The 41,536-nt window shown below is 45.8% G+C and carries 39 protein-coding genes; 18 read left to right on the forward strand and 21 right to left on the reverse strand.

Translation table 11 applies throughout. The features are described 5' to 3' along the window. Positions 1–104: 104 nt before the first annotated feature. Both ACTIE0_RS07855 and ACTIE0_RS07860 read left to right on the forward strand, forming a co-directional pair. A complete protein-coding gene (locus ACTIE0_RS07855) occupies positions 105–359 on the forward strand; it encodes a hypothetical protein (RefSeq protein WP_439516876.1) in 255 nt (84 codons plus the stop codon). 380 nt (positions 360–739) lie between these two features. Beyond that, positions 740–2,050, forward strand: a complete 1,311-nt coding sequence (locus tag ACTIE0_RS07860; RefSeq protein ID WP_439516877.1) for a homoserine dehydrogenase — start codon at positions 740–742, stop codon at positions 2,048–2,050. A 25-nt stretch (positions 2,051–2,075) separates the two neighbouring features. Here ACTIE0_RS07860 and ACTIE0_RS07865 read toward each other — a convergent pair whose 3' ends face one another. The 4 genes from ACTIE0_RS07865 to ACTIE0_RS07880 all read right to left on the reverse strand — a co-directional run bounded on the left by ACTIE0_RS07865 (position 2,076) and on the right by ACTIE0_RS07880 (position 5,636). After that, positions 2,076–3,818 (reverse strand): trypsin-like peptidase domain-containing protein, encoded by a 1,743-nt coding sequence (locus tag ACTIE0_RS07865; RefSeq protein ID WP_046320455.1) that lies wholly within the window; start codon positions 3,816–3,818, stop codon positions 2,076–2,078. A 61-nt stretch (positions 3,819–3,879) separates the two neighbouring features. Further along, positions 3,880–4,191 carry a DUF3181 family protein gene (locus ACTIE0_RS07870; RefSeq protein WP_006620674.1) on the reverse strand — a complete coding sequence of 104 codons (312 nt, stop codon included), beginning with the start codon at positions 4,189–4,191 and terminating at the stop codon, positions 3,880–3,882. A gap of 154 nt (positions 4,192–4,345) precedes the next feature. Next, on the reverse strand, positions 4,346–4,600 hold the full coding sequence (locus ACTIE0_RS07875; protein ID WP_006620676.1) for a 2TM domain-containing protein: 255 nt from the start codon (positions 4,598–4,600) through the stop codon (positions 4,346–4,348). 148 nt (positions 4,601–4,748) lie between these two features. After that, positions 4,749–5,636 carry a YihY/virulence factor BrkB family protein gene (locus ACTIE0_RS07880; protein ID WP_006620677.1) on the reverse strand — a complete coding sequence of 296 codons (888 nt, stop codon included), beginning with the start codon at positions 5,634–5,636 and terminating at the stop codon, positions 4,749–4,751. Between the two features lie 108 nt (positions 5,637–5,744). On the opposite strand from ACTIE0_RS07880, the gene ACTIE0_RS07885 reads away from it, so the two are divergent. Then, entirely contained in the window at positions 5,745–6,893 is a 1,149-nt protein-coding gene (locus ACTIE0_RS07885; RefSeq protein ID WP_006620678.1) for a HetZ-related protein 2, read from the forward strand. Positions 6,894–6,895: 2 nt separating this feature from the next. Here the strand turns inward: ACTIE0_RS07885 and ACTIE0_RS07890 are convergent, their stop codons facing one another. After that, positions 6,896–7,921 (reverse strand): DUF2891 domain-containing protein, encoded by a 1,026-nt coding sequence (locus tag ACTIE0_RS07890; protein ID WP_006670126.1) that lies wholly within the window; start codon positions 7,919–7,921, stop codon positions 6,896–6,898. Between the two features lie 39 nt (positions 7,922–7,960). Further along, positions 7,961–8,554 carry a T9SS type A sorting domain-containing protein gene (locus ACTIE0_RS07895; protein WP_006620680.1) on the reverse strand — a complete coding sequence of 198 codons (594 nt, stop codon included), beginning with the start codon at positions 8,552–8,554 and terminating at the stop codon, positions 7,961–7,963. 663 nt (positions 8,555–9,217) lie between these two features. Here ACTIE0_RS07895 and ACTIE0_RS07900 point away from each other — a divergent pair. The 3 genes from ACTIE0_RS07900 to ACTIE0_RS07910 all read left to right on the forward strand — a co-directional run bounded on the left by ACTIE0_RS07900 (position 9,218) and on the right by ACTIE0_RS07910 (position 12,137). After that, on the forward strand, positions 9,218–10,378 hold the full coding sequence (locus tag ACTIE0_RS07900) for a metal ABC transporter solute-binding protein, Zn/Mn family (protein ID WP_006670127.1): 1,161 nt from the start codon (positions 9,218–9,220) through the stop codon (positions 10,376–10,378). A gap of 77 nt (positions 10,379–10,455) precedes the next feature. After that, the gene (locus ACTIE0_RS07905) at positions 10,456–11,247 is read left to right on the forward strand and encodes a metal ABC transporter ATP-binding protein (protein ID WP_039933548.1); all 792 of its coding nucleotides are present in this window, start codon (positions 10,456–10,458) and stop codon (positions 11,245–11,247) included. Positions 11,248–11,297: 50 nt separating this feature from the next. Further along, positions 11,298–12,137 carry a metal ABC transporter permease gene (locus tag ACTIE0_RS07910; RefSeq protein ID WP_006620685.1) on the forward strand — a complete coding sequence of 280 codons (840 nt, stop codon included), beginning with the start codon at positions 11,298–11,300 and terminating at the stop codon, positions 12,135–12,137. Between the two features lie 29 nt (positions 12,138–12,166). Here the strand turns inward: ACTIE0_RS07910 and ACTIE0_RS07915 are convergent, their stop codons facing one another. The 4 genes from ACTIE0_RS07915 to ACTIE0_RS07930 form a co-directional block, all read right to left on the reverse strand. Then, positions 12,167–13,591 (reverse strand): dihydrolipoyl dehydrogenase family protein, encoded by a 1,425-nt coding sequence (locus tag ACTIE0_RS07915; RefSeq protein WP_006670129.1) that lies wholly within the window; start codon positions 13,589–13,591, stop codon positions 12,167–12,169. Positions 13,592–13,709: 118 nt separating this feature from the next. After that, complete coding sequence (locus ACTIE0_RS07920) at positions 13,710–14,180, reverse strand: ABA4-like family protein (RefSeq protein WP_006670130.1); 471 nt, start codon at positions 14,178–14,180, stop codon at positions 13,710–13,712. Between the two features lie 102 nt (positions 14,181–14,282). Continuing rightward, the gene (locus tag ACTIE0_RS07925) at positions 14,283–15,575 is read right to left on the reverse strand and encodes a bifunctional cobalt-precorrin-7 (C(5))-methyltransferase/cobalt-precorrin-6B (C(15))-methyltransferase (RefSeq protein ID WP_006670131.1); all 1,293 of its coding nucleotides are present in this window, start codon (positions 15,573–15,575) and stop codon (positions 14,283–14,285) included. A gap of 209 nt (positions 15,576–15,784) precedes the next feature. Further along, a complete protein-coding gene (locus tag ACTIE0_RS07930) occupies positions 15,785–16,567 on the reverse strand; it encodes a DUF1868 domain-containing protein (protein WP_006620689.1) in 783 nt (260 codons plus the stop codon). 34 nt (positions 16,568–16,601) lie between these two features. Here ACTIE0_RS07930 and holA point away from each other — a divergent pair, with 34 nt between their 5' ends. From holA to ACTIE0_RS07950, 4 genes are all read left to right on the forward strand, one after another. Then, entirely contained in the window at positions 16,602–17,585 is a 984-nt protein-coding gene (gene holA, locus ACTIE0_RS07935; protein ID WP_006670133.1) for a DNA polymerase III subunit delta, read from the forward strand. A gap of 187 nt (positions 17,586–17,772) precedes the next feature. Then, positions 17,773–18,825: a hypothetical protein gene (locus tag ACTIE0_RS07940; protein WP_006670134.1), complete on the forward strand. Its 1,053-nt coding sequence runs from the start codon at positions 17,773–17,775 to the stop codon at positions 18,823–18,825. Between the two features lie 25 nt (positions 18,826–18,850). Beyond that, positions 18,851–19,327, forward strand: a complete 477-nt coding sequence (locus tag ACTIE0_RS07945; RefSeq protein ID WP_006620692.1) for a J domain-containing protein — start codon at positions 18,851–18,853, stop codon at positions 19,325–19,327. A gap of 29 nt (positions 19,328–19,356) precedes the next feature. Further along, complete coding sequence (locus ACTIE0_RS07950; protein WP_006670136.1) at positions 19,357–19,629, forward strand: DUF3143 domain-containing protein; 273 nt, start codon at positions 19,357–19,359, stop codon at positions 19,627–19,629. 1 nt (position 19,630) lies between these two features. On the opposite strand, the gene uppS is transcribed toward ACTIE0_RS07950, so the two are convergent. The 3 genes from uppS to lysA form a co-directional block, all read right to left on the reverse strand. Further along, positions 19,631–20,392 carry an undecaprenyl pyrophosphate synthase gene (gene uppS / locus ACTIE0_RS07955; protein WP_006670137.1) on the reverse strand — a complete coding sequence of 254 codons (762 nt, stop codon included), beginning with the start codon at positions 20,390–20,392 and terminating at the stop codon, positions 19,631–19,633. Beyond that, positions 20,389–21,306 carry a diadenylate cyclase CdaA gene (cdaA, locus tag ACTIE0_RS07960; protein WP_006670138.1) on the reverse strand — a complete coding sequence of 306 codons (918 nt, stop codon included), beginning with the start codon at positions 21,304–21,306 and terminating at the stop codon, positions 20,389–20,391. Before cdaA ends, uppS begins: the two co-directional genes overlap by 4 nt. Positions 21,307–21,472: 166 nt before the next feature. Beyond that, positions 21,473–22,864: a diaminopimelate decarboxylase gene (gene lysA, locus ACTIE0_RS07965; RefSeq protein ID WP_006620696.1), complete on the reverse strand. Its 1,392-nt coding sequence runs from the start codon at positions 22,862–22,864 to the stop codon at positions 21,473–21,475. Positions 22,865–22,976: 112 nt separating this feature from the next. On the opposite strand from lysA, the gene rimI reads away from it, so the two are divergent. From rimI to ACTIE0_RS07980, 3 genes are all read left to right on the forward strand, one after another. Beyond that, on the forward strand, positions 22,977–23,498 hold the full coding sequence (gene rimI, locus ACTIE0_RS07970) for a ribosomal protein S18-alanine N-acetyltransferase (protein ID WP_006620697.1): 522 nt from the start codon (positions 22,977–22,979) through the stop codon (positions 23,496–23,498). Positions 23,499–23,787: 289 nt separating this feature from the next. Further along, complete coding sequence (locus tag ACTIE0_RS07975) at positions 23,788–26,259, forward strand: ATP-dependent Clp protease ATP-binding subunit (RefSeq protein WP_006620698.1); 2,472 nt, start codon at positions 23,788–23,790, stop codon at positions 26,257–26,259. 116 nt (positions 26,260–26,375) lie between these two features. Further along, complete coding sequence (locus ACTIE0_RS07980) at positions 26,376–26,669, forward strand: DUF2103 domain-containing protein (RefSeq protein ID WP_006618429.1); 294 nt, start codon at positions 26,376–26,378, stop codon at positions 26,667–26,669. Positions 26,670–26,776: 107 nt separating this feature from the next. Here the strand turns inward: ACTIE0_RS07980 and ACTIE0_RS07985 are convergent, their stop codons facing one another. Continuing rightward, positions 26,777–27,052, reverse strand: coding sequence for a MoaD/ThiS family protein (locus ACTIE0_RS07985; protein ID WP_006618430.1), 276 nt, complete (start codon positions 27,050–27,052; stop codon positions 26,777–26,779). Positions 27,053–27,142: 90 nt separating this feature from the next. Beyond that, positions 27,143–28,453, reverse strand: coding sequence for a threonine synthase (thrC, locus tag ACTIE0_RS07990; protein WP_006618431.1), 1,311 nt, complete (start codon positions 28,451–28,453; stop codon positions 27,143–27,145). A 246-nt stretch (positions 28,454–28,699) separates the two neighbouring features. Here thrC and ACTIE0_RS07995 point away from each other — a divergent pair, with 246 nt between their 5' ends. Both ACTIE0_RS07995 and ACTIE0_RS08000 read left to right on the forward strand, forming a co-directional pair. After that, the gene (locus tag ACTIE0_RS07995) at positions 28,700–30,172 is read left to right on the forward strand and encodes a leucyl aminopeptidase (protein ID WP_006618432.1); all 1,473 of its coding nucleotides are present in this window, start codon (positions 28,700–28,702) and stop codon (positions 30,170–30,172) included. 416 nt (positions 30,173–30,588) lie between these two features. Further along, positions 30,589–33,234, forward strand: coding sequence for a PAS domain-containing protein (locus ACTIE0_RS08000; protein WP_235720256.1), 2,646 nt, complete (start codon positions 30,589–30,591; stop codon positions 33,232–33,234). On the opposite strand, the gene ACTIE0_RS08005 is transcribed toward ACTIE0_RS08000, so the two are convergent. Together ACTIE0_RS08005 and ACTIE0_RS08010 are read right to left on the reverse strand one after the other, a co-directional pair. Next, complete coding sequence (locus ACTIE0_RS08005; protein WP_006670142.1) at positions 33,197–34,168, reverse strand: succinylglutamate desuccinylase/aspartoacylase family protein; 972 nt, start codon at positions 34,166–34,168, stop codon at positions 33,197–33,199. The two genes, ACTIE0_RS08000 and ACTIE0_RS08005, sit on opposite strands and share 38 nt — an antisense overlap. A 79-nt stretch (positions 34,169–34,247) precedes the next feature. Continuing rightward, on the reverse strand, positions 34,248–34,802 hold the full coding sequence (locus ACTIE0_RS08010; RefSeq protein ID WP_006670143.1) for an NUDIX hydrolase: 555 nt from the start codon (positions 34,800–34,802) through the stop codon (positions 34,248–34,250). 113 nt (positions 34,803–34,915) lie between these two features. Between ACTIE0_RS08010 and ACTIE0_RS08015 the strand changes: the two genes are divergently transcribed. Beyond that, positions 34,916–36,292, forward strand: coding sequence for an AMIN domain-containing protein (locus tag ACTIE0_RS08015; protein WP_006670144.1), 1,377 nt, complete (start codon positions 34,916–34,918; stop codon positions 36,290–36,292). A 6-nt stretch (positions 36,293–36,298) separates the two neighbouring features. Here the strand turns inward: ACTIE0_RS08015 and ACTIE0_RS08020 are convergent, their stop codons facing one another. Both ACTIE0_RS08020 and ACTIE0_RS08025 read right to left on the reverse strand, forming a co-directional pair. Beyond that, a complete protein-coding gene (locus ACTIE0_RS08020) occupies positions 36,299–36,817 on the reverse strand; it encodes a DUF3172 domain-containing protein (protein ID WP_006670145.1) in 519 nt (172 codons plus the stop codon). 105 nt (positions 36,818–36,922) lie between these two features. Then, a complete protein-coding gene (locus tag ACTIE0_RS08025) occupies positions 36,923–38,143 on the reverse strand; it encodes a M20 metallopeptidase family protein (protein ID WP_006670146.1) in 1,221 nt (406 codons plus the stop codon). Positions 38,144–38,338: 195 nt separating this feature from the next. Between ACTIE0_RS08025 and ACTIE0_RS08030 the strand changes: the two genes are divergently transcribed. Both ACTIE0_RS08030 and pip read left to right on the forward strand, forming a co-directional pair. After that, complete coding sequence (locus tag ACTIE0_RS08030; RefSeq protein WP_006620708.1) at positions 38,339–38,851, forward strand: FxLYD domain-containing protein; 513 nt, start codon at positions 38,339–38,341, stop codon at positions 38,849–38,851. Between the two features lie 25 nt (positions 38,852–38,876). After that, positions 38,877–39,824, forward strand: a complete 948-nt coding sequence (pip, locus tag ACTIE0_RS08035) for a prolyl aminopeptidase (RefSeq protein WP_006670147.1) — start codon at positions 38,877–38,879, stop codon at positions 39,822–39,824. A 79-nt stretch (positions 39,825–39,903) separates the two neighbouring features. Here the strand turns inward: pip and ACTIE0_RS08040 are convergent, their stop codons facing one another. Both ACTIE0_RS08040 and ACTIE0_RS08045 read right to left on the reverse strand, forming a co-directional pair. Further along, the gene (locus ACTIE0_RS08040; protein ID WP_006620710.1) at positions 39,904–40,902 is read right to left on the reverse strand and encodes an ABC transporter permease; all 999 of its coding nucleotides are present in this window, start codon (positions 40,900–40,902) and stop codon (positions 39,904–39,906) included. Positions 40,903–40,911: 9 nt separating this feature from the next. After that, the gene (locus ACTIE0_RS08045) at positions 40,912–41,427 is read right to left on the reverse strand and encodes an adenine phosphoribosyltransferase (RefSeq protein ID WP_006620711.1); all 516 of its coding nucleotides are present in this window, start codon (positions 41,425–41,427) and stop codon (positions 40,912–40,914) included. Positions 41,428–41,536: the final 109 nt, after the last annotated feature.

Raw genomic sequence — 41,536 nt, forward strand, 5'->3', positions numbered from 1 at the left:
CCTAATTTGTATACCCGGATTTGTTGGGTGTCGCTTCGCTTTACCCAACCTACGACTAGAAACCGGGTTTCTTTACCCCCCCAGGGAGAAACCGACCCTGAGAAATGGGGAGCGATCGCCTAATTTGTATACCCGGATTTGTTGGGTGTCGCTTCGCTTTACCCAACCTACGACTAGAAACCGGGTTTCTTTACCCCCCCAGGGAGAAACCGACCCTGAGAAATGGGGAGCGATCGCCTAATTTGTATACCCGGATTTGTTGGGTGTCGCTTCGCTTTACCCAACCTACGACTAGAAACCGGGTTTCTTTACCCCCCCAGGGAGAAACCGACCCTGAGAAATGGGGAGCGATCGCCTAATTTGTATACCCGGATTTGTTGGGTGTCGCTTCGCTTTACCCAACCTACGACTAGAAACCGGGTTTCTTTACCTCCCACAATACCTGAATTTGTTGGGTGTCGCTTCGCTTTACCCAACCTACGACTAGGTTTCTTGACCCCCCCAGGGAGAAACTGGGTTTCTTTACCCCCAGGTATTTCCCATTAGGTAGCCAATATGTGAAAGGTTGTTGATGTGGATTATTATAGTTTAAAATGGTGGCGATCGCCCTCACTAGATCGGACTGCGGCGTAGCCGGCGCGTGGCTTTGGGACTGCCATCTAAAGAACCCGGCGGAAAGGCTCCGGTGTTATTTTGTGTCAAAATGGTTGATAGAAGTGTTGATGGATAGGTTGAAATCGTGGCTTTCAAAATTGGTTTATTGGGATTGGGAACCGTTGGTCAGGGAACTGCTGCAATTTTATTAGATCGTGAGGGTCGCCATCCCCTGCTCAAAGAAATCGAACTGGTGAGGGTAGGGGTGCGATCGCTTTCCAAGTCCCGGACGATCGCATTACCAGAAAACCTATTAACCACAGATTTAGAAGCGATCGTCACCGATCCAGAAATAGATATTGTGGTAGAGTTGATTGGGGGAGTTGAACCAGCGCGATCGCTAATCCTCAAGGCGATCGACCATGGGAAACATATTGTCACCGCCAATAAAGCCCTCATCTCCCGTCATGGGGCGGAAATCTTCTCAGCCGCCACCCAAAAAGGCGTTTATGTTCTCCTAGAAGCGGCTGTAGGTGGGGGGATACCAGTTATTCAACCCATGAAGGAATGCCTGGGGGCTAACCGGATTAATACAGTTATGGGTATTGTTAACGGTACAACTAACTATATCCTAACTCGGATGCAGGCAGAGGCGGCGAACTTTGATGAAGTTCTGCAACAGGCGCAAGAATTGGGTTATGCGGAAGCAGACCCCACCGCTGATGTGGATGGTTTGGATGCAGCAGATAAAATCGCGATTTTGGCATCCCTAGCTTTTGGGGAAAGGATTAAACTTGAGCAAGTCTATTGTGAGGGAATTCGGGGAATTAGTGCCACGGATATTGACTATGCCGATCGCCTAGGTTTTACCATTAAACTATTAGCGATCGCCTCCCGTAGCCTTGAATCTGATACCGATAATATATCCGTGCGGGTGCATCCTACCCTAGTGCCGAAACTCCACCCCCTAGCCAGTATTAACGGCGTTAATAATGCCATTTTCATCGAAGGGGAACCTATCGGACAAGTGATGTTTTTCGGTCCGGGAGCCGGAGCGGGACCTACCGCCAGCGCCGTAGTTTCGGACATTCTCAATATTGCCGGAATTATCACCACCACTAACACCCCCCATGGTGTAGCCGAGTCCGCCCATCCCCTGATGACTTGTACCCACCAACATTATTGTGAACTCGCCCCCATAGAAGAATTAATCACCCGATTCTACGCCCGATTTATTACCCGCGACCTACCAGGAGTGATTGGTAAATTGGGAACCTGTTTTGGCAACCATGAAGTCAGCATAGAATCAATTGTGCAAATTGACACCCACGGGAAACAAGCTGAGATTGTCGTGGTCACCCATGATGTGCGAGAGGGGAATTTCCGTGCCGCCCTAGAGGAGTTAAAACAAATGGATATAGTCGATCGCTTTCCTAGTTTGTTGAGGGTTTTATAACAACAAGTCCCCCCAAGGTGGGGGATTAGGGACGCTTCCAGACTTTCACTTCTCCATCCCAGTCCCCACTGAGAATCATGGTTTGATCAGAGCTGATAGCAATAGCGGTCACATAACCGGTATGACCTCCTAGGTTGGCTTCTATGGTGCCGCTGGTGAGATTCCAGACTTTCACGGTTTTATCCCAACTCCCACTCACCAGAGTTTGGTTATTAGAAGCGATCGCCACTGACCAAACCCCGTCTCTATGTCCGCTGAGACGGCGGATCGGTTGTCCGTTGTCTAGTTTCCAGATGGTAATAGTCCCATCAGCACTACCAGAGGCGAGGATTTCTCCATTGGGACTGATCGCTAAAGATAAAACTGAGAGTTCGTGACCTTCTAGGGTCCGCTTTAGCGCTCCTGTTTCTAAGTTCCACAGCCGGATAGTACGATCGCGGCTACCTGTCGCTAAGGTTTTACCATCGGGACTAATGGCGATCGCTCCCACCAGTTGGGAATGTCCCTCTAGGGTCTGTTGTAGGGAACCAGTTGGCAGATCCCATAATTTAACGCTACCGTCCCAGCTTCCACTGGCTAGGGTTTTGCCGTCGGAACTAATGGCGATCGCTAATATGGCGCTATTATGTCCGGTTATGGTTTGTACAGGAGAAAAGCTACCTGTTTGTAAACCCGCCGCCAGATCCCAAATTCTAATTATCCCATCTTCTCCGGCGGTGATTAGTTGCTGACCATTAGGAGTGACTAACACCCTGGTAGCTTCCCTATTATGGGCGGAAAAGGACTGTCTTAATCCCCCGGTGGCTAAATTCCAGATGTCAACTGTGCCATTGCTATTGCCACTAATTCCCAGGGAGTCTGTAGTGGCGATCGCCATTATTTGTCCTGATGTTTGTTTAAACCGGGATGCCATGGCAAATCCTCCCTCAGCGGCTCCTGGTGCGCCATTCGCACCCCCTGTAACCGGCAAAGTGGGGGGACTCACTACTGTGGGTATATCCTCTCTAGCGACCGGCTGAGGCGGTGTGGGGATAGATGGCAATGTTGCTGTTTTCCGCCACTGCCAAAATCGATTAATTTCAATAGCTGCGGCTGCAATGGTATCCGGGTTTAGCCCAAATTGAACAATACCATTAATCCCAATCAGATTACCGCGAGAGTCTAAAACCGGACCGCCACTCATACCACTGCGGACTAGATTGGTATATACTAGGCTGTAACCCTGTTGGCGATTTTGGCGGTGGGTAACTTGTCCTTGGCTACTGAAAAAAAGCCTTTGTCCTAAACTACTACCGGATCTCGGCCATCCTGCTACATGGACGGTATCTCCTACATTGACGCTCTCAGGGTTCGCCATGGTTGCTATCTGATAGCGTTGGGAACTACTGAAGGGGACGATCGCTAAGTCTAGTCCGGGTATCCGTTGAATTAGGCTATAGTAGACTGAGTGGCGACGACCGTCTGCGGTGATGATTTCATAGTCCCCAATTCGGTTGACGACGTGCCAGTTGGTTAGCACATAGTAGGTGTGATCCTGTTTTTCGACAATTACCCCAGAACCACCTTTGGGACCTTCAATGCGGACGGTGATTTCGGCGGCGATCGCATTAACTTCTGTGGCTGTTAGTTCATCAGTATTAGCACTAATTAGGGTAATTCCCTCTGTGGCGATCGCTACCCCTAACCAGGGAACAACTACCCCAATCATACCTAAACTTGAGGCAGTCAGACCAATTAATAATAATTGCCAATTTCTAGTCTTAGTCATCTGACAAACCTATATATAGCAGACCAGGCGCGTTTGACCTACTGACGCACCTAGTCGCAATTTACATATCTTTTTTGAACTCTTCCAACAGCTTCATTAAATCGGTAATTACCCGGCTGGGAATTAGATCCGCTAGGGAAAGGGTTGTTTTACCACCCCCCAACTTCACGGGGGTATCTTTCAGAATGTTAATGACTGTTTCTTCCTCTAAGTCGGCGGCTTCTTCTAATATGGGATAGAGTTTTTCCGCAACTGGGGTGTGTAAATTGGCATCACCTAGGTATAAATTCCATTTGGTAATATCCATATAAACGTTTTCGCCAATTTCGGCGGCGAGTTTTTCGATCGCTTGGGTATTGCCAGAATTAGACATTTAGAAAACTCCGGTGATTTGCAAAAAAAGCTGATTTGCCTAGTGTTGGGTTTCACCCAACCTACTCCTGTTGGGTTTCACCCAACCTACTCCTACACCCAACCTACTCCTACACCCAACCTACAATTAATTATTAATTATTAATTATTAATTATTAATTGTTAATGCGGGCGGAAGTATAGTCGGCAATGGCAAAAATATAGACCATGTGCGCTAATAATATTAATGCCCAAATGCCTGTTACCCAAACCGCCCAAGACCATGAGGCTTGAGATAGGTTGTGAAAAAACCACAGTCCTGAGTTGCAGGCGGCGAAAATGGCTACATGGACGGCGAAATTCATGCGATCGTCTAAACGACGGTAGTCGGGATCTTGGCGATCGGGTTCACGGGGCCAACGGGGAGGCATGGAGTTTACATCCTTAGCATTTGCATTTACCTATTGTAGAGGAAAATGGCTGTTTTGACATTTAATTATGGTACATTCCCCCCCTCTGACTCTGGGAGAGTGCTGGGGAAAGGGGAAAACACGGCGGTTTGATGGCTTTTGGGGACTGCTAGGGACGGTAATTTTTAGTCATAACGGCGTTGGAACTAGGGCGAATTTGGGAACCATATCGCCTTGACCATATTTTAGTGAGTTCTGCCCCTAATAGAAAGATTTGACAAGAATAGAAGATCCACAGCAGAAGGACGACGAAGGAACTGGCGGCACCGTAAGCAGAAGCTACAGTAGCACGTCCTAAATAGAAACTAATTAAGGTGCGACCGATAATAAATAAAATCGCGGTAATACCTGAACCAACGGCTACGTCTGACCAGGCAATTTTGACATCTGGTAAAATTCGATATATTTGACCAAATAAGATGGTGATTAAAATAAAAGAAACGCCATTATCTATGAGCGATCGCAATAGGCTGGGAATGGATACTACCTTATCTAACCAGTCACTCATTCCCGCCAAAAATGAGCTAATTCCTAGGGACATTAGCAGCAATAACCCGACAATTAACACCATGATGACTGAGAGGATTCGGCTGCGGATAAATTCCCAGATTCCTTGCCCGGGTCTGACTTCAACGTGCCAAATTATATTGAGGGATTCTTTTAATTGAGCAAATATTGTGGTAGCCGCAAATAGGAGAGTCACTACACCAATGATGGTGGTGATTATGCTAGAACTAGGCTGAAATTGAGATTGGATAGCATTGGCAATGACTGAGGCTCCTTGTTCACCCATCAAAGTTTCTAGTTGCTCAATAACTTCTTTTTGGGCTACGGCTTCCCCGACAATGGAACCAGCTACAGCAATGACAATCATTAACAAAGGGGCTAGGGAAAATACCATATAATAGGCTAAGGCGGCGGCGAGAATGGGAACTTTGTCTTTTTGCCATTCGGTGATGGTTTCTTTTAACAAACTTTTGACAGTAGCTAGATTCACGGCTAATACCCTATTTGATGAATCAACAAAAACTCCACTAACCTGGAATCAGATGGTATTCATTATCTGTTAATGGTAGCATAGGTGTTTGGTTGGCTTTGGTGAAAGTTGTTGAGATACTGTCAAACTTTGGAAAAGCATTGGCTTTCCCGCTTACAGAATGATTATCCTCAAGCTAGTCCTGATACTTGGTCTAGTGTGGTGGTTTGGCTGTTGGGAGAAAATCCCGATCGCTGGGATAGTTTAGAACCCGATCGCCGTCCTGCCTTGGAAGCTGGGTTAAATTTTCGTTATCGGATTCTGAAAGAACGTTATTGGGGGGTTTCCTCAGATCAAGCCTATCGGAATTTGATGCAACGTTTGGGGGGTTTGGTGATCCTGCGTCAGAAAATTCAAACTTGGGTCGCTACCAGTCGCGATCGCCAACGTCAGGTGGTGGATGTCCTACAAGAGATCATCCAAAATATGTTGGATCGCGATCGCTATCTTAAACAGCAAATTCAGTGGATCGCTGAATGTACCGATGATCCGCGACTGCGTAATAGTTTGTTATTGACCACAGTTGAGGAATATTGTCTGCGTCCCATTCGCAATCAACCCCTACTGGTTTATCGGTTTGTTAACTATCTTTATCGGTCTCACCGGGGGGGACTGACTCAGGTTCCGACAGGAGAGTGGGTTAAACAAGTCTCTGAGGAAATTGTGTTGGGAGATCACGATGAACCGATCAGCCTATTGGATGATTCGGCGATCGCTCAATATCAGGAGTCTCAGTATTTGGAGGAACAAAAAGCCCAGCGGGTATTCATCCAAAAAGAGTTTCAAACCTATCTCCGGGAAAATGTCGATCCGATCGCCGCTCAATGGCTAGAATTATACCTGCGGGGCTACACTCAAGAGGCGATCGCCGAAAAGTTGCAGCTACCCATCAAACAGGTATATCGAATGCGGGAAAAGGTCGGTTATCATGCGATCCGCAACTTTGCTGTCAAAATCGCCCCAGAATTGGTTATGGACTGGCTGGGAATTTCCCTGGCTAACCATCGCCTCGGTCTGACTCCCTCTCAGTGGGAAAAGTTTTATCAGGATTTGACCCCTACTCAACGTCGGCTTATTGATCTCCTCAAAGCTAATAATTCTATTGATGCGATCGCCAAAACCCTCAAAACCAAAGTTTCCCGGATATACAGTGAATGGTCAAAAATTTACCTCGCCGCCCAGGTTATTCGCAATAGCGACAACCCCCCCACAGCCTAAATTTATCTTAACCCCCTTTGGGTTAATAAATAAACCGCAAAACTCCCCAACCAATGACTTCCGGCGTAATCACACAGAGAAACCGGTTTTAACCCTACTCGACGATGTACCGCCGCCACGGCTTGTAAACTGTTAATGCGTCGATCATCGGGGGGAAGTCCCGCGATAATTCCCTCTAACATCCAAGCGCGACTTAGGTTGAGACCATCAAAATGGGATTGTTGATAGTCGGTGGGGTTGCTGGGAATTACTGGAGATAACCAGTCTATTTCCGGGGTTTCTGGGATGTTTGGGAGAAATTCCCCCAGCCAATTGGCGAAGTTTTCAGCATCTAAAAAACGCCTCATTAAATCGGCTTCCGCTAGGGTCGGAGACAGGAAATCACAGCCGAGAGGTTCAATGTCTAAGGGATAGTTGCGATCGCCATGATAAAACATCTTAGCTCGTTCTTTCAGTAAACCAGCCAGATCCTGATTATCGGTAGTTTTAGACCAATCCCAGATTAAACCCATAGCAAAGGCGGTTTGAATATGGGTCCCACTGCGGTTAGGAAAGGCTAAATCTAACAGCCATTGTCGCAGGTTATTAACTGCTACTTCTTCTAAGGGTTGCAGTATTTCCCCCCACTGTTTTCCCTGGCTATCATTCCATCCTCGCAATTCGGCGGTTAATTGTAATAACCACGCCAAACCATAGGGACACTCAAACTCTGGTCTATCTTTCAGATAGTCGGCTTCTTGAGCGATCGCTTCTGGGGTCAAGTTTTCGCTGACTTTTTCCCTGGCTTCTTCCCTAAATTCCACTCTCGGAAAACAACGCATCACCCGCACCAACAGCCAATGATTATGAACTGCAGAATGCCAGTCCAAACAACCATAAAAGGCTGGGTTGAGTTGACGATGAGGAACTAAATCAGTTTCCTCTGATAAACCATAGAAATGCACATGGGGATATTCCCTATTGATACACCCTAAAGCACATCTCACAAAAGGAGCGATCGCTGTGGGATTAACCTGGTCAGTTTTCACGAATCTTTATCAAGTCTTAGCAGTGAACATTCCGGGGATTTAACCAGTCGGTATATATTCCCAACACCTAATAGGTAAATTGGGATGACCTCTGGCTAAAGCCAATAAGCGATCGCTCCTAAATATACATCTTCTAAAATTCCCCAAGTTGGTCATATTTTGGGCATTGAATAACTGCCAAATTCTCCCTTTTATCCTCATCCCTAAACTCGCCAAAATAGCCGTTTTGGGGGATTGGCGACTTGGTTTTAGCGGTCTATCGCCGGGTCGCAGCCTTGAAGGGTTAATAATAATTGTTTCCGTCGCTGCCAGGTCGCGTTCCTGTTGTAGAGTTAATTGATAGGTAGTATTTCCATCGGCGGCGGCTATTTCTAGCACATAAACACCAGCCGGTAAATTAAAGGCGATCGCCGACCCTTCATTCGGCTGCACTAATTGGCGACTTACCAGGCGACCCCTAGCCGTTTTTAGTCGCAATTCCACCCCAGCACTAAAGCCCTCCACAGAACAATTTAACCGTCCCTTCACCGGATGATTAAAGGTATAGATGTCTATGGCATCTTTCCCCATAAACCCCACATAAACGGCATGATCAGCTAAATTTCCCAGTGCAAAAGTGATGGCAGCAGCCATAATTATAGCCCCAAGTTTTCGGTTAAACTTCTTATGGCATTATACCACAGTTTACACATTATATAGCATTCCACACCAAATTAATTATTTCTGTTGATCTACCGCAGCTTAATCGTCCCCCAGACCCCAGCCTGAGATTTTTAATCATTTTTTAAGTCTTGTCGCCGTCACTTGGTGCTAAAATTGTCTACAATGATAATCATTCTCACCCAGGGCAGCCAACTCACCCATATCAGAAGCGATTATTCCCGTGGAGTCAGCACCCCCGACTGAAGCACGGGGGCTTCGTGCCCCCCTTTCAGGTAGCTGACCAGCTTAAGCCTTAACTGGCTCCGTTCAGAGCAAGAGTTAAAGTTCCTACCCTGGAATGCGTGCTAGTTCCAGGCTCATGAACCGAATCGTTAAACATCTCTAAGGGGTTAAGGACGTGCGATTTGGATAGTACCGACTCTGAACATTGGCGAAGCAAACATTACCCCGCAAGGGAGTCGGAGCCAACCATAGCTCCATGGAGGGGCAACCATACCCCTCCACCCCGCAAGGGGGTGCTGGCGGCGGTCAGCCGCTTGAGTTGGTTTTCCTCTCCGTGATAAATCACGGAGCTTCCAACCCTCCCAGGAGTTTTACGTGAAAAGCATGATCACCAGTTAGCAGGAGGTTTTGATGATTTCCAGATCTCGATTATTCGGACGTTTAACAGTATTGGTGGCTTCAACAGTCGCCCTAGGTTTAGGAGGTTGTGGTCCGACAGATACCACTGGCGAGACAGAAACACCAGAGACTCAAGCTACAACTGTAGCCACAGAAGCACAGTTGCAGGTGGTGACCACATTCTTACCCATGACACAGTTTACCAGAGCTGTGGTAGGCGATCGCGCCACAGTAGTGCAATTAATGCCGACCAATGTGGGACCCCATGATTTTCAGGCTAGACCAGGAGATATACAGGCGATCGTCAACGCTGATGTCTTGGTGAAAAACGGCTTGGAAATGGAGTTTTTCCTAGATAGTTTGATTGAGAATGCCCGCAATGATAACCTAGTAATTATTGACTCTAGTCAAGGCATCCCTACCGTTGCTAATGAAGATCATGATCATGATCACGGTCATGGTCACGGTCACGGACATGATCACGGTCACGGTCACGGTCACGGTCACGGTCACGGTCATGATCACGGTCACGGTCACGGTCATGATCACGGTCACGGACATCATCACCACCATCATGGAGAATTTAACCCCCATATTTGGCTAGATCCTAAACGCGCAATTCAGCAAGTCGAAAATATTCGAGATGGGTTAATAGCCACTGATCCAGAAGGGGCCGAAAAATACACAGCCAATGCGGCTGCATTCATCGAAAAACTGCGAGAACTTGATGCTGAGATTACCCAAAAACTAGCGCCTTTTGCTGGACAAACTTTTGTAGTCTTCCATGATTTTGCCCCCTACTTTGCCGAAAGGTATAACCTCATATCTCAATCTTTTGTGGGTATCCCGGAACAAAATCCATCCCCCCAAGATGTACAAAGAGTTATGAATACAGTTGCCGAATCAGGACTACAAACTATCCTGACTGAACCCCAAGTAGATCAGGATATGTTTTCTACGATCGCCCGAGATATGGGAATTCGTGTCGGTGTCTTTAACCCTATCGAAACTGGCGGACCTGAAGCGATCGAACCTGAATATTATCTGCGTGTCATGCGGCAAAATGCTCAAAATGTATTAGATGCTCTCGGCGGACAAACACAGTCATGGCTACCTTTATCAACGCCTAAATCTGTGGCGGTTATTCCCCAACCAGTTGGCTTACGCTTCTAGGTTAAACCCTCTGAGATTGCCGGGTTATTTAGCCCGGTAATTAATCATTAATTGTGCTAAATTTAAGGAGATTAAAATTGAACAATCCCGTGTTAATGGTAGATAAACTAACTGTTTATCATGAGACATATTTGGCTGTTGACCAGGTTTCTTTTAGCTTAGAAGAAGGAACCGACATGGCAATTATTGGACCCAATGGGGCTGGGAAAAGTACATTAATTCAGTCGATTTTAGGCATTTTACACCGCCAAAATGGTGATGTATTTATCCTAGGACAGCCTTTGAGTCGCTCAGGATATTTGCCTAATTATGTCCGCCGGGAAATTGCCTATTTACCTCAAAATTTTATGTTCGATCGCCGCATTCCTATCACTGTTCAGGAATTAGTCGGTTTGGGATGGGATAAATTAGGTTTACAACTGCCTTGGGTGGGTTCCAGAAGCCGTTATCAGGCTATTAGACAAGCCTTAATTAAGGTGGATGCTTGGAACCTACGCCATCACTTGATTGGTGGTCTTTCCGGTGGTGAAATGAAGCGAGTTTTATTAGCTTATTGTGTGGTGCGTCCCCGCCGCTTATTGATACTTGATGAGGCTTTGGCTGGTTTAGATGTTCAGGGAGAGTTGGATTTTTACCAATTATTATATCAACTCAAAAAAGAAGAAGGTTGGGCAATTTTGCAGATTTCCCACGACCTAGATCAGGTGAAAAAACACTGCGATCGCGTACTGTGTTTAAATCGCATGGTATTGTCAGAAGGAACCCCGGAAACTATCCTTTCTCCCGAAAATATATCGATCGCTTATGGTTCTCAATTACGATTAATCCATACCAATAATTATCATATAAACAATCAAATCACGGGTTAATTATTACCCGGTAACATGGAAATCTGATCTAATTATAAGGAGATTAACCCTTGAATATTCCAGCCGACTTAATGCGTATGATTGAGCTTTTTCAACTGCCTTTTATGCAGCGAGCTATCATGGGTGGCATTCTGACTGGGTTGATGGGGGGAATGTTAGGCAGTTTCACCATTTTAAGACAGCTTTCTTTTTTTAGTGATGCCCTCGGACATTCCGCATTATTAGGCATTAGTATTAGCCTGTTATTAAGGCTTGATCCGTCTTGGGTGATTCTACCTTTTGCCGTATTATTTGCCCTCGGTGTTACCTATTTTATGGAACGTACCCAACTCTGGACTGATGCTTTATTAAATATAATTTACTCTTCATCTCTGGCTATTGGTATTATTATCCTGAGTTTTAGAGACGATTACCGAGGGGGAATTAATAATATTTTATTTGGCGATATTTTGGGGATTCGCGAATCGGATTTAATCTTGTCTGGTTTGTTACTATTAATCTGCATTGCATTTATTGCCCTCACTTTGCGATCGCAGATGTTACTAACCTTAAATGAACCCTTAGCCATTGCACGCGGCGTGGCTGTCACACCCCATCGCACTGTCTTTATAGTCTTATTATCCCTACTGGTGGGAATATCTATCAGGGCGATCGGTGTATTGCTAATTAGTGCTTTTGTGGTAATTCCCGCCTGTGCGGCTAGGTTACTAACCCGCAATTTTATCGGTTACATTATCGTATCATCGGCTTTAGGTGGATTTAGTGCGGTTTTAGGTATGATGTTATCAGCCTTATTAAACTTGCCCTCCGGTCCCAGTATTGTCACCATGCAGTTAGCCATTTTTCTGCTGGCTATTCTCATTCCCAATCTGAAACTGTTAGTATCCTAATATCTGCCAGAAATCCCAGAGAAGGTCTGTTAATGTAGCGATCGCCGCCAGTCAAAAAACCTGTTTAATAAACTTTGCTGCCATTTACTTTCAGCAAATTTCCGCTTTTTCAATAATAAAGCAGCCTTGCTATTTACCTCCGAAAGAGTCGGGTAAACGTGAATACCTGTTAACGCCGAAACCTTCAAATTATTAGCCATTGCCAAAACTACCTCATGGATTAATTCCCCCGCCACTGGTCCAACAATATGAGCCCCAAGAATATCCCCATTTCCGCGCACAATAATTTTCCCAAAACCCCCCGTTTCTCCCTCAGCTTGGGCGCGATCCACATCAGAAAACTGTTGTCTAAGAATATAAACATCATCCCCATAAGCAGCCTTCGCCTGTGCTTCTGTCAACCCCACCCGCGCCAATTCTGGGTCAGTAAATGTCGCCCAAGGAATTACGCGATAATTTACCTTACTTACTGGGAAAAACAGGGCATTAGTCAACACCACAACGGCTTCATAACCCGCCACATGGGTAAACTGATAACCCCCAATTACATCCCCACAGGCATAAATTCGGGAATTGGTAGTTTGTAGCTTTTCATTGACCTTAATTCCCCCAGGTTCTACGGCTACTCCCGCCGCCTCTAAATTGAGGGATTCCACATTAGGCGATCGCCCTGAAGCCAGCAAAATTTCATCAACAATAACCGTATTATTCCCGGCTTTAATCAGTTTTTTACCCTGGGCAATTTCCACAGTTTCCGCCCGTGATTTCGGCAAAATGCGGATTCCTTCAGCCTGAAATTGCTGTTCAACTACCCTAGCCGCTTCCGGTTCTTCTTTCGGTAAAATATGATCGCGACTGGAAATAATTGTCACCTCCGAACCCAACCGAGAAACAGCCTGTCCTAACTCACAACCAATAGGACCCGCCCCAATGATAGCGAGAGATTTCGGGCATTTTTCCAAGGAAAATACCTGTTCATTAGTGAGAAAACCAGCCTCTGTTAAACCTGGTATATTGGGAATAGCGGCACGGGAACCGGTAGCAATAACAAACGCTCTAGCTGTTAATTTTTTCCCATTGACTGCAAAAGTTTTGGCATCAATAAATTGACCATCCCCAAAAATTACCTCAACCCCTAATCCTTGAAAACGTTGTGGGGAGTCATGGGGTTCTATATTTTTAATTACTTGTTGAACATGAGCGATCGCTTCGGCAAAATTAATGGTTGGCGAGGTTGTATGTATGCCAAATTTAGCGGCATTTTTGACTTGATAAGCCCGGCGAGAAGCATGAATCAAAGACTTGCTAGGAACACAACCAAACCAGAGACAATCACCCCCTAAGCGATCGCGTTCCACTAGGGCGACCTTAGCCTTTAATTGTGCGGCAGCACTAGCCACAACCAAACCCCCGGAACCCCCACCAATGACGATAATATCATAATCCACAGCCATAATTTTTCCCCTAATTAAATCACATGAATTTGCTACCTCCAGAATATGATAAACTCATTAATCTGAAGGTAGCCGGAAACTTAACTGAGTAATAACTGAAAATTACCCCAACTTCTGATTAACTCACAGATGGATCGGTGGTAGTTTCTGACCCGCCACCCGCGAAAAATTGGCGAGTTACAGCAGCAGTAATAATGTGGGAAAGTAAACCCATTGGACCCGCAAATAAACATAAAATCAGAGAATGAATTGTCCAAACTCCGGTTTTTTGTCCTTCCCAATATATCCAACGTCCCACAAACAGATCTAAGATTAAAAAGTGAACCCACCCGGCGGCTGCGATCGTTTCATCTCCGAAAAACTTAGCGATATCTGCTAATTGGGGGTTGGATAAAGCCGCCGCACTTTCCGGGTTTATGCTACCCGCAAACAGATACAAATATGTTAACGCCAACAGGATAAAGGGAATATATGATTCCATCACTTTTCTGGTAACTCCCCAATTGGGAACAAACACCATTAGACCCCAAAAAGGCAGTACAAATATGTTGGCGACATTAAAAATTTGGTCAACTGGTAAATTTAACATGGCTGACTTGTGAACAGTATTAATTAACTATAACAAATTTTGGGCAGTTTGTTAATCATGGGGCTAAACTTCGATGATTTGTCTAAGCTGAATTGGTCGAGTTTAACTAAATAAGCTGTGATTATAAATGGTTAAAATGGTCACAGGATTTACAGAAACAAATCTGGTTAAACTCCCCAGAGAAAATGAACGGGAAAGCTGTACTTGTAACAGATGATAATTCCAGTGTTTTTCCCTGGTAATTTTGTCTTTAACCCACTGTAATGCTAAATTGATATGTTCTAAAGTTCTCAAAACTACTACTATCCTACCTCCCGGAGAAAGTCGAATGCTACAGATTCCTAAAATCTCCGGTAAATTGTTGTCGGGAATGCCCATAAAAATGCGATCGGGCGTTCTCAAATGATGTAATATAGCGGGAAATTCCCCATTAATTGATATCACATTGTTTATCTGAAATCTGCGGCAATTTTGTTCAATTAAACAGGTTCCCGATGCCGTTTTTTCGATGGCGTAAATGGTGGACTGGGGAAATAATCTCGCTATTTCTACTGAGAGACAACCCGGACTGGCTTGCATATCCCAAACTACTTGATTTGGCTGTAACCCTAGTTCCCCTAATGCTAAGATACGCAGTTCCCGTGGCGTGATTAATTCGGGTTGATTGCTATTGCCGAAAAATAAGTGATCTGGTATTCCTAAACTGGGAAGATTGGCTAAATCAACCTGGTCGATAATCGCTGGTAAATCGGGTAATAATATCACCAAGTTTAAGGGTGAAAATTGATAGTTATTTATCCGGTCTACCGGGTAGGGTTGTACTCGCTCATTTTCGCCCCCCAAATTTTCGGCAACCCAGAATTGATAAACTTTCGCTAAATCTAGGGATAAGATTAATTGAGCGATCGCTTGAGGGGGATAATCTACACTTGTCAAAATGCCTATCTTTTTAACCCCCTCTTTTAAAGCCTGAGTTAAGCTATCCATTGACCGACTATCAACCCTAATGATTCTCGCATCTTCCCAAGGAATTTGCAGACGGTTAAAAGCTAACTGCATTGAACTAATATGGGGATAAAAAATTAACTGTTCTGGTGGAAAGTTGGCGGCTAATAATCCCCCCACATCAAAAAATAACGGATCGCCAGATACTAAAAATATCACCTCCGGGTTAGTCTGATAATTCCTCTCCCAATTGGTTAGCCATTGTTTCAGTTCGGACAGTGTTTCGACCATATCGGTTAACAGCAATTTTGGAATAGTCTCATAGCTGCTTAAAAAACCCAAATTGCGAGAGTTCCCCACTAACAGATTACCCCGTTTAACCACCCGGCGAACGGAGTCGGAAAGTCCCGCCAATCCATCTAAATTAATGCCAATAATATGTATCGTCAACTATCTACTTTAGGTAAATTGTCAATATTCACAATTAATCAATTAACAGCCATTTTTGGTCAATAATTAGCCAGATTTTACTACTTTAAACAATATCCTGATATTGTCGCGTTCAATTATGATTGGATATGTTCAGTGCGTCAGCAGCACAATTAACTCTAATTGAGAGCATCTTAAAAAACTGCATCTGACGCACCCCAAAAAAAGCCTTAAAAAACAAATCGCGGCCAGTGAGCTTCTCGGCGATAAGCCATCATGTCTTCAAATTTCCTAAAATCGGCTTTTTTTATCAGTATTTCTTGGGGATTATCGAGCCATTGATGGTTTAACTCAAAAATTTGTTGGCTCAAAGTTTCTCGGTCTAAATCATTAGGGATAGAGCCAAAATATCCCAAAGTAACATGAGCCACCAAATGATATTGCTGCTCAATTCCCAAAGCCATTAAACTACGATTCTGATAAATAGACCTTCGGAATTGAATCAACAAATTATAAGCCTCCTCATCCCTAGGAACCAAACAAACAACGATCGCCCTAGTCATTACCATCAAACCCAAAACCTGCCATTGAAAAGGCTGGGAGATTTTCTGAGATTCAAAAATAGTAAAAGATTCGGCGATCGCCTCTTGAACTTTACTTTCAAAATCGGGTATTTGCTGAGAAGCATCTCGATACAAATCATCCCAAATCAAATCAGCCAAAGTAAAATGGAGGCTATCTGGGGGAATCTTCACAAAAAAATCAGGGTCTAAAATTCGTGCCAGTTGCTGTTGACAATCGGTCAAATTTTGATAAAAATCGGCATTATCAACATCTTCCCCAGCCGGAGGCGTAATCACACTGTAACCAGGAAAAGGAACCGGCTTCCTCTGACCTTGAGCATCAAGGGTAAATTTAGGGGATTCCTGGATATGTTCCAGTTGTGATAGGTAAGCCGGCCCTAAAGTCATCCTGGCGACCCGATTGACATAGGTTTGATAGTTATCGTCCAAGTCTGTTTTCCTCGTTATTCAAAGACAATTTGTTATGCCAATTTACCTGTACTGGGGGGACGACGACTTCTCCCTGAGCAAAGCAGTGGACACCTTGCGGGAATCTGTCGTTGATCCCAATTGGTCTAGTTTCAATTTTGACAAAATTCTGCCCGATACACCAGATTCAGTCATTTCTGGACTAAATCAAGCTATGACTCCACCATTCGGGTTGGGACATCGTTTAGTATGGCTAGTTAACACACCCCTGACTCAGCATTGTTCTCCAGAAATTCTACAGGAGTTAGAGCGAACCTTACCGGCTATTCCCGAAACCACCACCCTATTATTTAGCAGTCCCAATAAACCTGATGGCCGCCTCAAATCCACGAAACTCCTACAAAAATATGCCAAAGTTCAGGAATTTTCGGCAATACCCCCCTGGAAAACTGACCAATTGGAACAGCGAGTCCGAGAAGTAGCCCAACAACTGGGGGTTAAACTCAAAGCAGAATCAGTGGCTTTTGTAGCCGAAGCGGTGGGAAATGATACCCGCCAACTTTATGGCGAAATGGAAAAACTTAAACTATATGCTGAGACGACAGACGGTTCCCTAGACATCAAAACTATTACTCCCCTAATTCACAGCAATACCCAGAATAGTCTAAAACTGGCGATCGCCATTAGAGAAGGCAAAACTAGCCAAGCCCTAGGGTTAGTTGCCGATTTAATCGCCCACAACGAACCCGCCCTCAAAATCCTAGCTACCCTAGTAGGACAATTCCGCACCTGGCTATGGGTCAAATTGATGATCGAAACCGGAACCAGAGATGATCAAGAAATCGCCCGCCTCGCGGAAGTGGGGAACCCCAAGCGGATATACTTTCTGAAAAAAGAAGTGCAGCCCCTTTCGTTACAGCAACTTCAACAAACCTTACCGAAACTGCTGCAATTGGAAATTAGCCTTAAACGTGGCGCAGATGAACAGTCAACGCTACAAACACAGATCATCGAACTTTGTCGCTTATTTCACCGCTGATGTATGATAGATTATCATTTGAGTGGCACAGTTCGCCGTTTCAGTCTGGGTCTGGTATCTTTACGCCCCTGTAATATCGGGTGTAAGGGCGGCTTAAAAGCCCTGGAGCCTGGCTCCCCCGTTTCTGAATCTGTGTCACGTCCGAGGTATCACTGAAAATTCCCCAAGGTTCTCGTGAGGGTTAGCCATGCCAAACCAAAGCCAACTGGAACTAGCCAAGCAGGGCGATCCCCAGGCGATTGCCAATGTGATTAACAATTCCCTAAAAGCTAAAAACATTAATGCCGATGTCTGTCGGGAAGATAACTCCCTACACATCATGCTAGAAGGGGATGCGGTTCCTAACAATCAACAATCATTGGTGACATTTGTTCGCAATGGGATGACTAAGTTAGATGTCCCCTCTATCTATACTGTGAAAATCTATGGACGACAATTGGGGGATGATCCCGCTTGGGAAGAAGAGATCGTTTTGAAGGAGCCACCACCGAAGGCGATCGACCCGGAAGATGATATGATTCCCCCTGATGTAGGTGATATTGAGGACGATTTCAGCGAACAAGATACCCTCCTCGATCAGGATGATCATATTGATGATTATGTTGTCGATGATGATGACATTGACCCCGACTACATAGATGATGACCAAGATATTGATGATGATGACCAGGGTGGCTACATTCCAGAAGAAGATGATGATCCTGATGATGATGATGATGATGATGATGAGGACAAAACCCAAGAAGTACAACCTTCTCATCCGAAAAGTAATAAAGTCCTGTTACTGATTCCGATCGTATTATTGGTGGCGATCGCTGCTTTAGCTGGATTGCATTTTGCTGGTATCTTCTCTCTACCTTTCCTCCCTGGTGGTAGTTCAGAAATGACCACCGACCCGGACCCCGCCGACACTGCGGAACCGACGGACCCAGAAACTCCCCAAACGGCGGAACCGACAGACCCAGAAACTCCCCAAACGGCAGAACCCGCCGCCCCCCCCACGGTCCCGACGGACCCTTGGCGTGACGGCATTAATGCGGCAATGAATGCGGCGACCCTAGCCCAGACCGCCCAATCTCAAGCTGAATGGAATGCGGTAGCCAGTGAGTGGCAAAAAGCCAGTGAACTCATGAGCCAGGTTCCACAGGACAGCGAAAACTATCAGGCTGCTCAAGAGAGGGTTGGCCAGTATGCTGAGAATCAGCGTATAGCGCAACAACGTGCGACCACTGCGCCCTAGGGAAGATATGATATGAGGTATAGCCGTGACTAATAAACAAGCCAGATCACAGAAACCATGGCCGGGCAGTATCAAACCCACCTATTATACGCTGTTGGGCTTGCATCCCTCGGCATCATCCATGGAAATTCGGCGGGCTTACCGAGAGCTGAGTAAACGTTATCATCCAGATACAACAGATTTATCAGAAGATTGTGCTAAGGCTAAATTCCAAGAGTTGAATGAGGCGTATAGCATTCTGAGTAATCCCGATCGCCGTCAAATCTATGATCAAACTATTAGTACAACGCGGGTGATCACTCCCCCCACTGAGATTAATTATCGGCACCATTCGAGACCATCAAAATCGAGGCATTCCAGCGCGACGGAAGCGATCGCCGCCGAAAATCGGCCTTTATCTCCCGGAGAACTATTTGCTCTGTTAATGATGGCAGTCAGTTTGATAAGCTGTTTAGGATTAGCAATAGCGATCGCCATGTTTCGTTCAGATATAACCCTTTAAGCGAGAAAAATTTTCAACAGCAATCAATTATGACCTTACCCAGTCCCAATACCCCCCTATATAATCATCCCCTACCAGAAATCGAAGACTGGTTACGTTCCCTTGGTGGGGAACAGGACTCCCAGGAACTCCATTCTTGGCAAGTAGAAAAGCCCACCTGGAAAGCGGAGCTATGGTTAGATATTGACCAAATAACAGTCCGTTACATTGGCGCAGGTACAGACGGCCAAGACATTCAACGGTCTTTTAAATACTCCCTGAGTCGTCAAGATATCGAACAAGCGGTTTTTTCCGGTCCCTAACTTATTCACGAGTACCCACCTTACCAAATCGACGCTCTCGCTGCTGATAAGAACACAGGGCCAGGTGAAACTCATGGCTGTTAAAATCCGGCCAGAGAGTTTCAGTCACATAAATCTCAGCATAAGCGATTTGCCACAGCAAAAAATTACTAATCCGTAATTCCCCACTGGTGCGAATCAATAAATCCGGGTCAGAAGTTCCGGCTGTATACAAATACTTTTCAAATAAAGCCCCATCAATGGCTTCCGGTTCGAGAGTACCCTGTTTAACCTGGTTGGCGATCGCCTGACAAGCCCTAACAATCTCCTCCCGTCCCCCGTAATTAGTAGCCACAGTCAACAAAATCCCCTCATTATTGCGGGTAGTCTCCATTGACTTCTCAATGCACTCTCTCAGAGAACCGGGAAGCCGATGCAAATTACCCACAAACCTAATCCTAACCTCCTCCTCCATCATCTCCTCAAGTTCCCGCATGAGAACCCGCTCAAACAAAGCCATCAAAAAATCTACTTCTTCTAGGGGTCGCCCCCAATTTTCCGTGGAAAAGGCATAAACCGTTAAAGCATTAATTCCCCAATCACGACAGTAACGGAGTAAATTCTTGAGAGCATCAATCCCTCGCCGATGTCCCATAGTGCGTGGTAGTCCCCGACGTTTCGCCCAGCGACCATTACCATCCATGATCACCGCGACATGGTTTGGGAGGCGATTTCGGTCAAGGTCAGCAGGTAACTCATGTATAACCCTTGGCTTTCGACTCATTTTTTCTCCCGAGAAGCTGACGAACGAAAACGGAACACCTGGGAAATGAACGACCACCTCTTTAATCCTATTCGCCGTTTAAGGGTATCTATGGAAATAGGAGGCTTAGTTCTATCATCCCCCGCCACAAAAGACCGAGCTTCTAATAACTCCTTGAGTTTACTACTGGTTAGGGGTCGATTCAGTACACCTTTATCAGCCAGAGAAATTGACCCGGTTTCTTCAGAAACCACAATACATACACACTTAGCAACCTTTTCTGTAATGCCCATAGCTGCTCGATGGCGGGTTCCCAACTGTCGCGAGGCTATCCTTTCAGACAGGGGCAAAATCACCCCGGCAGCAGCCACCCTAGAGGCTCTAATCAGCACCGCACCATCATGGAGTAGAGTTTTAGGCTGAAAAATCGTCTGTAGCAGTTCCCTGGAAACTTCGGCATTTAAACGCACACCCGGAACGGAAAAATCACGCTCATCAATGGGACTGCCTATTTCAATTATAATCAAAGCCCCAGTACGGTTTTGAGAAAGTTCTTTGACCGCCTCGACAATTTGATCAATGACTCCATCGGGTTCAGGGATACCTTTTCGGCTGGCAGCAAACAGTTGCAGCACCTCCCCTCGCCCTAATTTTTCCAGAAATTGTCTAAACTCTGACTGCAAAATCACAGCCATAGCCACTGCGGAACCAGTTACCAAACTATTTAGGGCAATATAAAGCAGTCTCAGATTAGCCCAATTACTGATCGCCGTTGCCAGCATTAACACAATGAAACCTCGAACCATCCACAAGGTTCGACGCTCTCCAATAATCACAAGGACGATATAGGCGACGGCAAAAACCAGTCCAATATCGATGCTGTTAACCAACCAGGACTCAAGCCAGGCAGGGTCTTGACTTTGACCCGAACTCATTGAACGCGATATGAGGTTAAAACTATTGACATCTTCCCGAACTCCCAACTTATCGATAATGAATTAATTATCTATATTGCTGGGGACTCGATTCCTCATCCTTAAATGGGGACAGGCATGATGCGGGGCGATGTCTAACCCCGCGTTAGTTACTTAAATTAAGGCATCAAGGGCGATCGCCAAGCCTCTCGGGTAAACGATCCTGACGAATCAGATCCGAATAGGTCTCCCGTTGAATAATTATCGAACTTAGGGAATCATTCACCAGAACGGCTGCCGGACGAGGCAGACGATTATAGTTAGAAGCCATACTATAATTGTAGGCTCCTGTTGCCATTACCACCAAGATATCACCAGTTTGACAATCTCCGGGGAGATGGGCTTGTTGAATGAGGATGTCCCCAGATTCACAATGTTTGCCAGCTACTGTTATGGTTTCGGTTAATGGTGCGGACATCCGATTAGCAATTACCACTCTATACACAGATTGATAAGTAATCGGACGGGGATTATCTGACATTCCCCCATCAACGGCTATATAAGTCCGCAGATCTGGAATCTCTTTGCGAGAACCAATCGTGTAAGCAGTGATCGCAGCCGGACCAATAATCGATCGCCCTGGTTCACACAACAGCTTAGGTAAAGGGATTTGGCGCTGTTCACAGGCGGCGACGACGGATGAGGCGATCGCACTTACCCAACTTTCAATACTGGGGGGGTCATCATCTTCTGTATACCGAATCCCTAGACCTCCCCCCACATTAACTTCGGTAATATTTAAACCATACTGACTGCCTTTAGTGACCGCATCCATTAGCACCCCAGCTAAGTCTTGATGGGGTTGCAGTTCAAAAATCTGAGAGCCAATATGAGCGTGAATTCCCTCGCAGCATAGAGATGGGTTACTGCTGACAAATTTAAACACCTCATCAAGTTGATTAGGATCAAATCCGAATTTACTATCAAGATGTCCGGTGCGAATATACTCATGGGTGTGACACTCGATTCCTGGGGTAAATCTGATCATCACCCGCACGGGGGATTGTACAGACATTTCATCTGCCAATTCCACCAGGTTGGTCAGGTCTAGCCAGTTGTCAGCCACTACAGTACAGCCAGTGCTAATGGCTAACTCCAGTTCCGATCGCGATTTATTATTACCATGTAGGTAAATCTTATCGGGACTCACCCCCGCCGTTTTCGCGGTGTATAGTTCCCCACCAGAAACCACATCAGTTCCCAAACCTTCCGAGGCAACTATTGCACAAATCGCTAAACAATTCCATGCCTTAGAAGCATAGAGAATCAGCGATTCTCCCGGATAGTATTTCGCCCAAGCCTCCCGGTATTGACGGCAAGCAGTACGCAGGGTCACTTCATCTAATATATATAGAGGGGAACCAAACTGACTGACCATTTCCGCCACATCACAACCCCCAATTTCTAGGTGGTCTTGGTGGTTGACCTTAGCGGTGAGGGGTAACAGTTGTTGGTTAGGCGATCGCTCGGTTGTGCTTTCTTCCGAGTTGAGTAGGTACTGAAGTCCTGAATTTTCCACAGTTTTAGTATCAATAGTTAGTTTTTTTATCGGCGCGTGTATCTGCGATCGTACCAAATTTCTGTCACCATGGTTAATCTTAATCTATCTATTAGCTTTCAGCCCAGCCTCTGTGACCATCCTACAACTCAAACTTCTCACCCCCGACTTATTACCCGCAGTAGTAGAACTCGATCGCCTTTGCTTAGGTGGACTATGGAATGAATCGGGATATCAACGGGAATTAGATAGCCCCAATAGCGATCTGGTCATCTGGACACACCCAACCCAGGGACAACCCTTATCAGGTTTACAGCCAATTTCCGTACAAGTCGCCCAAACGCCACCCCTACCAGTCATAGGCATCGGTTGTCTCTGGGCTATTGTAGACGAAGCCCATATCACTTTACTAGCCATTCATCCCGATTATCGCGGCTTAGGTCTAGGGGCCGATTTACTGCGGGCTTTACTGCAACTCGCCCAACAGCGAGGATTATCCCACGCTACCCTAGAAGTTAAGCCCTCCAATCATATCGCCCTATCTCTATATCAAAAATTCGGCTTCCAAATTGCCGGAAGGCGCAAAAAATACTATGCCGACACCGGAGAAGATGCCCTAATACTTTGGCTTTCTGGTCTGCCAAGTCTTATTTGAGATTGTGCTAAAATCCGGGTCAGAGACAGACAACCACGATACAGAATCACTGATTCCATTTCGGGTACTTTGTCCCTATTCGGCAGATCCCGTAGTCATTGGGGATTACTCAATGGCCAAAGACGAGCCGATCGCCAACCTAAATACCTCATCCCGTAGATACAATTAAAAATGAGTCAATCCCATAAGTAAAACTTGTTGAGCAACTTTCGGCATAGTTTTACCCGATCATTGAAAATATCACGCTAAAATTAGCATACGAGCCAGCAGCAGGTGATAAAAATTAGCCATGTTTGAACGCTTCACAGAAAAAGCCATTAAGGTGATCATGTTAGCCCAGGAGGAAGCACGCCGCCTGGGACATAACTTCGTAGGAACAGAACAGATCCTCCTGGGTCTGATTGGCGAAGGGACTGGCGTAGCAGCCAAAGTCCTGAAGTCCATGGGGGTCAACCTCAAAGATGCTCGGATCGAGGTCGAAAAAATCATCGGCCGTGGCTCCGGGTTTGTAGCCGTTGAAATTCCGTTCACTCCGCGCGCCAAGAGGGTTTTAGAACTTTCCTTGGAAGAGGCTCGTCAACTCGGGCATAATTATATCGGCACAGAACATTTGCTTCTGGGTCTGATCCGAGAAGGAGAAGGAGTAGCCGCTCGCGTCCTGGAAAATTTGGGCGTTGACCTGTCGAAGGTTCGCACCCAGGTAATTAGGATGTTGGGTGAAACGGCGGAAGTCACCGCCGGGGGAAGTAGCGGTCGCACTAAGACCCCAACCCTCGATGAGTTTGGCTCTAATTTGACCCAAATGGCCGCTGAGGGCAAACTTGACCCGGTAGTGGGACGACAAAAGGAAATTGAGCGGGTGATCCAGATTTTGGGTCGGCGTACCAAAAATAATCCGGTCCTAATTGGAGAACCGGGTGTCGGTAAAACAGCGATCGCCGAAGGTCTCGCCCAGCGCATTGCTCAAAATGATATTCCCGACATTCTGGAAGATAAACGAGTTGTTACCCTCGATATCGGTCTATTGGTGGCGGGTACTAAGTATCGGGGTGAGTTTGAGGAACGACTCAAAAAGATTATGGATGAAATCCGCTCTTGCGGTAATGTCATCCTGGTAATTGATGAGGTTCACACCCTCATTGGTGCAGGTGCTGCGGAAGGAGCTATCGATGCGGCTAATATCCTCAAGCCAGCTTTGGCGCGGGGTGAGTTGCAGTGTATCGGTGCTACTACCCTCGATGAGTACCGCAAGCATATTGAACGGGATGCGGCCCTAGAACGTCGGTTCCAACCCGTGATGGTCGGTGAGCCTTCGGTACCGGAAACCATTGAGATTCTCTATGGACTGCGGGAACGCTATGAGCAGCACCACAAACTTAAAATTATCGATGAGGCTCTCGAAGCAGCAGCGAAATTGTCCGATCGCTATATTAGCGATCGCTATCTCCCCGATAAGGCGATCGATTTGATTGATGAAGCCGGATCGCGGGTGCGCCTGATTAACTCCCAACTTCCCCCAGCCGCTAAGGAACTCGACAAGGAATTGCGACAAGTCCTCAAGGAAAAAGACGACGCGGTGCGCTCCCAAGACTTTGACCGAGCCGGAGAATTGCGCGATCGCGAAATGGAAATTAAATCCCAAATTCGGGCGATCGCTCAAAACAAAAAATCCGAAACTCGCACCGACGACGATGATTCCCCCATGGTAACAGAAGAGGATATCGCCCAAATCGTGGCCAGTTGGACCGGGATTCCCGTTAACAAACTCACCGAGTCCGAGTCCGAGAAACTCCTGCACATGGAAGACACCCTCCACCAGCGTCTTATCGGTCAGGAAGAAGCTGTCAAAGCCGTTTCTCGCGCCATCCGTCGTGCGCGTGTCGGACTCAAGAACCCCAACCGACCCATCGCTAGTTTCATCTTCTCTGGACCCACAGGCGTAGGTAAAACCGAGTTGACTAAATCCCTCGCCGCCTACTTCTTCGGCTCAGAAGAAGCTATGATCCGCCTGGATATGTCCGAATTTATGGAGCGGCACACCGTTTCTAAACTCATCGGTTCTCCTCCCGGCTATGTGGGTTACAACGAAGGTGGACAACTCACCGAAGCCGTGCGCCGTCGTCCTTATACCGTGGTGCTGTTCGACGAAATCGAAAAAGCTCACCCCGATGTCTTCAATATGTTATTGCAGATTTTGGAAGATGGGCGCTTGACCGATGCTAAAGGTCGCACCGTAGACTTTAAAAACACCCTGATCATCATGACGAGCAACATTGGCTCTAAGGTGATCGAAAAAGGTGGCGGCGGTCTTGGGTTCGAGTTTGAAGAAAATCAAGCTGATGCTCAATATAACCGCATCCGCAACCTGGTTAATGAAGAACTTAAACAATACTTCCGTCCTGAGTTCCTTAACCGTCTTGATGAAATTATCGTCTTCCGTCAACTCAATAAAGATGAGGTCAAGGAAATTGCGGTAATTATGCTTAACGAGGTGTTCGGTCGCCTCACTGAAAAAGGCATTCGCCTGGAAATTACCGATCGCTTTAAAGAAAGACTGGTAGAAGAAGGTTATAATCCCAGCTACGGTGCGCGTCCCCTGCGTCGCGCCATTATGCGTTTGCTGGAAGATAGCCTCGCCGAGGAAATCCTCTCTGGTCGCGTCAAAGAAGGCGATACGGCGATCGTTGATGTTAATGAGGACGGTCAAGTTCAAGTCTTACAAGGCGAAAAACGGGAACTGCTCCCCCAAGCCGCTGACTAATTGCTAGGCGTAGGTTTTTAAGCCTATTGTTATTGCATCGATAATATATGTAGGGATAATTCGTGAATTGTCCCTACTTTTTTTTAGAATGATGTAGTAGCGTTTTCACAAAAATCATGAATAATAAAAACTCGGGGCGCTTGGTTTGGAATCACTCTACCCACCTTCAGGGCTTGATCCCTGTCTTAGATAGATTAACCAAGTATCAGGGAATTCATACGATTACCCCGGGAGTAATTACTAGGGCTAAGGCTCATTGTCCGCACATGAAGTTAAGAGTATCTGTTCCTATTCGCGGCGGCTTTAAGGTCTTGGCTAGGGCGGGAAAAACCGTTCAGGAAGTCTTTTTTGTGACTAGCCTCTCCCAAAGCGAATTAGAAGGAGCGATCGCTAATGCTCTGAGAAAATGACTTAATATCCTAGACTTTCCGGGTAACCGGGTTCCTACCCGAAAAGGAGTCACGGAACCCGTTACACCCGGTCAAAGTATCAGAAACCAGGTTTCTCAGTCCTCTCTCTAGCCTCCAGCCACAGCCGGAACAATACTCACTTCATCACCATCAGCTAAGGCGGTATTCGTACCATCTAAGAAGCGAATATCCTCACTGTTGACGTAGAAATTCAAAAAGCGCCTCGGTTTTCCTTCATCATCACAGAGACTTTTCTTGATACCCGGACAACTAGCTTCCAGGGAATCAATTAGTTCCATAATGTTCGTCCCCTCGCACTCAAGGGTAGCTTGGTTGTTAGTGAACTTTTGCAGGGGAGTGGGAATTAAAACTTTAACAGCCATTGTTGATTAATTGGATAGAAAATTGCCGTCAAAAGGAGAAGGCTTGCACCTTCCCCCAAGATTTCACATCTTACCCGATTTTGGCTAATCTTAAACCAAAACCTGTTGCCATTCTAAGCGATCGAGAGTCCGTGCGCGTTCGATCGCCACTTCAAAGCTATCTAGTTTCGGGTCAATGGTCAGAGGTTCGCCAATGTAGCCGTGAACCGCCTCCTGAGTTTTTAAGCCATTTCCAGTAATGTAAACAACAGTAGTTTCATCGGGGTCAATTTTACCCGCTTCCACCAGTTTTTTCAACACCGCAATCGTAGTTCCGCCAGCCGTCTCTGTAAAGATACCTTCAGTTTCCGCCAGTAATTTGATACCCTCGATAATTTCAGCATCATTAACTGACTCCACACTACCGCCAGACTTTTTGGCTAATTCTACTGCATACACACCATCAGCCGGATTACCAATAGCGATAGATTTAGCGATCGTATTAGGTTTAACTGGCGTAATAAAGTCGCGATTTTCCTTGAAAGCATGGGCTACAGGAGAGCAACCTTCCGCTTGTGCGCCACTAAAACGCACGGGTTTATCTTCCACTAAACCCACCTTAACAAACTCTTGGAAACCTTTATGAATCTTGGTATATAACGAACCAGAAGCGATCGGCGCTACTACATGATCTGGCAGTCGCCAACCTAACTGCTCTGCTACTTCAAAACCCAGAGTTTTAGAACCTTCCGAATAATAGGGGCGCAGGTTGATATTAACAAAACCCCAACCGTAGGTATTAGCTACTTCTGAACAGAGGCGATTAACTTGGTCATAATTGCCTCTAACTGCCATCAGAATCGGATTATAAATTAATGTTCCTAACACCTTCCCAGCTTCTAAATCGGAGGGAATAAATACACAACAATCTAATCCCGCTTTAGCTGCGATCGCCGCCGTAGAATTCGCTAAATTTCCCGTACTCGCACAGGAAACCGTCGAAAAACCTAACTCTCTAGCGCGGCTGAGAGCCACAGATACCACCCTATCCTTAAAGCTAAGGGTAGGCATATTAACAGCATCATTTTTAATATAAAGATTTTTGAGACCGAGGCGGCGGGCTAACCGTTCTGACTTCACCAACGGAGTCATCCCAGTTCCCACATCAATAACATTATCTGTAGCTACCGGTAAAAAGTGACGATAACGCCAGATCGAATTTGGGCCAGCTTCAATAGTTTCGCGAGTTACCAGTTGGCGAAGGTTGTCATAGTTATAGTGAACTTCCAGGGGACCAAAACACACCTCGCAAACGTGCTTGGCTTCCAGAGCATATTCCGCGCCGCACTCTTTACATTTGAGTTTATCAAAAGTAGCTCCGGCGGTGGGGGTGGTGGTGTGGTTATGGGTTGCCTGGGTCATGACACTTACCTCTGCTTTTTCTGCTGTTCTAACTGTTGGATGAAGACTATCACAGTTGTCAAATTCCCGTCAACCATACCCGACTTTTTTTGTCGGGATTAACAAAAATTCCCTTAAATGGGGAGTTTTAGCGGGTACAGTCCGGGGAGCAGGGTAATCCAAATTTGGGGTAAATAATTTCCGCCCTCACGATAGGATTAAGAAAGATGACCCAAGTCGTACTTTAAAAGGCATTGAGATTAAGACATGGAATTTAGAGCCACAGATACTAACCGCCTAGACTGGAGTGGAGATGTATTAGCGATAGGTCTGTTTGAAGGACAAGTCCAACTGAGTGGGGATTTAGCAGAACTCAATCAAAAACTCGGTGGGACCCTACAAGAACTTATCGAAGAATCAGACTTTCAGGGAAAAGCTGATAGTAGTGCTTCTGGTCGTGTGGGTGGCAATAGTCCCATTCGTAAGGTGGTTTTAGTGGGGTTGGGGTCTGCTGAGGACTACACCCTAGAAGCTATCCGACGTGGTGCGGCTGCGTCAGGACAGGCGGCGAAAGCACTCAAAGGTAAAACCCTGGGTATCAGTTTCCCGGTGGGTAATGCGTCGGAGACGGTGGGGGCTATTGTAGAAGGATTAGAGTTAGTTCTGTATCAGGATAATCGCTTTAAGTCGGAAACTAAGGACAAAGAAATTAAAGTCGAGTCTGTAGATCTGCTAGGGTTTCCGGGTACAGAAGCAGCCATTACCCTGGCTCAACAGGTCTGTTCTGGGGTGTTCTTGGCGCGGGAGTTGGTGGCGGCTCCGGCTAATGAGGTTAACCCCATAACTATGGCAGAATTGGCTAAATCTCTGGCTGCTGAGTATGGGTTGGAACTGGAAATTTTGGAACGGGAAGATTGCGAAAAATTGGGAATGGGAGCATTTTTAGGGGTGGCTCAAGCCTCGGATTTGCCTCCTAAGTTTATCCATCTCACCTATAAACCCCAGGGAACACCGACCCGGAAACTAGCTATTGTGGGTAAGGGTTTGACTTTTGATTCGGGTGGTTTGAACCTGAAACCCACGGGTAGCGGCATCGAAATGATGAAAATGGATATGGCTGGGGCGGCGGCGACTTTTGGCGCGGCTAAGGCGATCGCCACCTTAAAGCCCACAGTTGAGGTGCATTTTATCAGTGCCGTAACCGAAAACATGATTAGCGGCCGTGCTATGCGCCCTGGAGACTTCCTGCGCGCTTCTAATGGCAAAACTATTGAAGTCAATAATACGGACGCTGAAGGGCGTTTAACTTTGGCTGATGCTTTGGTGTTTGCTGACCGCCTAGGGGTTGATGCTATGGTGGATTTAGCAACTCTCACCGGAGCCTGTATCATTGCCTTGGGAGATGATATCGCTGGGTTATGGAGTCCTGATGATCAACTGGCGCAACAGTTACAATCTGCTTCCCAAAAAGCTGGGGAAAAATTCTGGCGGATGCCAATTGAGGAAAGATATTTTGAAGGACTCAAGGCTATTCATGCTGACATGAAAAACACGGGACCTCGGGCGGCGGGTTCGATTACGGCTACTCTGTTCCTGAAACAGTTTGTTAAGGATACCCCTTGGGCTCATTTGGATATTGCTGGCCCAGTTTGGACAGATAAGGATAAGGGCTATAATAAAACTGGTGCGACCGGATTCCCTGTCCGAACCCTGGTGAATTGGGTTCTGGCTAATTCCTAACCAGGATGGCAATTCCCCTATGCAGTTCGGAGGCGATCGCCTGGGGGATTGCTCCCATTTTGCACCTTTTCTGGTTATGGCAATCAATGATCCATTTCCCCGCCAACCGCCAACCCCTTGGTTGGTGAGTAAATGCCTACTATTCCGGTATCTTCTGGAATCGGGTTGTATTAACTTTCACCTATTATCACCATTACTATAGACATCTCAATATTTGGCAACTAATTTGCTAGGTTAATTATGCTTTTCAATGGGGATAACCACCGAATTATGGGTGCTTATAGATAGGTTTTCCCCTAGTGGACAAATATCTGCTCTCTCTGTTGACGGGAAGCGAACCCCAAAAAATAATTTAACAAATGCTAGAATTGTTGGTATATGTTTTTACCCAATTATTAACCTTTGAGCCTCATATAATGCTCAGGGGGTATAGCTTTTCGCCAGAATCACTATCAAACTGGCTACATTTGTGGTTAACTGCTGCGATCGCATTGGTTAGTTACTTGTCAGCAGGTATGCTCAACAATAGCTTATCAATCTATGGCGATCGCTGTAAATTCTCAACCCCAAATCAACCCTTTTGGCGCGGCGGTGGTAATTTCATCGGTAACTCGGGGTTACTCAGCTTGGGGTTAGTCATGGCGGGGAATTTTCAAATACTTGACACAGAAATTGTCTGGTATCCCGTCGGGGGAATATTTGTGATAACTATCTTAGCCATTTTAGGATTACTCGCTACCAACTTAATATTCTTTTGGCTGTGGTGGTTTCAGATACCTATGTTGGGGTTTATCCGCCGCCAGAATTTGACATCTAGCCTAGATAATTCAGCCGCCAATAACTCCCCCAACTCAGGAAATCCCAATCCATTAACTATCAAAGTAAACGCCAAGATCAATAACTGGTCTGCGGAAGATACCATATCCCTGACACAATTTTCTATTGATAAAGCCGCCGATGCGATTTTTTGGATTGGAATAGAAGGAGAAATTATTTATGTGAATGAGTCAGCTTCTCGCCTGTTGGGTTACTCCCCTAGCGAATTATTGTTATTGACGATTCATGATATTAACCCGGATTTTCCGCGAGATTCTTGGCATTTACATTGGCAAATCCTGCGCCGCTGTGGGTCTTTAAAAATTGAGGCTCGCTATCGGACTAAACATAATCGCCTCATTCCCGTGGAAATGATGATTAATCATCTGAACTTTAAAGGTCAGGAATATCAATGTGTGTTTATCCGAGATATTAGCGATCGCAAACAAGTTGAGAGAATGCTGCGGGAACGTCAGGGAGAATTTCGCACCCTGGTTTCTAATATTCCCGGTGCAGTTTATCGCTCTAATTTAGACATCGATCGCACCATGACCTTTATGAGTCCGGGGGTGGAGTCTATTACTGGTTATAGCGCTAATGATTTGATTTTAAACCGAACTATCAGCTTTGCAAGTCTGATTCATCCTGATGACCAACAAACAGTTATAGACGCGATTCAAAAATCTGTAGAAAAACGCCATCCCTATATTTTAGAGTATCGGTTACGGCGAGCCAATGGTTCCGAACGATGGGTTTATGATAAGGGTCAAGGTATCTTTGATGATGACCAACAAGTTTTATGTTTGGCGGGGGCAATTTTTGATATTACTAAACAAAAACAAGCCTCGGAAGCTCTGCGGATTAATGAGGAGAGGTTACAATTAGCATTAACTGGAACTAATCAGGGTTTATGGGATTGGAATTTAGGCACTGATGAGGTCTATTTTAGCCCTCAATGCCGACAAATGCTGGGTTATGATATGAAGCACATCAACAACCATCCTCGGTCTTGGTTGAAGCTGGTGCATCCTGAAGACCGCCATCAGGTGATTTATTGCTTAAAACAACACTGGCAAAATCACACGCATTTTTGTGAGGTTGAACACCGGATGTTTACCAATAATGGGGGTTGGAAATGGGTGCTTAATCATGGTCAAGTGGTGAGTCGAGATGAGCAAGGTAAACCCCTACGCATGACCGGGACAGTTAGGGATATTAGCGATCGCAAACAGGCTGAAGATGCTTTGCGACAGTCGGAAGCTAGGGAACGCGCCAGAGCATTACAGTTGGAACTAACCCTTAAACAACTCCGACAGGCTCAAGCACAATTAATTCAAAATGAAAAACTTTCCAGTCTGGGTCAAATGGTCGCAGGAATTGCCCATGAAATTAATAACCCAGTTACTTTTATTTATGGTAATATTAGCTATGCGGGTCAATATGTACAAGACTTGTTGGCACTGATTGAATTATATCAGCGATATTATCCACAGCCAGTGGCGGAAATTCGCGATCGCATTGAGGAAGTCGAACTAGGTTTTATTGTAGACGATTTACCCCGCATTTTAGATTCAATGGAAGTCGGCGCAAATCGGATTCGACAGATTGTTTTGTCTCTGCGAAATTTTGCGAGACTTGATGAGTCGGAAATGAAACCCGTCAATATTCATGATGGGATTGAGAGTACATTATTAATCCTGCAACATCGACTCAAAGGACGACTTCCCACCTTAGAAAAACATGAGTTTCCCGAAATTAAAGTCATTCGTAATTATGGATACTTACCCAAAGTAGAATGTTATGCGGGTCAACTGAATCAGGTATTTTTGAGTATTTTAAGTAATGCAATTGATGCGATTTTAGAAGTAGAAAAACTCGAAAATGGCTTGGTTGACTTCGATCCAACTATTCAGATTAGCACTGAATTAATTAACTCGGATTGGGTGTCAATTAAAATTTCTGATAATGGTTTGGGTATGGAAGAAGATGTGCGAAAACGATTATTTGAGCCATTTTTTACCACTAAACCTGTGGGTCATGGTACCGGCTTAGGATTAGCCATGAGTTATCAAATTGTGGCTAAACATGGGGGAAATTTAACCTGTAAGTCGGTACTAACTAAGGGGTCAGAATTTGCGATCGAAATTCCCCGGCGACCTTCTGTATTAAGCAAAACCGGACGATATTATCTCCCAAGTGAACAGTATTCTAAGATGGAAAATGAACGAGATTCTCTTCAGAGTTGAGGAGAGCCAAATTAACTATAGCATCCCCTTGATTAACTAAGGGATTTTGCTGATTTCCGATAACTAACCCATCAGCAGGAGCCCTGACTTTGACGCTGGTATCACCAAAAGCATCAGATATAACACCTAGGAGTTGGCGCTTATATACCCGTTCCCCCAACTCAATAGATAGTTGTAATATCCCACTACGAGAAGCACGCACCCATTGAGTATTTTGCACTTCTATAGGTTCCAGGGGAAAGTTATCAAATTGGAAGTCATACATATCTAAGGTTTCCATCACCCGTAGGATACCTTGAACGCCAATATAAATAGCATGGGAATTAAATCGTAGCGCCTCCCCTCCTTCATATAGAAGAACCGGAATCCCTTTTTGAGTGGCGGCTTGACGTAGGGAACCATCCCTAAGTTGGGAGTGAATAATCACAGAAGTTCCAAAAGCGCGCGCACATTGGTAGGTAACAGGATCATCTAAGTTGGCTCTAATTTGTGGTAAATTTTTACGGTGACCTGATGCTGTATGTAGGTCAATTCCATGGGTGGAGTGATTGACAATTTCTTGGACGAATAAATGAGCTATACGGGAGGCGAGGCTTCCTCTTTTGGAACCCGGAAATGAGCGGTTTAAGTCTCGGCGATCTGGTAAATATCGAGATTGTTCGATAAATCCAAAGACATTGACAATGGGAACAGCAATTACGGTCCCCCGCAAACGCTTGGGGGAAATTTTTTGCAAGACTTGATGAATGATTTCAACGCCATTAATTTCGTCGCCGTGAATAGCGGCACTCACCCAGAGTATGGGTCCCTCTGTATAGCCATTGATGACGATAACGGGTAGGGATAGCATAGTTTGAGTGGGAAGGCGAGCCACGGGGATTTCGATGCGCTTAGTGCGTGCGGGGGGAATTGGGGTGCGGCAAATTTCAAGCATTAATGGACGATCGCTGGTCAGAAAGCGGAACTATAAGAATAGAGTTATGACATGATTATAGCAGATAATAGCTCATCGATTACTGAGTTTTTTTACTCTGGAGATATTCCCAGGCTAAAAAGATAGCAGCAATGGTTCCGGCTACTTGAATCTTTTGGGTGGCGATCGCATCTATAACTTCAGCCAATGGTATCAGAACCACTTGGATATCTTCGGTGGGGTCCAGTTGGGTCTGGTGCTGCAGTTGCACATTTTCCGCCAAAAATAGGTGAATAGAATTAGTGTCCTTGACGGGATTATCGTATAGGGTAGCTAGGGGAATTAAAGAGCAGGCGACATAACCTGTTTCTTCCCTAAGTTCCCGTAAGGCGGCGACGGTGGGGGTTTCGGTAGCCGGGTCAAAACCGCCAGCGGGGAGTTCTAATAAAATCTGCTCGACTCCATGTCGGTATTGGCGAACAAAAATCACCTGCTGGTCTTCGGTGACAGCAAAAACTAAGGCGACATCAGGCCGAATATTGATAAAAAAATCATCTATAATATTCCCATCGGGAAGGGCGATCGCATCTTGGCGCACCCGACACCAAGGATGATCTATGATCATTTGCGATCGCAATCTTTGCCACTTTTGCATGAGTTTCCAAATCTAGGAGTTTAGGGTTGCATTCTAACTAAAAACATGATACGAACTCCAGAGATGAGCTATAGTAGCAATCATCTCAGAAAACTTTTTTTGATGTGGCGATCATGCAAAACAAGTATAGACCGTTTCCAGTGTCACTTGGTTTTTCCAGTGCCGCGCCAACCCAACCACTCCCAACCGGGAAATTGACACGGCGGCGGTTCCCTAGTCTTTTCAAATTAGGTCTAACTACAGCGATCGCCACTTTGATAGTAGGTACAGAGGCGATCGTCAACACAGTTTTAGCCGTTACCGTTCCCCAGTGGACCCTCAACCCCAATAACGGAACCGTTCAAGTCCAACTACCAGAAGGAGTTAGACCCCGACTAGCCGTAGTCCAACAACCCAGCCGCATTATTATCGACCTACCAGATACAGATTTAGGTGTTAATGTCACCGAACTCTACGAGTCCGGCTTAGTGCGTCGGGTCAGCGTTAGCCAACTTGAACCCACCGTAGCGCGAATGACAATTGATTTCGCTCCTGGCTTCATTCTTGATGACAGAGAAATTCAACTCAGACGAGTTGGCGTAGAAAATCAGTGGGTATTGCGTCCCGTTTTGTTAGCCCGTCGTCAACCCCCCGCAGAAAATAACTTAACCACAACCCCCATAACTCAGTCTCCCACATCTGCCAATATTTCCCCCCAATTAACCCCCCAACCACGCCCCATCAGCGCCTTACCCAATCCTCAACCCCAGCCTTTCCCAGATGTTGAGTTTCTGCGAGTCCCCCTAAATCGCCCCACCCAAACCAGCTTGGTGAGACCAGAGCCACTTGCTCAACAAGTCGGAACTCAAATTCTCCCCATGTCTAACACAACTGCAGCTATCCCCTTTGGTCAACCTCTACCCACAGAATTACCACCACCTAGCCAAGGTTTTCGACCCGTACCAGAACCCCAACGCCCCGACCGTCGTATTTTATTACCCGTCGGTACAACTGTCACTCTCCAATATCCTGGAATTGACGATGTGCGCCTAAAATCCCAATTCAACCGCCAAGATGTTTTACTTTTGCAAGGGGGAATTGTAGACGCAGCAGGTAATTTTGTCGTACCTCCAGATACCCCTGTCGTCGGAAGGTTTGAAACCACTAATCAGGGAACCCGTTTTGTCGCCCAAGCCATTAACCTGGAAGGTCGTAGCATTCCCTTTGTGGCTGAATCAACTTGGATTCCAGGTGCGAGACCAATTAAGCCGGAAAATGTGGCTATTGGGTCAGGAGTTGGCGGTTTGGGAGGATTACTCGTTAGTGGTTTTGATGGATTGGGATTCCTAGCTGGGGCTGTGGGAGGGGCTGTTGTTGGCGCTATTAGTTCCCCTCAACAGCATATTCTTGAACCGGGTCAGGTTGTCCAAGTCCGATTGGTTCAGGAATTAGCCCAAAATGACTTTTTGCTAGGAATCACCCCAGCTTTACCAACTAGCCCACGATTTTAAAGGGTTTTAAAAGCGATCGGCCTCCGGTCTAGGACGGTTCGGGATGAGACCTGATTGATTCAGAAAATCGTTCTGGGCGCTATTGTTTTGGTAAATACAGCTTACCTCTGCATCATCGTTCAGGTCTCCCGTATAGCCAAAGGTGTTCATCCGGTGTTTACAGTCTCTTTCCTCTTCCACGGTGATCAGGTTCCGCTGTCTCAGTAGAGCCCAGTTACTGGTCCGCAAAACGCATCCCGGTTGCATCCGAGGTTGAGCGACGAAAACACTAAACGGGTTCAGGGTCACAAATACCCGTAAATCTGTCACCATGGCACTGGCTCCGAATTTAACACAGATTTCTGGGTTGGGAGCGCTGCGATCAATGAATTCGCTGGATGCTACATTCTGGGGGGTTAGGGTGGCGGTGGAACTTATCGCCATACCTATACCAATTCCCAACACCAGAACGCCTGCTATCACTGCCATCGCGGTATAGTTAAAGGCGGAAGCTATGGGAGATGTGGGCTTAGTTCTACGTTTCATGAGCTTTTGGAATACCGTGATCAATTTTTATTCTCTACCGAGAGCTGCATTTTAAGGCTCTGCACCCTATTGTAGACATGACGATCACTCTTTTGGGTTCAGCAGTTAGGATTTTTCACCGCTAAACTTTTCTACACACCGCACAAACATTTCTACCCCCATACTTAGGGCGGTTTCGTCAAAGTCAAACCGAGGATGATGGTGCGGATAAGCTAAATTGCGATCGCTATTAGCAGACCCCATGAAAAAATAACACCCCGGTACTTCTTGCAGGAAAAATGACATATCCTCACCTCCCATAGTCTGACATTTTGGCACTATCCCCGCTGGCGTTTCTACCACACATTCCGCCACGCTTCTCACCAAATTGGCTAGGGATGGATCGTTAATTACTGGCGGATAATTGTGTTGATAATTTAACTCATATCTCGCCCCATGACTTTGACAAATTCCCGCCACAATTGACTCGATTCGGTTGCTAAAATATTCATTAAATTGAGGATTGAAATAGCGGACTGTCCCCTTGATTGTCGCTTGGTCTGCAATCACATTATGAGCATCTCCAGCATGGAAAGAACCCACAGTGACCACGGCAGACTCTAAGGGGTCAACATTCCTTGCTACAATGGTTTGCAGGTTATTAACAATTTGGGAACCTAACAAGATTGCATCTATGGTTTGATGCGGCATCCCTCCATGTCCCCCTTTCCCCAATATGCGACATTCAAAGATATCTACCGCCGCCATTAACGCACCAGCACGCACCCCCACCGTTCCCAATGGCAAATTATTCCACAAATGCAACCCCAAAATTGCCTCAACATCAGGATTTTTTAATACCCCAGCTTCAATCATGGGCAATGCGCCGCCTGGCCCCTCTTCAGCAGGTTGAAAGATTACTTTTATTGTACCACACAAATCCTGTCTGTGTTGCGATAAATAATAGGCAGTTCCTAGGGCGATCGCTGTATGTCCGTCATGACCGCAAGCGTGCATAATGCCATCATGACAAGATTTATAACTCACCTCATTTTGTTCTTGAATAGGTAAGGCATCAAAATCCGCCCGAATTGCTAAAACTGGCCCCGGTTGATGACCTTCAATAATGGCTACAATTCCGGTTTCGGCAATTTGTGTTTGATGATTAATTCCCCATTCCTCTAGTTTTTCGGCAATAAACTTAGCGGTTAGTTTTTCTTGAAATGCTAACTCTGGGTATTGGTGAATATGCCGCCGCCACTTAACTAACTGTGGCTGTAGTGCTTGAATTGCCGGGCGAATTTTCTCGGTGCTGACCCGGTGGGGAGTGGAGACAGTTGCAGTCATAGATGATTTATAATGGCTGTGGGTGTACTAATTTTATCATGATTTTAGCAGATAATCAGCCCTAGGGGAATTCTGCCTTTTTCTTCCTCTAGGTGATGAAAATTGACAGCGATCGCGATAAAATTGGAGTGGTGCAGTCCTTAGCAATTCCTGCCTAGGCTAACCACCATCATCAGTATATATCAGATTTGACCTATGTTAAGTTATTCGCGGATTTTCTTAATTTCAGCATTAGGACTGGGAACCTTACTCCCTAACCCGGCTATATCAGTTCCCCATATAGTGGTTTCATCTCCATTGTTATTAGCCCAAAATCAACCCTTCCAAATTAGTGAAATGCAAATGGTGACTAATGAAACCCTCACCGCCGGACGTTATACGGTAGAAGGTAAACTGACTAATCAGAGTTCAGAGGTAGTGCGATCGCTACAAGTAGTTTATCGTTTATACCGTCAGGAAGGTAATATTTTAGTGGAAGTAGAAAGCCACCAAGCCACCGTTAGCCCAGGGGAGTTACAACCCGGAGAAACTGGTAAATTTGGCTGGGCTTTTGCGGAGGTTCCCCAGGTGTTTTTCATAGAAGCGATCGCCTCAGAAGACGGAACCACAGAAATTAATCAGTGCTATGCTGATGGTTTAGCTAGGCGAGAAATGTGTCGCCTACAGCTTAATCCTCAAGCCGTTTATCCCCTCATTATCAACAACTAATTACCAACCATAGGATAACTCAAACATGAGCCAACTTTACCCTCCCATAGAACCCTACGCCGAAGGCAAACTACAAGTTAGTTCCTTACATACCATTTATTTTGAACAGTCCGGGAACCCAGAAGGTAAACCAGTGGTGATACTTCATGGGGGACCCGGCGGCGGATGCTTACCAGAATATCGTCGATATTTTGACCCCGAAAAGTGGCGAATTATCATGTTTGACCAACGGGGATGCGGTCAAAGTATCCCCCATGCAGAATTAGAAGAAAATACGACTTGGCATTTAGTAGAAGATATCGATCGCCTGCGAAATCACCTAAATATTAACAGTTGGGTGGTGTTTGGTGGTAGTTGGGGAAGTACCCTATCCCTAGCCTATAGTCAGACTTACCCCCAACATTGTCAAGGGTTGATTTTGCGGGGTATTTTCATGTTAAGAAAAGCCGAACTACAATGGTTTTATCAGGAGGGAGCCAGCTACATTTTCCCTGATGCTTGGCAGGAATATATCAAACCTATTCCCCCAGAAGAACGTCACGATTTAATCTCAGCTTATTATCGTCGTTTAACCAGTGATGACCCCCAAATACAATTGGCGGCGGCTAAGGCTTGGTCAATTTGGGAAGCCAGCACCAGTAAATTATTGCCAGATCAGCATTTAATCCAAAGATTTGGTGATGGCAATTTTGCCACGGCTTTCGCTAGAATTGAATGCCACTATTTTGTCAATCAAGGTTTTTTTGAATCCGAAGACCAACTATTAGTTAATGTTCAGCGTATCCGTCATATTCCAGCGGCGATCGTTCAGGGTCGTTATGATGTAGTTTGTCCCATGAAAACCGCCTGGGAATTGCATCAGGCTTGGCCGGAAGCCGAGTTAATTATTATTCCTGATGCTGGACATTCCATGAGTGAACCAGGCATTCAAAAAGCGCTAATTGACATATCAGATAAATTTGCCACCTTATAGGTTAGATACCCTCTCCCAGTGTAGGAGAGGAGAGGGGTGAGGATGAATATAACCGGGGTATGACGCACCGGAGGGGGGATTAATTCAGGTTTTCGAGTTTGATGCGAGGGTCTACTGATTTTAAAAGTAAATCCGCCAAAAGATTACCCAGAATCAGCATAACAGCACCCATCATTAAACTAGCCATAACTAGATAAAGGTCCTGTTGTCTAACTGCTTCTAAAGTTAACCTTCCTAGTCCCGGCCAGTTAAAAAAGGTTTCGGCAATAAAAGCGCCGCCTAATAAACTAGCGAATTCAAATCCTAATAAGGTAATTAAAGGATTGATGGCATTTCGGAGAGCGTGAACATAAATCACTCGGTTTTCTGGGAGACCTTTAGCGCGCGCCGTTTGGATATAGTCTTGACGTAAGACATCGAGTAATTGACCGCGCATGAGTCGCTGTAAACCCGCGAAACTGGTTATACTTAAAGCCAGGGTTGGTAAAATCATGTGCCAAGCAATATCACCGATTTTCCCCAAGAGAGACAAATCAGGATAGTCTATGCTGGTCATACCTCCAACGGGAAAAAGAGGGGAAGTTTTTTGGGCTAAAAATAGTAACAGTAAGGCGGTGATGAAACTGGGGAACCCTTGACCAGTGTAGCTGATTACTTGTAGGGTGCGATCGACTCGGCGGTTTTGATTAACGGCGGCCAAAATTCCTAGGGGAAGTGCGATCGCCCAAGTTAGAATGAGGGAAGAAATAGCTAACAGTAGGGTAGCGGGGACTCTTTCCCAGAGTAAATCCGTGACCGATCGCTGATTTTCAAAACTATAGCCAAAGTTCCCCCTAGTGACAATTTGGGTTAGCCAATTCCAATATTGGATAATAGGAGGTTGGTCTAATCCGAATTGTTCTCTAAACTGATTGAGAGTGTCCTCAGAAATTTGGGGATTATTGATATATTTATCAAGATAATCACCCGGAGCCAGTTGGACGATCGCAAAACAGAGTACAGAAGCCAATAGCAGAGTAATCAGCGCCTGAAAAAGTCGTTTCGCCACATACAACAAGTTATCAGAGTCAATGCTCATATTTTTTTTTCAGTCATAATCAATTAAAGTGACAATGGGGACATCAGGTAATTGATTTCGTCCCCCCAAGGCCTTTAACTCGATGATAAAAGCAAAACCCACCAAATGACACTGAGCCTCTTGTACCAATTGAGCCGTCGCCGTCGCCGTTCCCCCGGTAGCTATCAGATCATCAACAATCAGAACCTTGCTACCTGGTGCCATGGCATCAATGTGCATTTCCAGGCGATCGCTCCCATATTCTAACTGGTATTGTGCAGCGATGACCTGTCCTGGTAGCTTCCCAGGTTTTCGCACGGGGATAAACCCACAACCCAACTGATAAGCCAGGGGAACCCCAAACAGAAACCCACGGGACTCCATACCCACGACATAATCTGGGGAGAGGCGATCGCACTTATCCTTCAAAGTGTCAATCGTATAGCGTAAGCCCTGAGAATCCCTTAACAGGGTAGTAATATCTCTAAAGACAATACCGGGCTTAGGAAAATCTGGGATATCGCGAATAAAAGATTTAAGATCCATCAGGGTAATGTAAATATTAGGAGCATGATTTCATCTCAAATTAGGTTAACATTTTACGGCAATACGGTATAATACCAAGTATGGTGCGAGACCTTCGGGTATGAAATCG

This window comes from Limnospira sp. (assembly GCF_051859755.1).
Taxonomy (GTDB): domain Bacteria; phylum Cyanobacteriota; class Cyanobacteriia; order Cyanobacteriales; family Microcoleaceae; genus Limnospira; species Limnospira fusiformis.

Bases quoted from the DNA above. Each gene is read 5' to 3' on its own strand.
- ACTIE0_RS07855 (WP_439516876.1), top strand. From the start codon at position 105: ATGGGGAGCGATCGCCTAATTTGTATACCCGGATTTGTTGGGTGTCGC.
- ACTIE0_RS07865 (WP_046320455.1), bottom strand. From the start codon at position 3,818: ATGACTAAGACTAGAAATTGGCAATTATTATTAATTGGTCTGACTGCC.
- ACTIE0_RS07870 (WP_006620674.1), bottom strand. From the start codon at position 4,191: ATGTCTAATTCTGGCAATACCCAAGCGATCGAAAAACTCGCCGCCGAA.
- ACTIE0_RS07875 (WP_006620676.1), bottom strand. From the start codon at position 4,600: ATGCCTCCCCGTTGGCCCCGTGAACCCGATCGCCAAGATCCCGACTAC.
- ACTIE0_RS07895 (WP_006620680.1), bottom strand. From the start codon at position 8,554: ATGGCTGCTGCCATCACTTTTGCACTGGGAAATTTAGCTGATCATGCC.
- ACTIE0_RS07900 (WP_006670127.1), top strand. From the start codon at position 9,218: ATGATTTCCAGATCTCGATTATTCGGACGTTTAACAGTATTGGTGGCT.
- ACTIE0_RS07915 (WP_006670129.1), bottom strand. From the start codon at position 13,591: ATGGCTGTGGATTATGATATTATCGTCATTGGTGGGGGTTCCGGGGGT.
- ACTIE0_RS07920 (WP_006670130.1), bottom strand. From the start codon at position 14,180: ATGTTAAATTTACCAGTTGACCAAATTTTTAATGTCGCCAACATATTT.
- holA (WP_006670133.1), top strand. From the start codon at position 16,602: ATGCCAATTTACCTGTACTGGGGGGACGACGACTTCTCCCTGAGCAAA.
- ACTIE0_RS07940 (WP_006670134.1), top strand. From the start codon at position 17,773: ATGCCAAACCAAAGCCAACTGGAACTAGCCAAGCAGGGCGATCCCCAG.
- ACTIE0_RS07950 (WP_006670136.1), top strand. From the start codon at position 19,357: ATGACCTTACCCAGTCCCAATACCCCCCTATATAATCATCCCCTACCA.
- uppS (WP_006670137.1), bottom strand. From the start codon at position 20,392: ATGAGTCGAAAGCCAAGGGTTATACATGAGTTACCTGCTGACCTTGAC.
- cdaA (WP_006670138.1), bottom strand. From the start codon at position 21,306: ATGAGTTCGGGTCAAAGTCAAGACCCTGCCTGGCTTGAGTCCTGGTTG.
- ACTIE0_RS07975 (WP_006620698.1), top strand. From the start codon at position 23,788: ATGTTTGAACGCTTCACAGAAAAAGCCATTAAGGTGATCATGTTAGCC.
- ACTIE0_RS07980 (WP_006618429.1), top strand. From the start codon at position 26,376: ATGAATAATAAAAACTCGGGGCGCTTGGTTTGGAATCACTCTACCCAC.
- ACTIE0_RS07985 (WP_006618430.1), bottom strand. From the start codon at position 27,052: ATGGCTGTTAAAGTTTTAATTCCCACTCCCCTGCAAAAGTTCACTAAC.
- thrC (WP_006618431.1), bottom strand. From the start codon at position 28,453: ATGACCCAGGCAACCCATAACCACACCACCACCCCCACCGCCGGAGCT.
- ACTIE0_RS07995 (WP_006618432.1), top strand. From the start codon at position 28,700: ATGGAATTTAGAGCCACAGATACTAACCGCCTAGACTGGAGTGGAGAT.
- ACTIE0_RS08000 (WP_235720256.1), top strand. From the start codon at position 30,589: ATGCTCAGGGGGTATAGCTTTTCGCCAGAATCACTATCAAACTGGCTA.
- ACTIE0_RS08005 (WP_006670142.1), bottom strand. From the start codon at position 34,168: ATGCTTGAAATTTGCCGCACCCCAATTCCCCCCGCACGCACTAAGCGC.
- ACTIE0_RS08010 (WP_006670143.1), bottom strand. From the start codon at position 34,802: ATGCAAAAGTGGCAAAGATTGCGATCGCAAATGATCATAGATCATCCT.
- ACTIE0_RS08015 (WP_006670144.1), top strand. From the start codon at position 34,916: ATGCAAAACAAGTATAGACCGTTTCCAGTGTCACTTGGTTTTTCCAGT.
- ACTIE0_RS08020 (WP_006670145.1), bottom strand. From the start codon at position 36,817: ATGAAACGTAGAACTAAGCCCACATCTCCCATAGCTTCCGCCTTTAAC.
- ACTIE0_RS08025 (WP_006670146.1), bottom strand. From the start codon at position 38,143: ATGACTGCAACTGTCTCCACTCCCCACCGGGTCAGCACCGAGAAAATT.
- ACTIE0_RS08030 (WP_006620708.1), top strand. From the start codon at position 38,339: ATGTTAAGTTATTCGCGGATTTTCTTAATTTCAGCATTAGGACTGGGA.
- pip (WP_006670147.1), top strand. From the start codon at position 38,877: ATGAGCCAACTTTACCCTCCCATAGAACCCTACGCCGAAGGCAAACTA.
- ACTIE0_RS08040 (WP_006620710.1), bottom strand. From the start codon at position 40,902: ATGAGCATTGACTCTGATAACTTGTTGTATGTGGCGAAACGACTTTTT.
- ACTIE0_RS08045 (WP_006620711.1), bottom strand. From the start codon at position 41,427: ATGGATCTTAAATCTTTTATTCGCGATATCCCAGATTTTCCTAAGCCC.